The sequence below is a fragment of the Maribrevibacterium harenarium genome, assembly GCF_006385675.1.
In the GTDB taxonomy this organism is placed as follows: domain Bacteria; phylum Pseudomonadota; class Gammaproteobacteria; order Pseudomonadales; family Marinomonadaceae; genus Marinomonas; species Marinomonas harenarium.
Genome location: NZ_VFRR01000021.1, coordinates 1 through 56,615, shown reverse-complemented (window position 1 = coordinate 56,615; position 56,615 = coordinate 1). Strand labels below are relative to the sequence as shown.

Sequence of the window (56,615 nt, the reverse complement as noted above, 5' to 3'; positions counted from 1 at the left end):
GAGTCATTACTATATCGGTTGATTGCTGTGTTGGCTTTGGCGGGTGTTGCGGGTTACATCGCTTTATCAACAGAGCGCGGCCAAGCTTTTTTTAAGCTCGCTAAAGAAGCGAAAACTGAAATTCGCCGCGTGGTGTGGCCGACAAGACAAGAAACGGTTCAGACAACTCTAATTGTGTTGGCAGTCGTTATTTTTATGTCCCTGGTTTTGTGGGCAGTAGACTCGCTACTAGGTTGGGTCGTTTCTGCAGTTATAGGTTAGGAGTAGCTCGTGGCGAAACGTTGGTATGTAGTACAAGCGTACTCAGGTTATGAAAAGCACGTAATGCGCTCGTTGAAAGAACGAGTACAGATTATGGGCATGGAAGATTTGTTCGGCGACATTTTGGTTCCAACTGAAGAAGTAGTCGAAATTCGCGACGGCAAAAAGCGTAAAAGCGAGCGTAAATTCTATCCAGGCTATGTCTTAGTGCAGATGGAAATGAATGACGAGTCTTGGCACTTAGTAAAAGGTACCACTCGTGTTCTCGGTTTCATTGGTGGTACTGCAGACAAGCCATCTCCAATCACTGACCGTGAAGCAGATGCAATCCTGCAGCGTGTTAGTGAAGGTGTTGATAAACCACGTCCGAAAACACTGTTTGAAGTGGGTGAGGTGGTACGAGTTAATGAAGGTCCATTTGCTGACTTCAACGGTGTTGTTGAGGAAGTGGATTACGATAAAAGCCGAATCAAAGTGGCAGTGCTTATTTTTGGGCGCTCAACGCCAGTTGATTTGGAATTCAGTCAGGTTGAAAAAGCCTGATTTTGTTAAACGGGTAGCCTTCGGGCAGTGACCCATCTGGAGTAAACAATGGCTAAAAAAGTCCAAGCTTACATCAAGCTACAAGTAAAAGCCGGTCAGGCGAACCCAAGTCCCCCAGTTGGTCCAGCACTTGGTCAACATGGTGTGAACATCATGGAATTCTGTAAAGCGTTCAATGCCAAAACTCAAGGCATGGAGCCAGGTCTTCCTACGCCAGTTATCATCACTGTATACAGTGACCGTAGCTTTACATTCGAAACTAAATCTACTCCTGCTGCAGTGCTTCTTAAGAAAGCGGCTGGTATCAAGAGTGGCTCTCCACGTCCAAACACTCAAAAAGTGGGTACTGTTACTCGTGCTCAACTTGAAGAGATCGTTATCGCTAAGCAGGCTGATTTGACTGCTGCTGATATGGATGCGGCTGTTCGTACTATCGCTGGTAGTGCGCGCGCAATGGGTCTAGAAGTTGAGGGTGTGAACTAATGGCTAAGCTAACTAAACGCGCTCGCTTGATCGCTGAAAAAGTAGATGCAGCAAAACTTTACTCTGTTGAGGAAGCGGTTGCTCTTCTAGCTGAACTTTCTACTGTTAAGTTCAAAGAGTCTATCGACGTTTCTGTAAACCTAGGCGTTGATCCACGTAAATCTGATCAGGTTGTACGTGGTTCTACTGTGCTTCCTAACGGTACTGGCAAGGACGTTCGCGTTGCAGTATTCGCTCAAGGTGCAAACGCTGATGCAGCAAAAGAAGCTGGTGCAGACGTTGTGGGCTTTGAAGATCTAGCGGAACAAGTTAAAGCTGGCAATCTAGACTTCGATGTTGTTATCGCTTCTCCTGATGCGATGCGTATCGTTGGTCAACTAGGTCAGATTCTTGGTCCTCGTGGTCTTATGCCAAACCCTAAAGTTGGTACTGTGACTCCAGACGTTGCAACTGCGGTTAAAAACGCGAAAGCAGGTCAAGCACGTTACCGTACTGACAAAAATGGTATCATCCATGCTGGCGTAGGTTCTATCGACTTCGCTGCTGATGCTATCAAAGGCAACCTTGAAGCATTACTTGCCGACCTACGTCGTGCTAAGCCTGCTTCTTCTAAAGGTGTCTACATGAAGAAAGTGACTTTGTCCTCTACAATGGGACCTGGTCTACAAATTGATTTAGGCGCGTTAAGCTTCTAAGTCAGAGCTTGAGGGTCTGTTCATGCGTTGCATGAATAGGCCGTCAAAGACCGCAGGAGCCTGTCTTAATCAAATGTTGCGAAACATTTGTCCTGCGCAGATGGTGTGGCCCGATTCAGATATAACTGGATCCAACTCACCAGTGAGTACTCCGAATTTTCGGAGAGTTGGTAAATTTAGGGATTTATCCCTGCTAATCCAGGAGAAAACCAGTGGCATTAGGTCTAGAAGACAAAAAAGCCATTGTCGCCGAAGTTAGCGAAGCTGCCAAAGGCGCTTTGTCTGCTGTAGTTGCTGACTCTCGCGGTGTAACCGTGACTGATATGACAGCGCTTCGCAAACAAGCTCGTGAAGCTGGTGTATATGTACGTGTAGTACGTAACACACTAGCTCGCCGCGCTGTAGAAGGCACTGACTTCGAATGCTTAAAAGATAGCTTCGTAGGTCCTACTCTTATCGCATTCTCCAACGAGCACCCAGGTGCGGCAGCTCGTTTGTTGAAAACTTTTGCGAAAGAGAACGACAAATTCGAAGTTAAAGCATTGGCGTTCAACGGTGAGTTGATCCCAGCTGGCGACATTGATCGTTTGGCAACATTGCCAACATACGACGAAGCTATCGCGAAATTGATGAGCGTGATTCAAGGTGCAACAAGCAAGCTTGTGCGTACTCTTGCCGCTATTCGCGATCAGAAAGAGCAAGAAGCAGCGTAAGTTTTGCTTACTTAACTGTTTACTTGAAATACTATTTTGTTTTTATTGCCGCAAGGCAATTAATTGATAATGCTAGGAATCTGAGTCATGGCTCTAACTAAAGAAGATATCATCAATGCAGTAGCAGAAATGTCTGTAATGGACGTTGTTGAACTAATCTCTGCTATGGAAGAAAAATTCGGCGTAACTGCTGCTGTTGCTGCTGTTGCTGTTGCTGGTGGCGACGCTGGTGCAGCTGCTGAAGAGCAAACTGAATTCGACGTAATTCTTGCTGAAGCTGGTGATAAGAAAGTTAACGTAATCAAAGCAGTACGTGGTGCGACTGGCCTAGGTCTTAAAGAAGCTAAGGCAGTGGTTGACGGCGCTCCATCAACTGTTAAAGAAGGCGTTTCTAAAGAAGAAGCTGAAGCACTTAAGAAAGAGCTTGAAGAAGCTGGTGCTAAGGTCGAAATCAAGTAATTTGAATGTTGCTTGTTTTCCAAAAGTTCGACATCTAGTCGGATCGGCTGGTGGTTCTATACCACCGGCCTTTTTGGGTTTGTGAAACCCACATAAAATTGAGATTTTCAAGGGGTAAAGAAGTTGGTTCTTTGCCCTGTTGGTAAGGCCTTAACAAAAGGCCTTTTGCGTCAATGTGCACAAGCTGGGGAATGCTGATGGCTTACTCATACACTGAGAAAAAACGTATCCGTAAGGATTTCGGTAAACTGCCGCCCGTTTTGGATGTGCCATACTTGCTGGCAATTCAGCTTGAATCCTACCTAAGTTTCCTGCAGGAAGGTAAAACTCCTGCGGAACGTGAGGAAATTGGTCTTCATGGGGCCTTTAAATCTGTCTTTCCTATGGTCAGCTTCTCCGGAAATGCGGCGCTAGAATACGTCGATTACCGTTTAGGCAAGCCTGTATTTGATGTAAAAGAGTGTCAGTTGCGTGGTGTGACTTACGCGGCTCCTTTACGTGTTCGTGTACGTCTTATCATCTACGATAAAGACTCAGCGAATAAGGCGATCAAAGACATTCGAGAGCAAGAAGTTTACATGGGCGAAATCCCGCTCATGACGGAGAACGGTACGTTTGTTATCAACGGTACTGAGCGTGTAATCGTTTCTCAGCTGCACCGTTCACCAGGTGTGTTCTTTGACCACGACCGTGGTAAGACACATTCTTCTGGTAAGTTACTACACTCTGCTCGCGTTATTCCTTATCGTGGTTCTTGGTTGGACTTCGAGTTTGATCCAAAAGATTGCGTGTTTGTTCGTATCGACCGTCGTCGTAAATTGCCGGTCACTATCCTACTGCGTGCCTTAGGTTTCGACACCGAACAAATTCTTGAAACTTTCTTTGACACTACCCGTTTCTACCTAAGTCGTGATGGCTTTGAAATGGAGCTGATCGCCAGCCGTTTGCGTGGTGAGACAGCATTATTCGATATCACTGATGAAAATGGTGAAATCATTGTCGAAGAAACCCGTCGTATTACGGCGAAACATATTCGTCAAATGGAAAAGGCTGGCTTATCCCGTCTTACTGTGCCATTAGAATATGTGCTCGGAAAGGTTACTGCTAAAAACCTAGTTCACCCTGCTACGGGCGAGCTAATCGCTGAAGCGAACACAGAGCTATCTGTTGATTTACTTGAAGCCTTGGTTGCTGCTGGCATCACAGAGTTGGATGTTCTTTATACCAACGATCTAGATCATGGCCCATTTATTTCAGATACCTTACGTATCGATCCAACTAACAATCCATTAGAAGCGTTGGTTGAAATCTACCGTATGATGCGCCCTGGCGAGCCACCAACCAAAGAGTCTGCTGAGGCACTGTTCCAGAGCTTGTTCTTCTCTGAAGATCGCTACGACTTGTCTGCTGTTGGTCGTATGAAGTTCAACCGTCGTCTAGGCCGTGAAGAAGATACCGGTTCAGGCGTGTTGGATAACGACGATATTATTGATGTGTTGAAAACCTTGCTAGATATCCGTAACGGTAATGGCATGGTGGACGACATCGACCACTTGGGTAACCGTCGTGTACGTTCTGTCGGCGAAATGGCAGAAAACCAATTCCGCGTTGGCTTGGTTCGTGTTGAACGTGCTGTTAAAGAGCGTCTGTCTATGGCAGAGGCGGATGGCCTAATGCCGCAAGACCTATTGAATGCTAAGCCAGTGGCTGCTGCTATCAAGGAGTTCTTCGGTTCTAGCCAGTTGTCTCAGTTCATGGACCAAAACAACCCGCTTTCAGAAGTAACTCACAAGCGTCGTGTTTCTGCATTAGGCCCCGGCGGTCTAACGCGTGAACGCGCAGGCTTTGAGGTTCGAGACGTTCACGCTACTCACTACGGCCGTGTATGTCCGATCGAAACACCGGAAGGTCCAAACATCGGTTTGATCAACTCCTTGTCAACTTACGCTCGTACCAATAGCTACGGTTTCTTGGAGACGCCTTACCGTAAGATTGTTGACGGCAAGATGACTGATGAAACGGTTTACGTTTCTGCAATCGACGAAGCGAAATACGTTATCGCACAAGCTTCCGCGAACGTAGATGAAGAAGGTCGTTTGGTTGATGAGTTGGTTCAGGTGCGTCACATGCACGAAACCACACTGATTCCAAAAGAAAAAGTAAACCTAATGGACGTATCTCCACGTCAGGTTGTTTCGGTTGCGGCTTCTTTGATTCCATTCCTAGAACACGACGATGCTAACCGCGCCTTGATGGGTTCGAACATGCAACGTCAGGCTGTACCTACACTGATTGCTGAGAAGCCAGTAGTTGGTACTGGTATGGAGAAAAACGTCGCCAAAGACTCAGGTGTTTGTATCGTTGCCCGTCGTGGTGGTGTGATTGAGTCTGTTGATGCGAGCCGTATCGTCGTTCGTGTGAACTCAGAAGAAACCGTCGCTGGTGAAGCGGGTGTAGATATCTACAACTTGACCAAATACGTTCGTTCTAACCAAAACACCTGCATTAACCAACGTACATTGGTAATGAAGGGTGAGCAAGTCGCTGCTGGTGACATCATGGCTGACGGTCCTTCCGTTGACATGGGTGAATTGGCTCTTGGTCAAAACATGCGTATCGCCTTTATGCCTTGGAACGGCTTCAACTTCGAAGACTCGATCCTAGTGTCTGAGCGTGTTGTAGAGGAAGATCGTTTCACGTCTATCCACATTCAAGAACTTACTTGTGTGGCTCGTGATACCAAGCTTGGGCCTGAAGAGATCACTGCCGACATTCCAAACGTTGGTGAAGGTGCTCTTTCAAAACTTGATAATGCGGGTGTGGTATACATCGGAGCTGAAGTCGAGCCGGGCGATATTCTGGTTGGTAAAGTAACACCTAAAGGTGAAACGCAACTTACTCCAGAAGAGAAATTGCTACGTGCTATCTTCGGTGAGAAAGCGTCTGACGTTAAAGATACTTCTCTTCGAGTTAAAACGGGTACTCGCGGTACTGTTATCGACGTTCAAGTATTTACTCGTGACGGCATCGAAAAAGACGAGCGTGCGAAATCAATTGAGAAGTCGCAACTTGATCAAGTTCGTAAGGACTTGAATGAAGAGTTCCGTATCGTTGAAAAAGCAACCTTCGAGCGTTTGGCTGAAGCCTTAGTTGGTCAGCAAGCTGAGAGTGGTCCGGGGCTTGCTCGCAATGCTGTGATCACTGAAGAATATCTTGCTAACTTGGATCACCCTGAATGGTTCAAGATTCGTGTTGCCAATGAAGAAGCAAGCGAGCAGCTTGAAAAAGCGCAAGCCGCTTTGATTGAGCGCCGTAAAGAGCTAGATGCTAAGTTCGAAGATAAGAAACGTAAACTACAAACAGGCGATGACTTGGCTCCTGGTGTGTTGAAGATCGTTAAAGTTTATGTAGCGGTTAAACGCCGTATCCAGCCTGGTGATAAGATGGCAGGTCGTCACGGTAACAAGGGTGTAATCTCTAAGATCATGCCTGTTGAAGATATGCCATATGACGAAAACGGTGACCCAGTTGATATCGTGCTTAACCCTCTAGGTGTACCTTCGCGTATGAACGTGGGTCAGGTACTAGAGACTCACTTAGGTGCGGCAGCGAAAGGCTTAGGTCGTAAAATCGACGAAATGCTCAAAGTAGAGCGTGAGAAAGCGGAAACTGTTAAAGAGTTGCGCGCTTTCCTTGCTGAGATCTACAACGGTTATGAGGGTGATTTGCGTCCAGCTCGTAGTGAAGATCTAGATAGCTTCTCTGATGAAGAGATTCTAGTGTTGGCATCAAACCTTGTGAAAGGTGTGCCAATGGCTTCTGGTGCATTTGACGGCGCTAAAGAGTCTGAAATCAAACGTATGCTACGTTTAGCTGGTTACAGTGAAAGTGGCCAAATCACGTTGTTTAACGGTCGTACTGGTGAAGCCTTTGAGCGCCCAGTAACGGTAGGTTACATGTACATGCTTAAGTTGAACCACTTGGTTGACGACAAGATGCACGCCCGTTCTACTGGCTCTTACAGCTTGGTTACTCAGCAGCCGTTGGGTGGTAAAGCACAATTCGGTGGTCAGCGTTTCGGTGAGATGGAGGTGTGGGCACTAGAAGCATACGGTGCAGCATACACGCTACAGGAAATGTTGACAGTGAAATCCGATGATGTGAACGGTCGTACTAAGATGTACAAAAACATCGTAGATGGCGACCACCGCATGGAACCTGGTATGCCTGAGTCCTTCAACGTATTGGTGAAAGAGATTCGTTCTCTTGGTATCGATATTGAGTTGGAAAACGAGTAATCGAATCACATTTGACCTGCTGGGGAGTACGGCTCCCCGGCCTTTTAAGCGGGGCGAATATACATGAAAGACTTATTAGGTCTTCTAAAATCACAGGGACAATCTGACGAGTTCGATTCCATTCGTATCGGCTTGGCATCGCCAGATATGATTCGTTCATGGTCGTACGGCGAAGTCAAAAAACCTGAGACCATCAACTATCGTACGTTCAAGCCAGAACGTGACGGATTGTTCTGTGCCAAAATCTTTGGTCCTATCAAGGACTATGAGTGTTTGTGTGGAAAGTACAAGCGCCTAAAACACCGTGGTGTTATTTGTGAGAAGTGTGGCGTTGAAGTTGCACTATCTAAAGTGCGTCGCGAGCGTATGGGTCACATTGAGCTAGCCTCTCCGGTTGCTCATATTTGGTTCCTAAAATCGCTACCATCCCGTATCGGTCTTATCTTAGATATGACCCTACGTGATATCGAGCGCGTGCTTTACTTCGAATCTTTCATCGTTATCGATCCAGGTATGACTACCTTGGAGAAAGGCCAACTTCTAAACGATGAGCAATACTTCGAAGCGTTAGAAGAGTTCGGTGATGAGTTTGATGCCCGTATGGGTGCAGAAGCAATCCAAATGTTGCTACGCGACTTGGATATGCCGGAAGAAATCAACCGTATGCGTGAAGAGTTAAACTCTACCAACTCTGAAACACGTATCAAAAAGCTTTCTAAGCGTCTTAAGTTGATTGAAGCATTCCATCATTCTGGCAATAACCCAGAGTGGATGGTGCTAGATGTTCTGCCGGTATTGCCACCCGATCTTCGTCCTCTAGTTCCACTAGAAGGTGGTCGTTTTGCAACGTCCGATTTGAACGATCTTTACCGTCGCGTAATCAACCGTAACAACCGTCTAAAACGTCTTCTAGAGCTAGCTGCTCCAGACATCATCGTACGTAACGAAAAGCGTATGTTGCAAGAGTCTGTTGATGCGCTACTAGATAACGGTCGTCGCGGTCGTGCGATCACAGGCTCTAACAAGCGTCCTCTTAAATCTTTGGCAGATATGATCAAAGGTAAACAAGGTCGTTTCCGTCAGAACCTTTTGGGTAAACGTGTAGACTACTCTGGCCGTTCTGTAATCACAGTAGGTCCTTCTCTACGTTTGCACCAGTGTGGTCTGCCGAAGAAAATGGCTCTTGAACTATTCAAGCCATTCATCTTCTCTAAGCTAGAACTTCGTGGCATGGCCACAACCATCAAAGCTGCGAAGAAAATGGTTGAGCGTGAAACACCAGAGGTTTGGGATATTCTTGATGAAGTTATCCGCGAACATCCAGTAATGCTAAACCGTGCACCGACGCTTCACCGTTTGGGTATCCAAGCGTTTGAACCGATGCTAATCGAAGGTAAAGCAATTCAGTTGCACCCATTGGTGTGTGCGGCTTACAACGCCGACTTCGACGGTGACCAGATGGCGGTACACGTACCATTGACAATCGAAGCTCAGCTTGAAGCTCGTGCGTTGATGATGTCTACCAACAACATCCTGTCACCTGCTAACGGTGAGCCTATCATCGTTCCTTCTCAGGACGTGGTATTGGGTCTGTACTACATGACCCGTGAAAAGATTAACGCGAAAGGCGAGGGCATGGCCTTTGCTGATATCAAAGAAGTACATCGCGCTTACGGTGCTAAGCAAGTTGACTTACACGCCCGTATTAAAGTGCGTATCAGTCAAGTGGATACCACTATAGATGGCGAAAAAGTACCTTCTACTTTCATAGCTGACACTACAGTTGGCCGTGCATTGCTATTTGATATCGTGCCTGATGGCCTTCCATTCTCGGTTGTTGACCAGCCGATGAAGAAAAAGGCAATCTCTAACTTGATCAACGAGTGTTACCGTAAGGTTGGTCTTAAAGAGACTTGTATCTTCGCTGACCAATTGATGTATACCGGCTTCCAGTACGCTACAGCTTCTGGTTCTTCTGTTGGTGTGGATGACTTCGTAATTCCGCCAGAGAAAGCGGCTATCATTGCGAAAGCCGAAGAAGAAGTAAAAGAGATCGAGTACCAGTTCGCTGATGGTCTTGTAACTCAAGGCGAGAAATACAACAAGGTAATCGACTTGTGGTCTCGTACTAACGAGACAGTAACTGAAGCCATGATGAAAAACTTGGCGAAAGAAACGGTCATCGACAAAAACGGTAATGAAGTTGAGCAGCAATCTTTCAACTCCGTTTATATGATGGCTGACTCTGGAGCACGGGGTAGTGTTGCTCAGATGCGTCAGCTAGGTGGTATGCGTGGTCTGATGGCGAAACCTGATGGTTCCATCATCGAGACACCGATCACTGCGAACTTCCGTGAAGGTCTATCGGTACTACAGTACTTTACTTCTACTCACGGTGCGCGTAAGGGTCTAGCGGATACAGCCTTGAAGACAGCGAACTCTGGTTACTTGACCCGTCGTCTAGTTGACGTTGCACAGGACTTGGTGATCACAGAAGTTGATTGTGGCTCTACTAATGGCCTTGTTGTAAGTGCATTGATTGAAGGCGGTGACGTTGTCGTGCCACTAGGTCAGCGTGTACTAGGTCGAGTGGTGGCACAAGATCTGATGAACAACAAGGGCGAGCTAATTGTCGAAGCTGGTACTTTGATTGACGAGCACACTGTGCGTCTGATCGAAGCAGCGGGTGTGGACGAAATGGTGGTGCGCTCGGTTATCACTTGTGACACGAAACACGGTGTGTGTGGTAAGTGTTACGGTCGCGATCTAGCACGTGGTCATTTGGTTAACATTGGTGAATCCATCGGTGTTGTAGCAGCGCAGTCTATCGGTGAACCGGGTACACAGCTAACCATGCGTACCTTCCACATCGGTGGTGCAGCGTCACGAGCTTCTGCAGTAGACAGCGTACAAGTTAAGAGTGCGGGTACTATTCGCTTCCACAAGATGAAGAGCATCGAGCGTGCTTCTGGTCAGTTGGTAGTGGCTTCTCGTTCTTCTGAACTTGCGGTAGCAGATGAAGCAGGTCGCGAGAAAGAGCGTTATAAACTACCTTACGGTGCCGTATTGAGCGTTAAAGAAGGTGATGAAGTGACCGCTGGTCAAGTCGTTGCTAACTGGGACCCTCACACTCACCCAATCGTATCTGAGACCAATGGTATTCTTGAGTTCTCTGGTATGGATGAAGGTGTGACGATTCGTCGTCAATCGGACGAGTTTACTGGTTTGACGACCATCGAAGTACTTGAACTACGTGACCGTCCATCGTCTGGTAAAGACATTCGTCCTATGATCTCGGTTGTAGACGAAGCGGGTAATCCTGTATTGATTCCTGGCACTGATATGCCGGTTCAATACATGTTGCCAGAAAAGGCTTTGTTGAGCTTGGATCACGGTTCTACTGTGAAACAGGGTGAGGTACTTGCGCGTATTCCACAAGAATCGCAAGGTAACAAGGACATCACCGGTGGTTTGCCACGTGTTGCTGACTTGTTCGAAGCGCGTCGTCCGAAAGATCCTGCTGTTATGGCAGAAGCGACGGGTGTAGTTAGTTTCGGTAAAGAGACCAAAGGTAAGATTCGTTTGGTGATCACACCACAAGATGGTGGAGAGCCTATCGAAACGCTGATTCCGAAATGGCGTCAAATCAACATCTTCGATGGTGAAGAAGTTGAGCGTGGTGAAATTATTGCCGACGGCCCGCTAAACCCACATGACATTTTGCGTCTTCAGGGTGTGGCTGCATTGGCGGATTACATCACTAATGAGATTCAAGAGGTTTACCGTCTCCAGGGCGTAGTAATCAACGACAAGCACATTGAAGTAATCGTGCGTCAGATGCTGCGTAAGGTTGATGTAGTTGAGCCAGGTGATACTAACCTGATTCAAGGTGACCAAGTTGAGTTCACTCAGTTACTTGAAGCGAATGAAGCGGCGCTTGCCGAAGGTAAATTCCCTGCTAAGTATGAGCGTGTATTGCTTGGTATCACGAAAGCCTCTTTGGCAACCGAGTCGTTTATTTCTGCGGCTTCGTTCCAAGAAACCACTCGCGTACTAACTGAAGGTGCGGTGACTGGTAAGAAAGACCATCTACGTGGTCTGAAAGAAAACGTTGTAGTAGGTCGCTTGATTCCTGCGGGTACAGGTTTGGCATACCACAACGAGCGCAAGAAGAAGAAAGAGCTTGCGCATGCAGCTAAAGAAGGCGTGTCCACAGTAAGTGCATCCGATGTTGAAGAAGCATTGAGTGCCGCACTAAAAGACTAAACTTTGCAGCTAACGTGTAGGGAGGTGATTTTTTGGTCGCCTCCCTATTGACTGTTTTATAGGCGCAAATTACACTTGCGCCTCCTTAATTTTGGCGATTTCCGCCATAAGAATTGGATGTGGAGCTTGTTTAATGGCAACCGTTAACCAGTTGGTTCGTAAACCACGTAAACGTAAAGTGGCAAAAAGTGACGTTCCTGCGTTACAAAGTTGTCCGCAACGCCGCGGTGTCTGCACACGTGTATACACAACTACGCCTAAAAAGCCTAACTCGGCTTTGCGTAAAGTATGTCGTGTTCGCTTGACCAACGGCTATGAAGTAACTTCCTACATTGGTGGTGAAGGTCACAACCTACAGGAGCACAGCGTTGTGCTTATCCGTGGCGGTCGTGTAAAAGACCTTCCAGGTGTTCGTTATCACACAGTTCGTGGTAGCTTGGATACTTCCGGCGTACAAAATCGTAAGCAAGGCCGTTCTAAATACGGTACTAAACGTCCTAAGTAAGATCTTTTCTTACTTTCATCGTTTAGCAATAAAAATTTTATTTAATAGAGTAAGGCTGAGCAATTTATTGTCTCGGACTCACCTGAAGAGGATATAAACATGCCTAGAAGACGCGTCGTCGCTAAGCGTGAAGTACTTCCAGATCCTAAGCACGGAAGTCAACTTCTCGCCAAATTCATCAACCATGTGATGGTTAGCGGCAAGAAATCTGTAGCAGAAAGCATCGTATACAACGCACTTGATACTGTTGCAGAACGCACTAAGTCTGAAGATCCAATGGCGATCTTCGAGAAAGCACTAGAGTCTATCCAGCCAATGGTTGAGGTTAAGTCTCGCCGTGTTGGTGGTGCTACTTACCAAGTTCCAGTTGAAGTTCGTCCAGCTCGTCGCTCTGCATTGTCTATGCGTTGGTTGGTAGAAGCTGCGCGTAAGCGTGGTGAGAAATCAATGGCGCTACGTCTAGCTGGCGAAATTCTTGATGCTTCTGAGAACAAAGGTTCTGCAGTTAAGAAGCGTGAAGACGTTCACCGTATGGCTGAAGCGAACAAAGCGTTCTCTCACTACCGTTTCTAATTTATTTGCGAGGCTAAAGTGGCACGTAAGACCCCCATCAACCGCTACCGTAATATCGGTATTTGTGCACACGTTGATGCTGGCAAAACCACAACAACGGAACGTATTCTGTTTTATACCGGTATGTCTCATAAGATCGGTGAAGTTCATGATGGCGCAGCTACCATGGACTGGATGGAACAGGAGCAGGAACGTGGTATTACCATCACTTCAGCTGCGACCACTTGTTTCTGGAGTGGGATGAATCAGCAGTTTGAACAGCACCGGGTAAACATCATTGATACCCCAGGGCACGTCGACTTTACCATTGAAGTTGAGCGTTCTTTGCGAGTGTTAGATGGTGCTGTTGTGGTGCTATGTGGTTCTTCTGGTGTCCAGCCTCAGACAGAAACGGTATGGCGTCAAGCCAATAAATATGAAGTGCCGCGCATGGTCTTTGTCAACAAGATGGACCGTGCCGGTGCTGACTTCTTTAGCGTAGTGCGTCAGCTAGAAACTCGCTTGGGTGCTAACCCAGTACCGATACAAATCAATATTGGTACGGAAGATAGCTTTACCGGTGTAGTTGATCTCCTTCTTATGAAGTCCATTATGTGGAATGAAGAAGATCAAGGTATGACCTACAGGTTGGAAGACATTCCTGCGGATCTTCAGGACGTTGCTGAAGAATGGCGTGAGAAAATGGTTGAGGCAGCTGCTGAAGCCAATGATGAATTAATGGACAAATACCTCGAAGGGGGTGAATTGTCTGTTGAGGAAATCAAACTCGGTTTGCGTACTCGTACTTTGGCGAACGAAGTGGTGCTCGTGACCTGTGGTTCGGCCTTCAAGAATAAAGGTGTACAAGCCGTTCTTGATGCTGTAGTCGACTACATGCCATCGCCTCTCGAAGTTAAAGCAATTGAAGGTACGCTAGAGGATGGCGAGACACATGTCACTCGAGAAGCCGATGATGATGCTCCTTTCGCTGCATTAGCATTCAAAATCGCCACTGACCCATTTGTCGGTACGTTAACCTTTATTCGAGTTTACTCCGGTGTCTTGCAGTCAGGGGACGCTGTATATAACTCTGTTAAAGGTAAAAAAGAGCGTGTCGGTCGTATGGTGCAAATGCATGCCAACAATCGCGATGAGATAAAAGAAGTTCGCGCTGGGGATATCGCTGCCTTAATAGGTATGAAAGATGTTACCACGGGCGATACTTTATGCGATCAAGGTAAGACAGTGGTGCTAGAGCGTATGGAATTTCCGGAGCCGGTTATTTCTGTCGCTGTTGAACCAAAGTCTCAGGCCGATCAGGAGAAAATGTCTACCGCTCTGGGTAAGCTTGCTCAAGAGGATCCATCTTTCCGTGTGGAGACGCACGAAGAGACTGGCCAAACCATTATCTCAGGTATGGGGGAGCTGCACTTAGATATCATCGTTGACCGTATGAAGCGGGAATTTAAAGTCGATGCGAATATCGGGCAGCCACAGGTATCCTACCGCGAGAAAATTCGTAAAGAAGTCGAAGTCAATCACAAGTTTGTACGTCAGTTCGGTGGTCGTGGTCAATACGGTCATGTGGTGATGAAGCTTGTGCCAACGGACTCTGAAGGATTGGAGTTTGTAAACGAAATTGTTGGTGGTGTAATTCCTAAAGAATACATCCCTGCGGTTGAAAAAGGTCTTCGCGAGCAAATGAAAAACGGCGTTATTGCTGGTTATCCGTTGCTCGGTCTTAAAGTCGTGTTATTCGATGGTTCTTATCACGATGTTGACTCCAACGAAATGGCCTTTAAAATTGCAGCTTCTCAGGGCTTGAAGAAAGGTGCCGTAGACGCGGACCCTTGCGTTCTCGAGCCCATAATGAAGGTAGAAGTTGTGACACCTGAAGAGTACATGGGTGACGTGATGGGTGACCTGAATCGTCGTCGTGGTCTTGTTCAGGGAATGGAAGATTCCCCGTCAGGAAAAATTATCCGTGCAGAAGTGCCGCTTGGTGAAATGTTTGGGTATGCAACTGATGTGCGTAGTTTGTCGCAAGGGCGTGCAAGTTATGCAATGGAATTTCTAAAGTACGCTGAAGCGCCAGCTAGTGTGGCAGACGCGATCACAAAATATTAAATTTATTCATCATACTTACTAATCATAAGGTGTATGTATCATGGCAAAAGAAAAGTTCGAACGTAGTAAACCACACGTTAACGTTGGTACAATCGGTCACGTTGACCACGGTAAAACTACTCTAACCGCAGCACTAACTCGCGTTTGTGCAGAAGTATTCGGTGGTAAAGCTGTTGCATTCGACGGTATCGACAATGCTCCAGAAGAGCGTGAGCGTGGTATCACAATCTCTACTTCTCACGTAGAGTACGATTCTACTGATCGTCACTACGCGCACGTAGACTGCCCAGGGCACGCTGACTATGTTAAGAACATGATCACTGGTGCTGCTCAAATGGACGGCGCTATCCTAGTATGTGGTGCGACTGACGGCCCAATGCCACAAACTCGTGAGCACATCCTTCTTTCTCGTCAGGTAGGTGTACCTTACATCGTTGTATTCCTTAACAAAGCAGATCTTCTAGCTGAAGACTGTGGCGGTGCTGACACTGAAGAATACGCAGAAATGCTAGAGCTAGTAGAGATGGAGCTACGTGACCTTCTTTCTGAGTACGACTTCCCAGGTGATGACACTCCAATCATCCCAGGTTCTGCTCTAATGGCATTGAACGGTGAAGACGACAACGAGATGGGTACTACTGCAGTACGTAAACTTGTAGAGACTCTAGACACTTACATTCCTGAGCCAGAGCGTGCTATCGACGGTGCATTCATCATGCCTATCGAGGACGTATTCTCTATCCAAGGTCGTGGTACTGTAGTAACTGGTCGTGTTGAGCGTGGTATCGTTAAAGTAGGTGAAACTGTTGAGATCGTTGGTATTCGTGAAACTCAAACAACTACTTGTACTGGTGTTGAAATGTTCCGTAAGCTTCTAGACGAAGGTCGTGCAGGCGAGAACATCGGTGCTCTACTACGTGGTACTAAGCGTGATGACGTTGAGCGTGGTCAGGTATTGGCTAAACCAGGTTCTATCACTCCTCACACTGACTTCGTATCTGAAGTATACGTTCTGTCTAAAGATGAAGGTGGTCGTCACACTCCATTCTTCAAAGGCTACCGTCCACAGTTCTACTTCCGTACTACTGACGTAACTGGTGCTTGTGAGCTTCCAGAAGGCGTAGAGATGGTTATGCCTGGTGACAACGTACAGATGACTGTATCCCTAATTCACCCAATCGCTATGGACGAAGGTCTACGTTTTGCGATCCGTGAAGGTGGTCGTACAGTAGGTGCTGGTGTTGTTGCTAAGATCATCAAATAATTAATAGTTTAAATACTATTAGTTGATCTTTAAAAAGGGTTGCCCAATTTGGGTGGCCCTTTTTTTATTGGTTACTTGACAACCAATTTGTCAGGGGCTAACATTCGCCGTCCTTAAAAAAGGATGGTGGTTTAAATTTGTACAGTTAAATCATCGAACATAGTATTTGGAGTTGGAAATGCAAAGCCAAAAAATCCGTATTCGTTTGAAAGCGTTCGATCACCGCCTGATTGATGCTTCAACGCAAGAGATTGTGGACACTGCTAAGCGCACAGGCGCTCAAGTACGTGGTCCAATTCCGCTTCCTACTCGCAAAGAACGTTACACTGTATTGATTTCTCCTCACGTAAACAAAGATGCGCGTGATCAATATGAAATTCGTACACACAAACGTGTTCTAGATATCGTTGAGCCTACTGAAAAAACTGTAGACGCACTGATGAAGCTAGATCTTGCGGCAGGCGTGGAAGTTCAAATTTCTTTAGGCTAAGCCTAAAGTTTTAGGGGTGCGATAACCAGCAGGTGTCTGTTGGGCTAAGCACATTAGTGGAATGATCTGGAATGGTCAGCCGTAGCGGGTGATAGCCCCGTACACAACTGGCAATTGAGGTAAAAAATGGCTATTCAATTAGTCGGACGTAAAGCCGGAATGACACGTATCTTTAACGAAGACGGTGTTTCCGTGCCAGTAACCGTTATCGAGGTAGAACCGAACCGCGTAACACAAGTGAAAACTGCAGAAACTGACGGCTACTCAGCTGTTCAAGTAACTGTTGGTGCTCGCCGTGCTAGCCGCGTTAACAAAGCTGCAGCGGGTCACTACGCTAAAGCGAATGTTGAAGCTGGTCGTGGTTTGTGGGAGTTCCGCCTTTCAGGTGACGAAAAAGAAATCAATGTTGGCGACGAGCTAACAGTTGCGGATTTCGAGTCTATTGCAAAGGTTGACGTTGTTGGTCAATCAAAAGGTAAAGGCTTCCAAGGTGGCGTTAAGCGTCACAACTTCCGTACGCAAGATGCAACACACGGTAACTCATTGTCTCACCGTGCTCCTGGTTCCATCGGTCAATGTCAAACACCTGGTCGTGTTTGGAAAGGCAAAAAGATGGCTGGTCACATGGGCGCTGCTCAAGTAACAACGCAATCTCTAGAAGTTGTTCGCGTTGATGCAGAGCGTAACCTAATCCTTGTAAAAGGTGCGGTACCTGGCGCTGTAAATGGTGACGTAATCGTTAAACCAGCAGTAAAAGCTCGCTAAGAGGGGTAGACAATGAACTTGAATCTTACAGGTGCTGAAGGAACCGTAGAAGTTTCTGACGTGACCTTTGCGCGTGAGTACAACGAAGCGCTGGTTCACCAAGTAGTAACTGCTTACTTGGCTGGTGCTCGTCAAGGTACACGTGCTCAGAAAACTCGCTCTGAAGTGGCTGGTGGTGGTAAAAAACCATGGCGTCAAAAGGGTTCTGGCCGCGCACGTGCCGGCACTATCCGTAGCCCGCTATGGCGTTCTGGTGGCGTAACTTTCGCTGCTAAACCACAAGATCACTCTCAGAAAGTAAACAAGAAGATGTATCGTGCAGCAATGCGCACCATCTGGTCTGAGCTTGCTCGCCAAGACCGTCTTGTTGTAGTCGAAGAGCTTAAAGTTGAAGCTCCTAAGACTAAGCTTTTCAAAGCTAAACTAGCAGAATTAAACCTAGACAACGCGTTGGTTGTTGCGGGTGAATTAGATGCGAATCTATTCTTAGCTGCACGCAATATTCCTAATGTTGGCGTAGTTGATGCGGCGTCTGTTGACCCTGTTAGCTTGATTGCTTACGACAAAGTTGTGGTGACAGTTGGTGCTCTGAAACAAGTTGAGGAGGCACTAGCATGATCGGCGAACGTATTTATAAAGTTTTGTTGGGTCCACACATCTCTGAGAAAGCGACTATCGTTGCCGAAGGCAATGGTCAGTACGTGTTTCGCGTAACAAAAGACGCGACTAAGCCAGAGATTAAAAAAGCAATCGAAGCGCTTTTCGAAGTTAAAGTTGAGTCTGTTCGCACGTTGAACCAAAAAGGTAAAACGAAGCGCACAATCCGTGGCCTTGGTAAACGTAACGACATCAAAAAGGCGTACGTGCGTTTAGCTGAAGGTCAAGAAATCGACTTTCTTGGCGCTGAATAAGGGGAGATAGGTCAATGGCTGTTGTAAAAAGTAAGCCAACGTCTGCAGGCCGTCGTCACCATGTAAAAGTGGTAAACACTGACTTGCACAAAGGTGCGCCTTACGCTCCTTTGCTAGACAAGAAAAGCAAGTCTGGTGGCCGTAACAACAACGGACGTATTACTACACGTCACGTTGGTGGTGGACACAAGCAGCACTACCGCATGGTAGATTTCCGTCGCAACAAAGATGGTATCCCAGCAGTAGTTGAGCGTTTGGAATATGATCCAAACCGTTCTGCACACATTGCGTTGGTTAAATACGCTGATGGTGAGCGTCGCTACATCATCGCAGCGAAAGGAATGGAAGCTGGTTCAGTAGTTTCCAATGGTGCAGATGCGCCAATCAAAGCAGGTAATACTCTACCTCTACAAAACATCCCAGTAGGTAGTGTTGTTCACTGTATCGAGCTTAAGCCAGGTAAAGGTGCTCAAGTAGCCCGTTCTGCTGGTGCTTCTGCCCAGTTGGTTGCTCGTGAAGGTCGTTACGTTACCGTACGTCTACGTTCTGGTGAAATGCGTAAAGTTCTATCTGAATGTCGTGCAACGCTTGGTGAAGTTTCTAACTCCGAGCACAGCCTACGCGTTCTAGGTAAAGCTGGTGCTACTCGCTGGCGCGGTGTTCGTCCTACAGTACGTGGTGCTGCAATGAACCCGGTTGACCACCCACACGGTGGTGGTGAAGGTCGTTCTTCTGGTGGCCGTCACCCTGTTACACCTTGGGGTGTACCAACTAAAGGTCATAAAACACGCAAGAATAAGCGTACTGATAAACTTATTGTACGTCGTCGTACTAAGTAATAAGAGGAAACGACTGTGCCACGTTCACTGAAAAAAGGTCCTTTCATCGACCTTCATTTGTTGAAAAAGGTAGAGGCTGCGGTAGAGAAAAACGATCGTCGTCCAATTAAAACTTGGTCACGCCGTTCTACAATCTTCCCTGAATTCGTAGGGTTGACTATCGCTGTCCATAATGGTCGCCAACACGTTCCAGTTCTAGTAACTGAGGATATGGTCGGTCATAAATTGGGTGAGTTCGCTCCGACCCGTACCTACAAGGGTCACGCTGCGGACAAGAAAGCCAAACGGTAATTAAGGGGTATTAATCATGAGTGAAGTAAGCGCTTCATTGAAGGGTGCTCGCCTCTCAGCGCAGAAGGCCCGTTTGGTAGCAGATCAAATCCGCGGCAAATCTGTAAGCGAAGCACTGGACATTTTGGCGTTCAGTCCTAAAAGAGCGGCAGCAATTGTCAAAAAAGTACTTGAGTCTGCTGTAGCTAACGCTGAGCACAACGAAGGTGCTGATATCGATGACTTGCGTGTTTCTACGATCTACGTTGATGAGGCAATGACTCTGAAACGTATTAGCCCTCGTGCTAAAGGCCGTGCCGATCGTATTTTCAAACGCGGTTGCCATATTACAGTTAAAGTCGCTGACTAATTAGGAGAAACCCAATGGGTCAGAAGGTTCATCCAACCGGTATTCGCCTAGGGATAGTTAAAGACCATACTTCTACTTGGTATGCGAACAATCAAAACTACTCTAAGCTACTTTTAAACGATCTTCAGGTTCGTAAGTACCTTGAGGACAAATTAGTTCAGGCTTCTGTTTCTCGTATCGAGATTCAGCGTCCTGCACAAACTGCTCGTATTACTATTCACACAGCCCGTCCAGGCATCGTGATTGGTAAAAAAGGCGAAGATGTTGAAAAACTACGTAATGCTGTATCAGCAATGATGGGCGTGCCAGTTCACATCAACATCGAAGAAATTCGTAAGCCAGAGCTTGATGCTAAATTGGTTGCACAGAACATCGCAGGTCAGCTTGAGCGTCGTGTAATGTTCCGTCGTGCCATGAAGCGTGCTGTACAGAACGCTATGCGTGCTGGCGCTAAAGGTATCAAGGTTCAGGTAAGTGGTCGTCTTGGTGGTGCTGAAATCGCACGTGCTGAGTGGTACCGCGAAGGTCGTGTGCCTCTACACACTCTACGCGCTGACATTGACTACGCTACTTATGAAGCAAGCACAACTTACGGCATCATCGGTGTCAAAGTGTGGATCTTCAAAGGCGAAATCTTGGGCGGTATTGAACAAGTGCGTGCTGATAAAGGCGCACAGAAGAAGAAGTCTAAGTAGGGGGTAGTCAATGTTACAGCCTAAACGTACTAAGTTCCGTAAAATGCAAAAAGGCCGCAACCGTGGCTTGGCATTGCGCGGTAACCAAGTAAGCTTTGGTGAATTCGGTCTTAAAGCGACCGAGCGTGGCCGTATTACTGCTCGTCAGATCGAGGCTGCTCGTCGTGCTATGACTCGTCACATTAAACGTGGCGGTAAGATTTGGATTCGCGTATTTCCAGACAAGCCGATTACTCAGAAGCCTCTAGAGGTTCGTCAGGGTAAAGGTAAAGGTAGCGTAGAATACTGGGTTGCTCAAATTCAACCTGGTAAGATGCTTTATGAAGTTGAGGGCGTTTCTGAACAGCTAGCTCGCGAAGCATTCGCACTAGCGGCAGCTAAGCTTCCTCTGTCCACAACTTTCGTAACGCGTACGGTGATGTAGATGAAAGCAAAAGAACTGCAAGAAAAGTCTGTAGCTGAGCTACAGCAGACCTTGATCGAACTGCTACGTGAGCAATTTACTCTGCGCATGCAGAAAGCCACTGGCCAGTTGGCGCAAACTCATTTGCTCTCGCAAGTTCGCCGCAATATCGCACGTGTTAAAACCGTGCTAAATGATAAGGCAGGTAACTAAGATGGCAAGTGTAGAAACAAATGCGCGCACAGCTACTGGCAAAGTAGTAAGCGACAAGATGGATAAATCCATCGTAGTACTAGTTGAGCGTACGGAAAAACACCCTTTGTACGGTAAGTTTGTTCGTCGTTCATCTAAATTACACGCCCACGATGAAAACAATGAGTGCCAAATCGGCGACACCGTTAAGGTTGTGGAAACGCGTCCTTACTCCAAGACTAAAACTTGGAAGTTGGTGCAAATCGTAGAGAAAGCAGCTGCTGTATAAGCAGCTCCTTCGTGGGACTTGTTATCTAATTAATTTGGAGAGCAGTAATGATTCAAACGGAATCTATGCTTGATGTAGCAGATAACAGCGGCGCAAAGCGCGTTCAGTGTATTAAAGTACTGGGTGGCTCACATCGTCGTTATGCTGCTATCGGTGACATCATCAAGGTCACAGTAAAAGAAGCGATCCCTCGTGGTCGTGTTAAGAAAGGCCAAGTGTTGAACGCTGTTGTTGTTCGTACTAAGAAAGGTGTTCGTCGCCCAGATGGTTCTGTGATCCGCTTTGATGTAAACTCTGCGGTTCTATTGAACAACTCAGGCGCGCCGATTGGTACACGTATCTTTGGCCCTGTGACACGTGAATTGCGTACAGAGCAGTTCATGAAAATCGTTTCTCTTGCGCCTGAAGTGCTGTAAGAGGTAGGGGGACAAAATGCGTAAAATCAAACGTGACGATGAAGTCGTAGTAATTGCTGGTAAAGACAAAGGCAAACGCGGCAAAGTTGTTAAAGTAGTAGACGATAGCCGCGTGATTGTTTCTGGTATCAATATGATCAAGAAGCATGAAAAGCCAAACCCAATGAAGGGTACAACTGGCGGTATCGTTGAAAAAGAAGCACCTATCCAGGTTTCTAACGTAGCGATCTACAACAGCGCTACAGGTAAAGCGGATCGCGTCGGCTTTAAAGTGAATGAAGACGGTACTAAGGTACGTGTTTTCAAATCTAACAGTGAAGCGATCGACGCCTAAGAGCGAGAATTTGAGCCATGGCGAGACTTAAGCAAGTTTATAAAGATCAAGTAGTAGCTAAACTGACTGAACAGTTCGGTTACAAAAACGTGATGGAAGTGCCTAAAATCACTAAAATCACACTAAACATGGGTGTTGGTGAAGCAATCGCAGACAAGAAACTTCTTGAAAATGCGGTTAACGATCTTACAGCACTTAGCGGCCAGAAAGTGGTAGTAACTAAAGCTCGCAAATCTGTTGCGGGCTTTAAAATCCGTGACGGTTACCCGATCGGTTGTAAAGTTACTCTACGTGGCGACCGTATGTGGGACTTCTTCGACCGTTTGGTTGACGTAGCTATTCCACGTATCCGTGACTTCCGTGGTTTAAACCCGAAGTCTTTCGATGGTCGTGGCAACTACAGCATGGGTGTTAAAGAGCAGATCATCTTCCCAGAGATCGATTACGATAAAGTAGACCGCGTTCGCGGTATGGATATCACCATTACTACTACTGCTCGTACCGACGAAGAAGGTCGTGCTTTGCTAGCCGCCTTTAGTTTCCCTTTCAAGAAATAAGAGGTAGGAATCATGGCTAAAGTATCAATGATTCAACGCGAAGCTAAGCGCACTAAATTAGTGGCTAAGTACGCTGAAAAGCGTGCTGCTCTAAAAGCGATCATTAACGACGTTAATGCATCGGACGATGAAAAGTGGGAAGCAACGCTTAAATTGCAAGCGCTTCCACGCGATTCATCTTCTTCTCGCCAGCGTAACCGTTGTCAGGTTACTGGTCGTCCACACGGCGTATTCCGTCGTTTCGGTCTTTCACGTATTAAACTACGTGAAGCAGCGATGCGTGGCGATGTACCAGGCTTGAAGAAAGCTAGTTGGTAAGCAAGTAGAGCGCGATCATAATACATTGCAGTGGGGAGGTGTCCAAAAACTGGACATCTGGCCCGCTGCTGTGTACTATGCGCGAGCTCTATTTGCTGCACAATGGTTTTTCAATTAGGAGCTCTTAAATGAGTATGCAAGATACACTTGCGGATATGATCACTCGTATCCGTAATGGACAGATGTCTGCAAAAACATCTGTAACTATGCCTTCTTCTAAAATGAAGGTAGCCGTAGCTAACGTTCTTCGCGAAGAAGGTTACGTTGCTGATTACAGCGTGCAAGAAGGTACTAAGCCTACGCTAACCATCGAACTTAAGTACTTCGAAGGTAAACCTGTAATCGAAGAAATCAAACGCGTTTCTCGCCCAAGTTTGCGTCAGTACAAAGCCTCTTCTGATCTTCCTAAAGTAGAAGCTGGTCTAGGTGTGGCTATCATCTCTACTTCTAAAGGTGTGATGACTGATCGTGCTGCCCGTGCTGCTGGTATCGGCGGCGAAGTAATCTGCACAGTATTCTAGGAGTTAGTATGTCTCGAGTTGCTAAAAGTCCCGTGACGCTTCCTAGTGGTGTAGAAGTTGCTCTTAATGGTCAATCTGTCGCTATCAAAGGCGGTAAAGGATCATTAGAACTTAACGTACACACAAGCGTTGAAGTTAAGAAAGAAGAAAACGTACTTACCTTTGCTCCACGCGATGGTGCAAAACAAAGCCGTGCCCTAGCTGGTACAACTCGCGCCCTTGTTAACAACATGGTTGTAGGTGTGAGTCAAGGTTTTGAAAAGCGTCTATTGCTACAAGGTGTTGGTTACCGTGCTGCTGTTAAAGGCAACGTGTTAAACCTATCACTAGGCTTCTCTCACCCAGTTGAGTACGAGCTTCCTGCTGGCATCACTGCTGAATGTGCTTCTCAAACAGAAGTTGTTCTTCGTGGTATCGACAAGCAAGCGCTAGGTCAGGTAGCTGCAGAAGTACGTGGTTTCCGTCCGCCAGAGCCTTACAAAGGTAAAGGTATTCGCTACGCTGACGAAGTTGTTCGTCGTAAAGAAGCTAAGAAGAAGTAGTAGGTAGGCGTCAATGAACACAAAGAAACAATCTCGAATTCGTCGCGCCCGTCGTGCGCGTTTGCATATTCGTGACTTAGGCGCTAACCGCCTATGTGTTAACCGCACACCACGTCACATGTATGCACAAGTAATTTCGCCATGTGGTAGCAAAGTGCTAGCTAGCGCTTCTACTCTTGATGCGTCTCTACGTTCCGCAGCAACAGGTAACAAAGAAGCGGCAGCGAAAGTTGGTGCTTTGATCGCTGAACGAGCTAAAGCTGCAGGCGTTACTGCAGTAGCATTTGATCGTTCCGGTTTTAAATACCACGGTCGTGTGCAAGCGTTGGCTGATGCAGCGCGTGAAGCCGGTCTAGAGTTCTAAGGGGTAGCAAATGGCAGTTAATGAACAACAAACTAGCGACCTTCAAGAGAAGCTAGTACAAGTAAACCGCGTTGCTAAAGTAGTAAAGGGTGGTCGCATCTTCTCTTTCACTGCTCTGACAGTAGTCGGCGACGGTAACGGTAAAGTGGGTTTCGGTCGCGGTAAAGCGCGCGAAGTGCCACAAGCAATCCAAAAAGCGATGGAGCAAGCTCGTCGCAACATGGTAACAGTTGCTCTTGATGGCGACACGCTACAGTACCCTGTAAAAGCGTCTCACGGTGCTTCTAAAGTTTACATGCAGCCAGCATCTCAAGGTACTGGTGTTATCGCAGGTGGTGCGATGCGTGCGGTGCTTGAAATTGCCGGTGTACACAACGTACTAGCTAAGTGCTACGGTTCAACCAACCCTGTAAATGTTGTTCGCGCAACAATTAAAGGTTTGGCTGACATGCGTGCACCTGAGCGTATCGCGGCTAAACGCGGTAAGTCTGTCGATCAAATTTTGGGGTAATGTGTCGTGGCAAATAAAACCATCACAGTTGAATTGACCCGCAGTCCGATCGGTCGTCTACCAAAACACCGTGAAACTGTACTAGGTTTGGGTCTGAAAAAGATTGGTCAACGTCGTGAACTTGAAGATACTCCTTCTGTTCGTGGCATGATCAATAAAGTTTATTACATGGTTAAAGTGGTAGGAGAATAACATGTTCCTAAATACCATTCGTCCTGGCGAAGGTAGCAAGCATGCTCCTAAACGTGTAGGCCGCGGTATCGGTAGCGGCTTGGGCAAAACTGGCGGACGTGGCCACAAAGGTCTTAAGTCTCGTTCCGGTGGCTCAGTTAAGCCAGGTTTTGAAGGCGGTCAAATGCCATTGCAGCGCCGTCTGCCAAAATTCGGCTTCACTTCACGTCAGGCTAAGTATGTTGCTGAAGTTCGTTTGAATGAACTAGCCGCAGTTAATGCTGAAGTTGTAGATTTGGCTGCTCTTAAAGGCGCCGACATCATTGGTGAAAAGATCAAAACTGTACGTGTGATTTTGTCAGGTGCCATCGACAAAGCGGTTACAGTGCGCGGTCTTAAAGTAACCAAAGGTGCTCGTGCTGCTATTGAAGCAGCTGGCGGAAAAGTCGAGGAATAAATGGCAAAGCGTGGCTCACTACCAGCTGGGATGCAAAGCGGGTTGACTGAACTTTGGTCGCGTATCCGTTTCGTTTTTTTGGCAATTATTGTATATCGTATCGGTGCGCACATTCCGGTTCCGGGGATCAACCCAGATCGTTTGTCAGCACTTTTTGATCAAAATGAAGGCACAATCCTGAGTTTATTTAACGTATTCTCCGGTGGTGCTCTAGAGCGCATGAGTATTCTCGCTCTCGGTATTCTGCCTTACATTTCTGCTTCGATCATTATGCAGTTATTGACCGTGGTGAGCCCGCAGCTAGAGCAACTAAAGAAAGAGGGTGAGGCTGGTCGTCGTAAGATTACCCAGTACACTCGCTATGGAACGGTTTTGCTAGCGCTCGTACAATCGGCCTCAATGGCGGTCGGTTTGGCAAGTCAAGGCATTTCCTTCAGCTCAGGTTTGGAATTTTACGCAGTAGCCGTTGTGACTTTGGTTGCTGGTACAGTGTTCCTTATGTGGCTGGGTGAGCAAGTAACGGAGAAGGGTATCGGTAATGGTATTTCCATCCTAATCTTTGCTGGCATCGTAGCAGGTCTACCTTCTGCTCTTGGTCGTTCGTTTGAATCGGCTCGCCAAGGCGATATTAATATTCTTGCGCTTTTGTTGATTGCTGTGTTAGCGATTGCGACAGTCGCGTTCGTTGTATTCATCGAGCGTGGCCAGCGTCGAATCACCGTTAATTACGCCAAGCGTCAACAAGGCAAGAAGGTGTTTGCCGCACAGAAGAGTCACTTGCCGCTTAAGGTCAACATGGCTGGCGTTATTCCACCCATTTTTGCCTCAAGTATCCTTCTATTCCCTGCTTCTATCGGTCAGTGGTTTGGCCAAGGAGAGGGTATGGAATGGTTGCAAAACATCTCTTTGGCTCTAGCTCCTGGGCAACCGCTCTATGTGCTGTTGTTTGCGATAGCAATTGTTTTCTTTTGCTTCTTTTACACAGCGCTGGTGTTCAACCCTAAAGATGTGGCAGATAACTTAAAGAAATCCGGTGCGTTTTTGCCGGGTATTCGTCCAGGCGATCATACAGCTCGATATATTGATGGTGTTATGACTCGTTTGACCCTGTTTGGTGCGTTATACATCACACTAGTGTCTTTGATGCCTCAGTTCTTTGTCGTGGCATGGAATGTTCCTTTCTACTTTGGCGGCACATCGATGTTAATCGTGGTCGTTGTAGTAATGGACTTCATGTCGCAAGTGCAAAGTCACTTGATGAGTCATCAGTATGAGTCATTAATGAAAAAGTCTAATCTGACTGGTTATGGTCCAAATGGCCTAATGCGTTAAGCATAGGTTGGAGTTGAACATGAAAGTACGTGCATCTGTAAAAAAAATCTGTCGTAACTGCAAAATCGTTCGTCGTAACGGTTCAGTTCGAGTGATTTGCTCTGAGCCTCGTCACAAGCAACGTCAAGGCTAATCGCGCATTTTGCTCGATGATGGGAGGGTGGTTGATTTTTGTTCCTGATATAGGCATAATCAGCCGCCCTCATGTAAGCAAAGTGATGAATTAATTCATCCACAACAACGGAGTAAAGTGAATGGCCCGTATAGCCGGTGTCAATATTCCTGACAATAAACATGCGGTCATTTCTCTGACTTACATCTTCGGAATTGGTCGCACTCGTTCAAAAGAAATCTGCCAAGCAGCAGGTATCGAAGAAACAGCTAAAATTGGTTCTTTAAGCGACGAAGTACTCGACCGCCTACGTGGCGAAGTTGCTAAGTATACTGTAGAGGGTGATCTCCGCCGTGAAGTCAGCATGTCTATCAAACGCTTGATGGACCTTGGCTGTAACCGTGGTATCCGTCACCGCCGCAGCCTACCAGTTCGTGGTCAACGTACCAAAACGAACGCTCGTACACGAAAAGGCCCACGTAAGCCGATTCGTAAGTAATTTTTAACGCGTTTCGCTCTCGATTAGAATAGTCGTGAGCTGAGCATTAGATAGGAAAAGTGCAATATGGCTAAGCCAGCAACGCGCAATACCAAGAAGAAAGTCAAAAAGACGGTCGTCGACGGTGTTGCTCATGTACACGCGTCTTTTAACAACACGATCGTGACTATCACCGATCGTCAAGGCAATGCTTTGTCTTGGGCGACTGCCGGTGGTTCTGGTTTTCGCGGTTCTCGTAAAAGTACCCCATTTGCAGCTCAGGTAGCTGCAGAACGCGCCGGCACTGCGGCGCAAGAGTTCGGTCTTAAGAACGTAGACGTAATGATCAAGGGCCCTGGTCCTGGTCGTGAATCCGCAGTTCGTGCGCTAAACGCGCTGGGCTTGCGCATCAATAACATCACAGACGTGACGCCAATTCCGCACAACGGTTGCCGTCCGCCTAAGAAACGTCGCGTTTAATTGAGGAGACAGACACATGGCTCGTTATATAGGTCCTACTTGTAAGTTGTCTCGTCGCGAAGGCACCGATCTACAACTGAAAAGCGGTTCACGCGCTTTAGAATCGAAGTGTAAAGTAGAAAACGTTCCTGGCGTGCACGGTGCTCGTCGCGGTCGTCTTTCTGATTACGGTCTTCAGCTTCGTGAGAAACAAAAAGTTCGCCGTATGTACGGCATTCTTGAGAAACAATTCCGTAACTACTACAAAGAAGCAGCGCGTTTGCGTGGTGCAACTGGTGAAAACCTTTTGCAACTACTTGAGTCTCGCTTGGACAACGTAGTTTACCGTGCTGGCTTTGGTGCCACTCGTGCGGAAGCCCGTCAGCTAGTAGGCCACAAAGGCGTATTAGTAAACGGTCAAGCGGTTAACATTGCATCTTACCAAGTTAAATCTGGTGATGTTGTTGCTATCCGCGAGAAAGCTAAGAAGCAGTTGCGTATCCAAAACGCACTTGAGCTATCTAAGAATCGTGCACCTATCCACTGGATCGAAGTGGATACAACTAAACTGGAAGCAACCTACAAAGCTGCTCCAGAGCGTGCCGATTTGTCAGCTGAAATTAATGAGAACCTAATCGTCGAGCTTTACTCTAAGTAATAGCTGACGGTTAGGAAATAGAAATAGGTGGATCTATGCAGCGTTCAGTGAGCGAATTGTTAACCCCACGCAACATTGAAGTACAGGAACTGGGCAAAACGCGCGCTAAAGTGACGCTTCAACCGCTAGAACGCGGTTTTGGACACACTTTGGGTAATGCGTTGCGCCGCATTCTTCTGTCTTCTATGCCTGGTTGTGCAATTGTTGAAGTAGAAATCGACGGTGTATTGCATGAGTACAGTGCGATTGAAGGGGTAAAAGAAGACGTAATCGAAATTCTTCTTAACCTTAAAGGAGTTGCGATCGCTCTACACGGGCATGATGAAGCAACTCTAACTTTGAAAAAGAAAGGTCCCGGTGTTGTAACGGCTGGAGATATTCAGCTTGTTTCAGACGCTGAGATCGCTAATCCTGAGCACATAATTGCTCACCTTGATGACACTGCAGAATTAAATATGCAGATCAAGGTAGCTCGTGGTCGCGGTTATGAGCCTGCTGACGCTCGTGTTGCAGCTGACGATGAGACTCGTCCCATCGGCCGTTTGCAACTGGATGCCTCTTACAGCCCTGTTCGTCGCGTTGCCTACAGTGTTGAGAATGCTCGTGTTGAGCAGCGTACTGACCTTGATAAGCTTGTCATCGACATCGAATCAAACGGTACTATCGATCCAGAAGAAGCAATTCGTCGCGCAGCGACTATTCTACAACAGCAAATCGCTGTGTTCGTAGCTCTTGAGAGCGAGAACGAGACTGTTGTTGAAGAAGAAGAGGATGAAATTGATCCGATTTTGCTACGCCCGGTTGATGATCTTGAGTTGACCGTTCGCAGTGCTAACTGTTTGAAAGCAGAGAACATCTATTACATCGGTGATTTGATTCAACGCACTGAAGTAGAACTTCTTAAAACCCCTAACTTAGGTAAGAAGTCGTTAACTGAAATCAAAGATGTTTTAGCACAGCGTGGTTTGTCTTTGGGAATGCGTCTTGAAAACTGGCCACCAGCCAGCCTCAAAGACGACAGCAAGGTACTAGCTCGCTAGGTCATTGTTCCCTGACCACCGCAGTTTGGTAAGGAATATATAATGCGTCATCGTAAGAGTGGACGTCACTTAAACCGTACTAGCTCACATCGTCAAGCGATGTTCAAAAATATGGCTGCTTCTTTATTCGAGCATGAAGTTATCAAAACTACATTGCCGAAAGCCAAAGAACTTCGTCGCGTTGCTGAGCCTTTGATCACATTGGCGAAAGTTGATTCCGTAGCGAATCGTCGTCTTGCTTTTGCTCGTACTCGTAGCAAAGCAGCAGTTGGTAAATTGTTCTCTGAACTTGGTCCTCGTTACCAAGCTCGTCCAGGTGGATACATTCGCATTCTAAAATGTGGTTTCCGCGCTGGTGACAATGCACCTATGGCTTATGTTGAATTGGTTGATCGACCAGTTGCAGAAGCTGACGCTGAATAAGTGATTGTGTTTTAAAAAAAAGCCGGACAAACGTCCGGCTTTTTTTTGCTTTCCAAGTACGTAAAAGAGACCCGGTTTTCACCGGGTGTCCTGTTTTAGGCGAGCATTGGGCGTAAGAACCTTCCGGTATGGGATTGTCCAGACGCCGCTACCTGCTCTGGCGTGCCTTCCGCCACAATAAATCCACCGCCACTGCCACCTTCTGGTCCTAGATCTACAATCCAATCAGCAGTTTTTATAACATCTAAATTGTGTTCGATAACGACTACGGTATTACCATGGTCTCTTAGTCGATGAAGTACGCTTAGCAGTAGTTCAATATCAGCAAAGTGGAGTCCTGTTGTTGGCTCATCTAAAATATATAATGTTTTGCCTGTGTCCCTTTTAGACAACTCTTTTGCCAACTTAACCCGTTGTGCCTCGCCCCCAGAGAGCGTGGTAGCGGATTGACCTAGCTTGATATACCCCAGTCCCACATCAATTAATGTTTGAAGTTTTCTCGCTATAGCAGGAACCGGATCGAAGAACTCACGGGCGTCCTCTATCGTCATCTCTAAACATTCGTGGATGTTTTTACCCTTGTAGGTAATTTCCAATGTCTCCCGGTTATAGCGTTTCCCTTTACATACGTCACAAGGAACGTAGACGTCCGGAAGGAAGTGCATTTCTACCTTGATAACCCCATCCCCTTGGCAGGCTTCGCAGCGTCCACCTTTCACGTTAAAGGAGAAACGCCCCGGTTTATAGCCACGTGACCGTGCTTCTTGCGTCGCGGCAAAGAGTTCACGCATCGGTGTAAAGATGCCAGTATAAGTCGCTGGATTAGAGCGTGGTGTGCGGCCAATTGGGCTTTGGTCGATATCAACACATTTGTCGAAATGCTCTAGTCCCTTTACTTCCCTATGAGGCGCTGCCTTAAGAGTGGTTGCCCCATTCAACTTCGTCGCTGCTAAAGGAAACAGGGTTCGGTTTATCAGTGTGGATTTTCCTGAGCCGGAAACACCGGTGACACAGGTCATTAAACCAACCGGCAAGTTCAGATCGACGTTATTCAGGTTATTCCCAGTCGCTCCAAGGATAGATAGCTGCTTGGTTGGGTCTGCCTTATATCTTTGTTGTGGCACACGTATAGCACGTTTCCCGGTGAGATATTGGCCAGTAATGGACTCTTCACAGGCCATAATATCTGCAGGTGTACCGCTGGCAATAACTTGGCCGCCATGTACGCCAGCTCCTGGGCCGATATCGATTAGGTGATCAGCCACCCGGATCGCATCTTCATCGTGCTCTACCACAATCACAGTATTCCCCAAATCCCTTAATCGAGTTAGGGTGTTGATAAGCCGTTCATTATCTCGCTGGTGTAAGCCTATTGAGGGTTCATCTAGGATGTACATTACCCCAACTAAGCCCGCACCGATTTGGCTTGCCAGACGTATGCGTTGTGCTTCGCCACCGGAGAGGGAATCTGCCTTTCGATCTAAGGTGAGATATTCCAAACCGACGTTAACCAAGAATGTTAATCGATCTTTGATTTCCTTAAGGATTTTGCTAGCGATTTCGCCGCGCGCTCCAGGCAACTCTAAATTTTCAAAATAGTTGAGACAGTCGGCAATGGGAAGCTTTATAACATCAGGTAGGCGCTGTTCATTGATAAAAACGTTTCTCGCCGATCGGTTTAGACGGGAACCATGGCATTCAGGGCAATCTTGGGTACTGATATATTGTGCTAAGTCTTCCCGAACACTGTCGGATTCGGTTTCGTGATAGCGGCGTTGTAGATTTGGCAGTACACCCTCAAAGACATGTGTGCGGGACATCTTGTCGCCCCGCTCATTGATATAGACAAAGCTGATTTTGTCTTTGCCAGAGCCATTTAGGATTTTATCTTGGAATGCTTTGGGAATATCGCGAAACTTCGCCTCGATATCAAATCCATAATGATTGGCCAAAGCACAGAGCTGTTGATAGTAAAAAATACTCCGACGGCCCCAGCCACGAATGGCACCCTCGGCGAGGGTCAGGGAGCTGTCTTGTATTACGCGTTCAGCATCAAATACCTGATGTGTTCCAAGGCCATCGCAAGTGGGGCAGGCGCCATTTGGGTTGTTGAAAGAAAATAGACGCGGTTCCAGTTCTGTAAGGCTATAGCCACATACCGGGCAGGCGAACTTACTGGAAAAAATTAGTTCAAAGTTATCGTCATCCATATCAATAACACGCGCAATGCCATCGGATAGCGCAAGGCAAGTCTCAAATGATTCTGCCAGTCTTAATTGCAAATCGTCCCTGACTTTAAAGCGGTCAACGACGACTTCAATGGTGTGCTTCTTGTTTTTTTCGAGCATTGGGGCATCGTCAAGATCTACCACGATGCCGTCGATGCGCGCACGTATAAAGCCTTTTGTCTGCAGTTCGTTTAAGGTGTGTAAGTGCTCACCTTTACGATCTTTTACTACCGGTGCCAGTAGCATTAGTTTACTGCCTTCTGGTAGTGCCAACACTTTATCCACCATTTGGGAGATGGTTTGCGCTTCTAGTGGCTCCCCATGATCTGGGCAACGTGGTTGTCCTGCCCGGGCATAGAGTAGGCGCAAATAGTCATAAATCTCCGTTATTGTGCCAACGGTAGAGCGCGGGTTATGGGAAGTTGACTTCTGTTCGATGGAAATTGCCGGAGAGAGACCTTCTATATGATCAATGTCGGGCTTTTCCATCATCGACAAAAATTGACGGGCATAAGTAGACAAAGATTCTACATAACGACGTTGTCCTTCGGCATAGAGGGTATCAAATGCTAACGAGGACTTGCCGGAGCCAGAGAGGCCAGTGATCACCACTAGCTTGTCTCGGGGAATGTCCAAATCAATATTTTTTAGATTGTGAGTGCGCGCGCCACGTATGGTAATGGTGTCCATGAGTCTCCAATTTGGCTTTGCATGACGAATTAAATGGTTCAAAATAGAATAACTGTCTATTTTTACAGTAGTTGAAATAGAGCTTCAACGGTATTTTTAGTAAAATTGGCAATCTTTCAAACTTTACCCCCTAAGTGAGTTAACAACCTATATGGACACAATCGAACGACGTTCCGTGCTGGCATTGGCACTTGTCTATTTGTTTAGGATGTTAGGGCTCTTTCTCATAATGCCGGTTATTAGTATTGCCAGCGATGGCTTACAGGGGGCCGATGCGGCTTTAATTGGCACGGCCATTGGCATCTATGGTTTAACCCAAGCTTTGTTACAAATACCCATGGGGATGATGTCCGACAAAATTGGTCGTAAACCCATTATCGTTGGCGGTTTGATCTTGTTTGCCTTGGGTAGCGTGATTGCTGCTAATGCCACCGACATCTATACGTTAATTATAGGGCGCGCGGTTCAGGGAGCAGGAGCGATTGCCAGTACGCTGATGGCACTACTTAGTGACGTAACCAAAGAGCAGAATCGTACCAAAGCGATGGCTACCGTTGGGATCAGTATTGGTGTCTCTTTCATGATCTCCTTGGTGTTGGGGCCAATTCTATTTGCGGCGATCGGCTTGAGCGGTTTGTTCTATTTATCATTCGGTTTTTCGGTAGTAGGTATCGCCTTGATTTTGATGGTCGTACCGACACCGAAACAAGTAAGTTTTCGTCGTGACACGACTCCGAGTATGGTAGCCCTAGGCCGTGTACTCACAGACAGATCATTACGCTATCTGAATTTCAGCGTGTTATTGTTACATGCGAGCTTAACTGCTGTGTTCGTTGCGGTACCGTTAGTGTTGGTTCAGCGCTATGGGTTAGCATTGGGGCAGCATAGCCTGCTTTACTTGATTGTAATGGGACTGGCTTTTATCGGTATGTTGCCCCTAGTCATAGCGGCAGAGGCGAAAGGCAAAATGAAAGGAGTGCTGGTGATCGCTGTGGCACTCATTGCCGCATCCGTTGCTTTGTTTGCACTACAACTGCCGTTGTGGCTTTTTGCCGCCTTGATTTGTCTATTTTTTGTAGCATTTAATACTCTTGAAGCCACATTGCCTTCGCTAGTGAGTAAGCAGGCTCCAGTGGGCTATCGCGGTACTGCAATGGGAGCATTTTCCACCCATCAATTTTTCGGTGCCTTTATCGGCGGCGCTGGTGGTGGCTGGTTGATGGGGCAGCTTTCTATGCAGGTGCTGTTTTTTGCAGTGGCAGCGCTCTGGTTTCTCTGGTTCCTGTTTACATTGTCCCAGCCAGCGCCAAGGCAATTGAGTAGTATCGCGTTTACCTTGCCACAAGATATTGAGGTAAACATCACCGAGCTAACTGAGCAGTTAGCTAACATCCAAGGAGTGGAAGATATGCAAATATTTACCGATGAACGAACGGCTTACTTGAAAGTCGATAAGAAGCAACTAGATAAAGCTGCTTTGGCGCGCATCGCGCCTCAGATAGCACTTTAACGTCATTACAATGGGAGATACGTCATGGCACGTGGAATAAATAAAGTCATCCTAATAGGCAATGCGGGTAGTGATGCGGAAGTGCGTTACATGCCATCTGGCGCAGCAGTAGCTAATGTGAGTTTGGCAACAACAGAAAGCTGGCGCGACCGCCAGACTGGTCAAATGCAAGAGCGTACCGAATGGCACCGGGTGAGCTTCATGGATCGCGGAAACTATCGCTTAGGTCAGATCGCCGGTGATTTCATCAAGAAAGGCTCGAAAGTCTATGTAGAAGGCTCTCTACGTACTCGAGAGTGGGAAAAAGACGGTATTAAGCGCTACACGACTGAAATCGTTGCTAACGAAATGCAACTACTAGATGGTCGTGGCGACGGCCCGATGCAAGGTGGCGGTTACGATAATAGTATGGGCGGTCAAGGAATGGCTCCGCAGCAGGGTGGCTATGGTCAAGCTCCGCAGCAGCACGCACCGATGGGCAACAGCTATGGTCATGCTCCCCAACAAGGTGGCTATGGTCAAGCTCCACAGCAATCTGCGCCGCAAGGTATGCCCCAGCAACAAGCACCGCAGCAGCCCCAGCCACAATCTTTCGGCTCTTGGGGCGCAGCGCCTGCCGCACCAGCACCACAGAAAGCGCCTGAGCCGCCAAAGCAGGCACCTAACTTTGATGATTTTGATGACGATATTCCGTTCTGATAAGCGGTGGAAATTGAGCTAGGCTTAATTCACTAGAACAGAGCGAAATGATTAGACAAGGCTCCGTTAAGGGGCCTTTTTCATCCTTGATAACCTGTATCAGTGAGGTGTCATGTGCGTAGTGACGACTTTGACCTATTTGCCCAAGAAGTAAAAGGCATCACTCCACTGGAGAAGGAAGAGATTTACCTAGGTAAGAAGGGGCCCGGTGTAGATTTTGCTGCACGTAAACTGGCGGCGATGCATGCCGAGCAGGAAGATCGCAATCACTTATCGAAAGATTATGTGGAGCGGGTCGATCCCAACGATATGTTGGAATACAAGCGAGATGGTGTGCAAGATGGGGTGTTTAAGCGTCTACGCCAAGGTAAATATGGGGTAGAGGCACGCCTAGATTTGCATCGTCATACAGTAGAGCAAGCAAGACGTCAGGTTTTTCAATTTGTTGCGGACTGTATGCACCACGATATTCGCGTAGGTATCGTCGTGCATGGCAAGGGGGATCGCTCCCCAGAGAATCAAGCAACGCTCAAAAGTTACATCAACAAATGGTTACGCGACCTAGATGATGTCATGGCATTTCACTCTGCCCAGCGCCATCATGGTGGTTTGGGTGCGGTATACGTATTATTCCGCAAAAGTGAAGCGGCACGTTTAGAAAACTGGGAGCGACACCAGAAGCGTTGATGGTTATTCGTGCAGTGAAACTGACATATTTGTTATAATCGCCACCTATTTATGTGGCCACACAGGTTTCCAACTACAGAGGTATAGTATGTCTGCAACTATCACACATCACCCGGCCTTTGCTCCGATTCGTAGTGAGTTTATTGAGGCGCTCAATGTGACGGTGCAAGAGTTCGAACATATCGAAACCAAAGCCAAGCACTATCATATTGCCGCAGAAAATGACGAAAATGTGTTTCTAGTTGGTTTAAAAACCGTGCCGACGGATTCCACCGGTGTGGCTCACATATTGGAGCATACGGTACTCTGTGGTTCTCAGAAGTACCCGGTGCGCGATCCATTCTTTATGATGATTCGCCGCTCATTGAATACTTTCATGAACGCTTTCACTTCTTCTGACTGGACCGCATATCCATTTGCCAGTAAGAATAAAAAAGACTTTTATAACTTACTGGACGTCTATTTAGACGCAGTATTCTTTTCCCGCCTTGATCCACTTGATTTCGCCCAAGAAGGTCATCGTCTGGAGTTTTCTGAGCCGGAAAATCCTGACTCCCCATTGGAGTTTAAAGGCGTAGTATTTAATGAAATGAAAGGGGCGATGAGCTCCACCAACTCGGTGCTGTGGCAGACGTTAACCAAGTATCTCTTCCCTAGTAACACTTATCACTTCAACTCTGGTGGTGAGCCAACCGACATTCCTGATTTGACCTACGATCAACTATTGGCCTTCTACCGCAAGCATTACCACCCGTCTAATGCGGTGTTTATGACTTTCGGTGATATTCCGGCGCAAGAACTACAGCAACAGTTTCAAGATAAGGTGTTGTCGCGCTTTGAGCGATTGCATGATCGTGTCACTGTGCCTAATGCAAAACGCTATTTTTCACCGCTCAAAGTTGAAGAAGGCTACGCTGTTGACGAGCCCAAAGAGAATGCCAACCATGTGGTCGTTGGTTGGTTGTTAGGTGAGAGTATCGATCTGTCGCAGCAGTTTGAAGCGCAACTACTGTCCTCTGTGTTGCTCGACAACTCAGCATCACCATTGCGTTTAGCACTAGAAAGTTCCGAATTAGGTCAAGCACCTTCGCCGTTATGTGGCCTTGAAGACAGCAATAAAGAAATGAGCTTTATGTGTGGTCTTGAAGGAGTGGCGCCCGGGGATACGGAGAAAGTTGAGCAGTTGGTGCTTAGCACCTTAGAAAATATTGCTGAGCAGGGGGTTGCTCAAGACATGGTAGATGCCATGTTGCATCAATTGGAATTGAGTCAGCGAGAAATCGGTGGTGATAGCTACCCGTATGGTTTGCAGCTGATTCTCAGCGGTTTATCCACTGCCGTGCACAATGGCGATGTGATTGCCCAGTTGAACCTTGATCCTGTTATCGAGCAGCTAAGGGAGCAGGTTCAGGCGCCAGATTATATCCCCAATCTGGTACGTAAATTATTGCTGAACAATGCCCATCGGGTGACGTTGACGTTAACGCCGGATGAAGCTTTGGATCAACGCCGTACAGACGCTGAAATGGCTCGTCTAGCACAAATCAAAGCTGGCTTGAGTGAGTCGGAAAAAGCACAACTTGTTGACCAGGCAAAAGCGCTGAAAGCCCGCCAAGAGCAACAGGATGATATGAGTTTGTTGCCCAAAGTTGGTCTGGATGACGTGCCAGCCGAGTTGCCAACATATCCCTTTGCTAAATCAGAACAAACTGTGCCTGTTACTTTTTATCCACAGGGTACAAATGGTCTGATTTATCAGCAATTCGTGATGGATTTGCCTGAGCTAAGTGAAGCAGAAACTCAGCTTCTGCCGCTGTTTGGTATGCTGATGACAGAGGTTGGCCTTGGAGAGCAGGACTATATCGCTGTGCAAAGTCGTCAGGCGGCTGTGTGTGGCGCGATCAGCGCTTCCAGTTCCATCCGCATTTTGCTCAATGACAAGCAAACGGTGAAAGGGTATTTCGTGCTATCTGCCAAGGCGCTTGTGGCTAATAGTGAAGCGATGACGCAGCTTATGTTGGATACCTTAACCAAAGCACGCTTTGATGAGGGCAGTCGCATCAAGGAACTGATTGCCCAGCGCCGTGCTCGTCGCCAGCAGTCGATTACTGGTCAGGGTCATTCATTGGCCATGACAGCAGCGACGGCAGGACAATCTGGTCTAGCTGCCCAGCAGGAAGCTTGGGGGGGAATGTCTGGCATTAAGTCAATTATTGCCCTAGATGATCAGCTGAAGTCAGATCCAGATGCCTTAGCCGCACTACAACAACAGCTCACGGCCTTGCATCAAAAACTGTTGACGACCAACAAGCAGATTTTATGCGTGGCTGAAGAGCATCATCAGGCAACACTTCAGCAACAGCTCGCTCCTTTGTGGGGCCAATTGCCGCCAGCTTCGATCTACACAGATTTTGCGTTAGCGCCAGTAACTACAACAGTGAAGCGCGCTTGGTTAACCAATACCCAAGTGAGTTTCTGTGCCAAAGCCTTCACTGCCGTTGCGGGTGATCATCCCGATGTGGCACCACTTACTGTTTTGGGTGGTTTCTTGCGAAATGGCTTCTTACACCGAGCGATTCGTGAACAGGGCGGCGCTTATGGTGGAGGTGCTACGTTTGATGCCAGCGCCGGAGCATTCCGCTTCTACTCTTACCGTGACCCGCGTTTAGTGGAGACATTGAACGACTTTGACCGTTCAATTAAGTGGTTACTTGATAATGAGCATGGGGAAGAAGCCCTCGAAGAGGCTATTCTAGGGGTGATTGGCTCCATGGATAAGCCAGGCTCACCGGCGGGTGAAGCCCAGGGTGATTTCTTCCAGAATTTGCACCAGCGTGATCGTGCTTATCGAGAAGCATTCAGAGCACGCATTTTGGATGTGACTGTGGCTGACCTGAAGCGCGTTGCCGAGCAATATTTGACGCCAGAAAATGAAAACCTTGCTGTCATTACCGCCGCGACCCAGCGCGAGGCACTGACTGCAGCTGGCTTTGAGATTTGCACACTATAACAACACAATAACGATTAAATTTACTACGGATACCTTAATGGATCAGTTTCATGATATTCGCCCCTACAACGACGACGAAGTTGCTGGGGTGTTGGAGACATTAGTTAATACCCCGGACTTCATCAATACCATCATTGGCTTTCGTTTTGCCAAATGGCCACAGTGGACTCGTGGCTTGCTGACGGTATTGGTGAAACGAGCACTGAAAAAAGAGACACAACGTATTGATTCGGTAAAAGCTTTCCAGAGTCAAGTGGCGGGCTACATGGAGCGTATGATCAAAACCACCACCACTGCTGTGGAATATCGAGGTGTGGAGAAGCTCTCTGCCGATAAGGGGTATCTATTTATCTCCAATCATCGTGATATCGCCATGGATCCAGCATTCGTTAACTATGGTTTGTACTTGAATCAATTGGATACGGTGCGCATTGCCATTGGTGATAACCTATTGCGTCGTCCGTTTGTCAGTGACCTGATGCGATTGAACAAGAGCTTTATTGTGAAGCGCTCAGCGACAGGGATTCGTGAAATGATGGCAGCTTTTGGGCAGTTATCGGACTATATCACTCATTCCATTCAAGTGGATCGTTGCAATATTTGGATTGCCCAGAAAGAAGGTCGTGCCAAAGATGGGGTTGATCTAACCGATCCAGCCATTATCAAAATGTTCTACATGAGTCAGAAGAAGCAAAAGATCCCTTTTGCAGAGGCAATGAAGAACTTACATATCGTACCGGTTTCCATTTCTTACGAATATGATCCATGTGCGTTCGAGAAAGCCCAGGAATTACATCAAAAATCGACGACGGGTAGTTATCAGAAATCCGAGTTTGAAGATATCGACAGTATTCGCAAGGGGATCGTTGGCCGCAAAGGTAAGGTAGTGGTTACCTTTGGAGATGTGATCGACCACAATTGTGATAGTCCTGAAGAGATGGTAGCTGAAGTAGATCGTCAGATTATCAACAACTACGCCATTCAGAGTACCAACCGTGCCGCCCATAATCTGCTACAAGGTAAAGACAGTGGTGATGCCGCGTTCGATGAATATTTACGCTCTTGTCCTGAGGATATTCGTCAACAGGTTTTGACTATGTATGCTAACCCATTGATACAAATTGAGAAAATACGCAGCTAGCGTATTGGTCAGCTAACAGGGTAATACTTCTATGTCTCAATCTTTTACATTTCGTGCGTTGCTAGGGTCACTTAGCTTTGGCTTATGCTATGCAGTGCTAACGGCGTTCAGTGGGGTATTCGCTCCTATTATTGGGTGGTTATTACCGCTACGCCTACGCCAGCCACTGCTGAACATCCATAACAAGGTGCTGTTGTTTCTGTTCCGTCTTTTGTGCGGGGTGCGAGTTGATATTCAGGGTAAAGAGCACATTCCCGTTGGGCGGCCGGTTGTGCTGGCAGCAAATCACCAAAGTGAGTGGGAAACCTATTTGCTACAGGTGCTGATTACGCCAATCTCCACAGTATTAAAGAAGGAGCTGTTGTCGATCCCATTTTTTGGTTGGGGGTTGCGTATGGTGCAGCCGATCGCCATTGATCGTTCTAAGCGAGCGGGGGCTTTGAAGCAAATTCTCAAGCAAGGCAAAGAACGTCTACATGATCAACGCTCTGTGCTGATATTTCCAGAAGGTACCCGTACCGCGCCAGGTGAAGAAAAAGCTTTTAATAAAGGGGCGGCAATGTTGGCCTGCTCTGCTGGCGTTCCCATTTTGCCACTTGTTCATAACGCCGGTCATGTATGGCCAGGGCGCACTTGGAAGCGTTACCCAGGTACAATTACCGTTGTCATTGGGCCGCTGATTGAAACCCAGGATCGTGGTGTAGCAGAGGTGCACGAAGATATGGAAAACTGGATGAAGGCAACAATGGCTGCTCATCCTTGAAGCTTTAGCTTTACTCAGCAACGAAAAAGCCGCGATAAACGCGGCTTTTTGATGTGTAGCATAAGAAGAGAGGCGGATTAGCCTTCGTACTTCTTAAATACTAGGCTAGCGTTAGTGCCACCAAAACCAAAGCTGTTAGACATAATGTATTTCAGATCAACATTGTCTTCACGGGTAGTCACAACTGGGATGTTGCCAGCTTCAGGGTCTAGCTCTTCCACGTTAGCAGACGCTGTGATGAAGTTATTTTCCATCATCAGCAAGCTGTAGATAGCTTCATGAACGCCGGCTGCACCAAGAGAGTGACCAGAAAGCGACTTAGTAGAGCTTACTTTTGGAATGTCATCACCAAAGGTTTCGCGTACTGCTTGTAGCTCTTTCATATCGCCAGCTGGGGTGCTAGTGCCGTGGGTGTTGATGTAATCAATTTTGCCATCGATGGTGCTCATGGCCATTTGCATACAACGGACAGCACCTTCCCCAGATGGGGCCACCATGTCGTAACCGTCAGAAGTGGCGCCGTAGCCAACCACTTCAGCATAGATCTTAGCGCCACGAGCTTTAGCGTGTTCTAGTTCTTCAAGAACCAAAATACCGCCACCGCCAGCGATAACGAAACCATCACGGTTTGCATCATAGGCACGGGAAGCCTGAGCAGGAGTTTCATTGTATTTAGAAGATAGGGCACCCATCGCATCAAACATACAAGTTTGCGTCCAGCTTTCTTCTTCGCCACCACCGGCAAACACAACATCTTGTTTGCCTAATTGGATTAGCTCCATGGCGTTGCCAATACAGTGAGCACTGGTCGAACAGGCAGACGTGATAGAGTAGTTCACGCCTTTGATTTTGAATGGTGTCGCAAGACATGCAGATACGGTACTACCCATCGTTTGGGTTACGCGGTAAGGACCAACACGCTTAACGCCTTTTTCGCGTAGAGTGTCTGCCGCTTCCACTAGGTTCTGTGCCGACGCACCACCAGAGCCAGCAATTAGACCGGTACGAATGTTCGATACTTGATCTTCGCTTAAACCAGAGTCAGCAATAGCTTGTTGCATAGAAACATAGGCGTAAGTTGCCGCATCGCCCATAAAACGGCGTACTTTGCGATCAATCACACTGTCGTCTAGGTCAACACGACCACATACATGGCTGCGGAAACCTTTTTCTTTGTAGTCTTCTGCGAAACGGATGCCGGAACGGCCTTCACGAAGGGACTCTAGGACGGTTGCTTTATCGTTACCTAGGCAGCTAACGATGCCAAGGCCGGTTACAACTACACGACGCATAAATTAAGCCTCTTTTGTCTTTATCTTTAGAAGTTTTCAGTTGAGGTGAACAGGCCTACACGCAAGTCTTTCGCGGTGTAGATCTCACGACCATCCACTTTAACACTTCCGTCAGCGATCCCCATTACTAGCTTGCGTTCGATGACGCGTTTAAGCTGAATGTGGAACGTTACCTTTTTCGCGGTTGGTAGAATTTGGCCCGTGAATTTCACTTCGCCTGCTCCAAGTGCGCGTCCACGGCCTTTGTTGCCTTTCCAGCCTAGGAAAAAGCCAACTAACTGCCACATAGCGTCCAGACCTAAACAACCAGGCATAACTGGGTCGCCTGGGAAGTGGCAGGCAAAGAACCAAAGATCAGGGTTGATGTCTAGTTCGGCGATGATTTCACCTTTATCGAACTCGCCACCTTCCGCGCTGATGTGAGTGATTCGATCCAACATAAGCATGTTACCAACCGGTAATTGTGCATTACCTGGTCCGAACATCTCGCCGTAACCGCACTTAAGTAGTTCGTCTTTTTCAAACGATGAAGCTGTAGTCATTATAGTCCTATTTCCACCGTCAGCCTGAATGAGAGTATTAAGGCTGGGTCGTGTGGTCCAATTTACAGAATAAAATCTGTAAGATTATATCGGTTCATGGGCATAATATGAACGTTTAGCGGGGAAAAAATGTACTGGAACCGTGGATTTGTGACAGTTTTTCGCCTAAATGTCGAACAAAAATAAAGATAATGGGCGCTGAGTAAGGGTAAAACGATGGCTAAAGTAGGGCAAACGGCGCAAATGTTGGATTTGGATGGTGTGATCCTGAGTCACTACCATGTTACGTCGAAGGAAAGATCCGGCACAGATTGCGATACTTGGGGGCACTTTTTGCATGGCAACGGCTTCCCGGTCGCAACTTATGGCCCAATGCTCGATGTGTTACGTCCGGGAGTGGATATTTTTGCCCAGGATGCCCCTGGGCATGGGGCTTCCCCTGCTACCGATGAGTTTCTCGGCTGGAACACCGTTAGCGAGCTGTTTGAAAAAGTCATACAGCAACATCGCCAGCAAGTTGCTATAGGAAGGGCTGTCGGTATTGGTCATAGTTTCGGCGGAGTAATGACCTTGTTAATGGCAGCCCGTCGGCCGGAATTATTTGAACGTTTGATTCTATTAGACCCTGCCTTGTACCCACCGGATTTTATTTGGCAATTGCGTGGGGCCCAGTTACGGGGAGAACAGGCGCGAGTGCCAATTGTGCGGCAAACGTTACGCCGGCGTAGTCATTGGCCTGATCAGCAGTCTGCATTTGCTAGCCTTCATCACCGCGGCGTGTTTAAGGGGTGGGATGAGCGTTGTTTTCAGGCCTACGTCGAACATGGTACTCGAATGGATGCATCTGGCTGTACGCTGCGTTATCCGCCGACATTAGAAGCCGCGCTGTTTGCTAGTTTCGCCGAAGGTTTATGGCAAGCGGTGAGAGAGTTAACGGTGCCAACTGTCATTGTGGCAGGAAAGGATACATACCCTCATTTTAAACAGGCCTATGACTTGGCTCTTACTCAGAATGAAAACATTAGCATGCAGCTAGTAGAGGGTGACCATTGCTTTATGATGGAATATCCGGAGCAAACAGGTGTGTTGATCAATCGGCTATTAGCGTAAGGCTGAGTAAGGCAGAGCACGCCTTACTCAGAGAAAAAAGCAGGTTAAGTACGACGATATACCGAAGCCTTTGCTAAAGCGATGAGCGCTTGTTTGTATTGGCTTTCTGGCAGGATAGCAATGGCATCAATGCCTGCTTGGGCCTGTTGTTCGGCACATTGCTGAGTGTATTCGATCGCTCCGCTTTGTCTTACGTCTTCTAAAATCGCATCGAGTTGATTCAATCCGCCGGTGAGGATGGCTTGGCGCACCCGTTCTTTTGCTGCATCAGTGCCATGTTGCATGGTAAAAATGAGCGGCAAAGTAGGTTTGCCTTCCGCTAAGTCATCTCCCACACTTTTGCCCATTTCTTCGGCAGTGGAAACGTAGTCCATGACATCGTCAATCAGCTGAAATGCGGTGCCGATGTGCATGCCATAAGCCTGCAGCGCTTGCTTGATCTTATCATCTGCTCCAGCTACCTCTGCTCCGCAAAGGGCTGCGCCTTCAAATAACTTGGCGGTCTTGTATTGAATCACCTTGAGATAGCTTTCTTCCGATGTATCTGGATCACCACAGTTAATTAGCTGCTGTACCTCACCTTCAGAGATGATATTGGTGGTAGTAGAAAGAATGCTCATGCAAGCCATGCTGCCCACTTCGACCATGATCTGAAAAGCACGGGAATAGAGGAAGTCGCCTACTAACACGCTGGGAGCATTACCCCATTCTTCGTTGGCGGTCTTTTTACCCCGACGCATATCAGATTCATCTACCACGTCATCATGCAGTAGGGTGGCAGTGTGAATAAATTCCACGATAGACGCCATTTTAATGGCATTAGTCTGTGCGCTTTCACTTAGTGATTCGGGTTGACTAGCACGGGCCGCCAGTAGCACGAGCAGCGGGCGTAAACGCTTCCCACCGTTACTGATGATATAGTAGCCAATTTGCTCAATCAGAGGGATTTCGCTTTTCAGCTGGGATAAAATATAGTCATTTACGTGGCTAAACTCAGTGGCCACCACGTCATGTATTTGAGTGGGTTGCATGGATTTTCCGAAGCTAAAACATTCAAGCTGTACCGCAATTGGGCCTCATGCTAGGTAACCGCTCATAGCTGGTCAAGCAATAAACGTAAAAATGCCCCTATGGCTGACATTTTCCTTGTTTAAGCTGGCTTACTTTCGTACAATCACGCGTCCGATTTACCCACACTTTGCTCCCTATCATATGGTGTTGCCAAGTTTAGTCTTGGTTGTTGCCACTAGAAGTAGGTCAAAATTCCCAGTAGCCGGGTAAATCTAATTGGAGAAAGACATGTTTGCAGTGATCAAAACAGGCGGTAAACAATACCGCGTACAAGAAGGTCAAACTTTGAAAGTAGAAAAACTAGCTGTTGAAGCTGGTGCTGCTGTTCAGTTCGACGAAGTACTTCTTGTTAGCAACGGCGACGACGTTAAAGTTGGTGCGCCAGTTGTTGAAGGCGCAAAAGTGACTGCTGAAGTAGTTGCTCACGGCCGTGGCGATAAAGTGACTATTTTGAAATTCCGTCGCCGTAAACACCACATGAAACGCGCTGGTCACCGTCAGTGGTTCACAGAAGTGAAAATCACTGGTATCAACTAATAGCGTTTAATAGGTTTAAATTTTAGGAGTAAATCATGGCTCACAAAAAAGCTGGTGGTAGTACTAAAAACGGTCGCGATTCGGAATCGAAACGCTTAGGTGTTAAGCGCTTCGGTGGTCAAGTGGTAGTTCCTGGTAACATCCTTGTTCGTCAACGTGGTACTCAGTTCCACGCTGGTGAAGGTGTTCGCATCGGTAAAGACCACACCCTTTTCGCGGTTGCTGAAGGTCAAGTGAAATTCGAAGTAAAAGGTAAGCTAAAGCGTCGTACAGTTTCTGTCGTAGCTGCTTAATACTGCTTCGCAAGTTTCAAAAAAGAGCTCCGCAATGCGGGGCTTTTTTTTTGTAGAAATTCTATAATCAACACAATTTCGTGTTGATAACCCACCTATGAGGTGAATTTGTGAAATTTGTTGATGAAGCCACTATCTACGTCCGTGCCGGCAAGGGTGGTAATGGCTGTATGAGCTTTTGGCGTGAGAAATTTGTCGCTAAAGGTGGCCCTGATGGCGGTGATGGTGGTGATGGCGGTAGCGTCATTTTAGTGGCGGATGAACAGCTTAATACGCTGATCGATTACCGTTTTACCCGTAAATACCTCGCCGAGAATGGCGAAGGTGGTATGGGTCGCGATATGACCGGTAAGAAAGGTCAAGATTTGTACTTGAAGGTGCCGGTGGGTACCACGGTCATCGATGAAGATACTGGCGAAACCCTAGGGGATCTTACGCAAGTAGGTGAAGAGCTGAAAGTGGCACAAGGTGGTCGTAAAGGTCTGGGAAATACTCGCTTCAAGTCGAGCACCAACCGTGCGCCGCGACAGACCACTAAGGGAACGGTCGGAGAAGAGCGTAACCTTAAATTAGAAATGAAGGTGATTGCCGACGTGGGTCTGCTGGGCTTGCCGAATGCGGGTAAATCGACCTTTATTCGTGCGGTGTCTTCGGCGAAACCTAAGGTGGCTGACTATCCGTTTACCACCCTTGTGCCGAACTTGGGTGTGGTGAAAGTTAAGCGTCATCAAAGCTTTGTTATTGCTGATATTCCAGGGATTATCGAAGGTGCATCAGAAGGGGCTGGTTTAGGTATTCGCTTCCTGAAGCATTTGGTGCGTAACCGTATCCTGCTGCATGTGGTTGACATGGCGCCGTGGGATGAAATTACACCGGCTCAGGCTGCGCAAATTGCGGTAAATGAATTGGAGCAATTCTCGCCAACTCTAGCGCAGCGTGAGCGTTGGTTGGTGTTGAATAAGATTGATATGGTACCGGAAGCGGAACTGGAAGAGCGTTGCCAAAGTGTCATCGACGCGCTGCAATGGGAAGGAAAAACCTATCGGGTGGCGGCTATTTCTGGTGAAGGTACTGAAATCCTATGCTTGGATTTGATGACCCGCTTGGATGAGATGCGTCTGATTTTGGCGGAAGATGATGATGCGCGTGAGCAAGAGCGTCAGATTCGCGAACGAATTGATGAAGAAGGTCGTGAGCGTATTTTGGCATTGCGTTCTAAACGCCGTCATTCTCCAGTAGATGACGAAGATGAGTTCGACGATGACGATGATGATTACGACGTTGAAGTCGAATATGTGCGTTAATTGCCGAACGTTTTAAGTTTTGTGGGTGAGTAGTAGGTAAATGCAAAGCAGAGACAGAATTGCCAAGGCGCAGCGTATCGTTGTCAAAATTGGTAGTGCATTGTTGACCAATGATGGTCAAGGATTGGATGTATCCCGTATTGGTGATTGGGTGGCGCAAATTGCCGCCTTGCGAGCCGCTGGGAAGCAAGTTGTATTGGTGTCTTCGGGCTCTATTGCGGCTGGCATGAAGCGTCTTGGCTTTGCGACGCGACCGACCCAGGTGAATGAGCTGCAAGCGGCGGCTGCCGTTGGGCAGATGGAGTTGGTTGGGGTCTACGAGTCTCACTTCGAACAGCATGGCCTGTGTACTGCCCAGATACTGCTAACCCATGATGACTTGTCTAATCGCCGTCGTTACCTGAATGCTCGCTCCTCCCTGCGTACTTTGTTGGAGTTAGGAGCGGTACCGATCGTCAATGAAAACGATACTGTGGTGACGGACGAAATTCGCTTTGGTGATAACGATACTTTGGGTGCACTCGTAGCGAACCTAGTAGAAGCAGATGCGCTAATTATTCTGACGGATCAGCAAGGCTTATTCGACAAGAACCCCCGCGAACATAAAGATGCAACATTGATTTCGTACGCTTCCGCATCGGATGAGCGTTTGGAAGGTATGGCGAGTGGTGGTGCTGGCGTGCTGGGTAGTGGCGGCATGTTGACTAAGGTGCGTGCTGCGCGCTTAGCGGCTCGTTCCGGCGCTGAGACCATTATCGTATCTGGGCGTATCGAGCAAGTGATTACCCGAGTTGGTGCTGGTGAGTTGCTGGGTACTTGGTTGCAGCCTGAGCATGGTCGCATGGCAGCTCGTAAGCAGTGGCTGGCTGGTCACTTGAAGAGTCGCGGAACGTTGATTCTCGATGATGGCGCAGTGAAGGCGCTACGTCAGGAAGGCACTAGTTTATTGGCGGTGGGTGTTAAGGATGCGGAAGGCTCCTTCTCCCGGGGTGATATGGTGGTGTGTGTCGATCAACAGGGGGCTCTCGTTGCCCGAGGTCTGACTAACTACAGTATCGCCGAAACCCTCAAGCTACTCGGTAAGCCATCCTCTCAGCGCGGTGAAATCTTGGGTTACGAGGGTGAACCAGAGCTGATTCATCGGGACGACCTGGTTATTATTTAATACAGTCACATTATTTATAGGTGGTGTAGGGCTTATGGCAAAGCCAGGCAAAACTGGATTAGAGCGAGTAAAAGACGCGGCGCGTTACTCCTATCAAGGGTTGCGTGCTGAGTGGCAATTCGAGGCAGCATTCCGCCAGGAAGTGGTATTGTTCGCCATTGCTGTACCGTTAGCACTGTTGTTGGGTGATAACGGCTTGGAATGTGCGCTGATGATTTTTTCTGTCGGCTTGGTGTTGATCGTCGAAACGATTAATAGCAGCATCGAGGCTGTAGTTGATCGTATTAGTGATGAGCACCACGAGTTATCTGGACGGGCAAAAGACTTGGGGTCGGCAGCAGTAATGTTGACTTTGTGTCTGGCGGGATTGGTATGGCTGCTGATTATCTTTGGCTGATTGGTGGTCAGAAAATGGATATAAAAAAACCGGCAGTTGCCGGTTTTTTTATAAAGATTAGGCCAGTGCTTTGATTTTTGCACTCAAGCGGCTCTTATGACGAGCTGCTTTGTTTTTGTGGTATAGGCCTTTGTCAGCAGCTTTGTCTAATTTAGAGGTTGCTACCACTAGAGCTGCTTGAGCTTCTTCTTTGTTACCTGCTTCAATAGCTGCATCTACTTTTTTCAAGTATGTGCGCACCATAGAGCGCAGGCTACCATTGTGAGCGCGACGCTTAATCGCCTGGCGCGCACGTTTTTTTGAACCGGCGGAGTTTGCCACAGTCTGGCTCCTTTAAATATACTGATGAATCGGTGCAGCACGCTGCTGAACCGTGAAATTATTGTTAAGCAATCGCTTTAAAATCTCGCGGCGGATTTTACCAGCTTTTTGCCTTCCTACAACCCTATTCTATAAATATTGGCTGTTTTTCGTGCTTGTTCGGCTGTCTATCGTCGTTCAAGGTGCTATTCTTGTCCACCTTTTTTCACTTTTACTTCGGTGGGCATGGCGCCAACAATGGAAAATAAGTCAAAGTCACTGCTTCGTTCCGGGATTCTGGTTTCTATTTGTACGTTCTTGTCCCGTATTCTAGGTTTGGTGCGGGATTCGGCTCTGGCCTATGTATTGGGTGCCGGTTCTGGCTCCGATGCCTTCTTTGTCGCCTTTAAAATCCCCAACTTCTTCCGTCGTCTATTTGCTGAAGGTGCATTTGCTCAGGCATTTGTCCCGGTACTGAGCGACTATCGGGTGAATTTTGGCTTTGACGAGGTAAGAGGCTTGGTATCTGCGGTGACTGGCTCCTTGGCGCTGGTGCTGTTGGCTGTGACCGGTTTTTGTATGGCGCTTGCTCCTTGGGTTGTGTACTTATTCGCACCGGGTTTTGTGGCAGACTCCGCCCAAGCGGACCTTGCGGCTACCTTGTTGACCATTACCTTTCCGTACCTACTCTTTATCTCCTTAACAGCATTAGCGGGAGGCGTTTTAAATACCTATGGACAATACGGTGTGCCTGCTATCACGCCAATCTTTCTCAATTTCACCCTAATTGTCGCTACTCTTGGATTTGCCCAACAAGCGGCGCAGGCAGAAGTGGTAGTCGCTTGGGGAGTGTTTTTTGCTGGCCTGATTCAATTATTGTTTCAAGTGCCATTCCTGATGCGTCTAAAACTGTTACCTATGCCGACGCTAGGTTTCAAACACGAGGGTGTAAAGCGTATTCTCAAACTGATGGTGCCGGCATTGTTTGGGGTGTCAGTGGGGCAGATAAACTTGCTCCTAGATACGATTTTGGCCTCTTTCTTGGAAACAGGCAGTATAACTTGGTTGTATCTTTCCGACCGTTTATACGAGCTGCCGTTGGGGATCTTCGCCATCGCTATTAGTACGGTGATATTGCCAGTGTTGTCTCGGCGTCATGCGGGTAGTGATGGTAGTCGCTTTAGCGATACGTTGGACTGGGGGCTGAGGCTGCTCTTACTGATTGCTATCCCGTCTTCCATTGCTCTGTGTGTATTGGCAGAACCCCTTATCGCCACGATTTTCTATCGAGGAGAGTTGCAGGTTCGCGATGTACAGATGGCGGCCATGAGTTTACAAGCCTACAGTCTCGGGCTGATATTTATGATGCTGATAAAGGTGTTAGCCCCGGGTTACTACGCGAGGCAAGATACCAAAACCCCAGTAAAAATTGGCATTATTGCTATGTCCGCAAACATGATCTTTAACCTAATTTTAGTTTGGCCACTGGGGCATGTAGGCTTGGCGTTGGCTACCAGTATGTCGGCAGCGCTAAACGCTTTCTTGTTATGGCGCGGATTACACCGTGACGGGGTGCACCGCTTTGCTAGAGCTTGGTGGGGGTGGTTGCGTATTTTGCTGGTTTCTGCGAGCGCATTGTTGTTATGGCTTTGGTGGGTAGATCGTCAAAACTGGCAATGGTTGGAGTGGGGTGACTGGCAGCGCGTTGCTTATCTTTTGCCGGTTGTGGCAGCTGGGGTGATTCTATATCTGGGTGCGGCGATCGTGGCTGGATTACGGATGCGTCACCTAAAAGCCCATTAACCCACGACCATCACGGTTACAAAGCACCATGAGTGCTATATAATCGCGGTTATTTTTTCAGCGGTACTCCGCCTGTGAATAAAAGAGGCTCTATGGAACTGGTTCGGGGGATTGCAAATATCCAACCCAAGCATCGCGGTTGTGTTTTAACAATCGGTAATTTTGATGGCGTGCATGCAGGCCATCAGGCCATTATCGCGCGCGTGAAAAAACTGGCTCAAGAATACGGTGTGCCTGCTGGGGTGATGATTTTTGAGCCCCAACCACGGGAGTTTTTTGCCCGTGAAACCGCTCCAGGTCGAATTACCCGCCTGCGCGATAAGCTAACACTGCTGCGTGATTTGGGCGTTGACTTCGTGCTTTGTATGCCGTTCAACCAGCGTTTGCGTACTTTGGATGCCCAACAGTTCTGTCAGCATATTCTGTCGGAAGGCTTGGCTATACGTCATCTAGTTGTGGGCGATGATTTTCATTTTGGCTGTGACCGGCAGGGGGATTTTGACTACTTGTCCGATTATGGCAGCGCCCACGGATTTAGCGTCGAAAATACCCCATCTGTCATGGGTGAGTCCGGTGAGCGTATCAGTAGTACTTTGGTGCGTGATCTGCTGCTAGCCGGTGAACTTAAGGCTGCGCAGCAGGCTTTGGGTCATCCGATGATTATGTCGGGGCGAGTCGTAGGCGGTCAGCAACTAGGACGTACCTTGGGTTTTCCTACTGCCAATGTGCACCTGAAAGGAATCATTCCGGCGCTATCTGGGGTCTACGCGGTACGCATGCAGGTTGCCGACGCATGGTATGACGGTGTCGCGAATATTGGGGTACGCCCTACGGTGACTGCTAAATACCCAATTTTGGAAGTACATCTATTTAATGTGGCGTTGAATCTCTACAACCAATATGTTCAGGTTGAATTTTGTCGCCATATTCGTCCAGAGCGTAAGATGTCTGGGCTAGAAGAATTGAAACAACAAATTGAAAAAGACAAGCAAGAGGCTTTGCGCTTCTTTGCGAATCCATGACCGATGATCTTTGAGGATAAATCGAAAAACCATGAGTGATTACAAATCAACGCTGAATTTGCCAGATACCGCCTTTCCAATGCGCGGCGATTTGGCAAAACGTGAGCCAGCGATGCTAAAGCGCTGGCAAGATATGGACCTGTACAACAAAGTACGTGAAGTGAGCAAAGGCCGTAAGTCTTTCATTCTTCATGATGGCCCTCCATATGCCAACGGCAGTATTCACATTGGTCACGCGGTTAACAAAATCCTCAAAGATATTATCGTTAAATCAAAAACCGTGAGTGGATTCGATGCGCCGTATATTCCGGGCTGGGATTGCCACGGTTTGCCGATTGAGCACAAAGTCGAGCAAATGATCGGTAAAGCGGGCGATAAGGTTTCATTTAAGGATTTTCGTGCGAAATGCCGCGAGTATGCTTATTCGCAAATCGAAGAGCAGAAAAAAGACTTTATCCGTTTAGGCGTCATGGGGGATTGGGAAAACCCATACCTAACCATGAACTTCGTTACTGAAGCGAACATTGTTCGTGCGCTAGGGAAAATCGCTGAAAATGGCCATCTAGTAAAAGGCTTTAAGCCGGTTTACTGGAGTGTTGTCGGTGGTTCTGCCTTGGCGGAAGCGGAAGTGGAATACCAAGATAAAACCTCTTTATCGCTAGATGTGCGTTACGCACCACAAGACGAAGCTGCTTTTTTGGCGAAATTCTCTGATGTGGAAGGCGAAGGTAAAGTATCGGTTGTTATCTGGACCACCACACCTTGGACACTGCCAGCGAGCCAAGCGGTATCAATTCATCCAGAGTTCAACTATGCCCTAGTTGAGGTGGATATGGGCGCGGGTAAAGAGCGTCTCGTATTTGCAGAAGATATGGTCGAAGGCATCATGCAACGTTACGGTCATGAAGAGTATCGTATCGTAGGGCGCGCAGTCGGCGCGGATCTTGGTGGCCTGCTGCTGAACCACCCATTTATGGAACGTGATATCCCCGTTCTGCTGGGTGAGCACGTCACTGCAGATGCCGGTACGGGTTGTGTGCATACTGCACCTGACCACGGCGTGGATGACTTTAACGTGGGTCGCGCGAACGGTATCGGTACCATCAATCTAGTACAAGACAACGGTGTTTACTCTGATGCGGCCGGTGAGTTCGCGGGTATGCATGTGTACAAAGTGGACGATGCGGTCGTTGAGGCGCTCAACCGCAACAACGCGCTCGTATTCCAGTCTAAGATTTTCCATAGCTACCCACACTGCTGGCGTACGAAAACGCCTTTGATCTTCCGTGCCACACCACAATGGTTTATCAGCATGGATGAAAAAGGTCTATTGGACGATGCCAAAGAAGCTGTAAAAGGTGTGAAGTGGACACCTGCATGGGGTCAAAACCGCATGGAAGGCATGTTGAATAACAGCCCGGATTGGTGTGTGTCCCGTCAGCGTACCTGGGGTGTGCCAATCGCCTTGTTCATCAATAAAGAAACCCAAGAGCTTCATCCAGAAACACCGCGTCTAATTGAAGAGGTTGCACAACGTATCGAAAAAGTCGGTATGGATGCATGGTTCGAATTGGATGCTGCTGAGCTATTGGGTGATGATGCAGACAAATACAGCAAGGTAACCGATACCCTAGATGTATGGTTTGACTCTGGTGTAACCCATTACTCTGTGATCGATCAGCGCGAGGAACTAAGCTTCCCAGCAGATCTGTATCTTGAAGGGTCAGACCAGCACCGGGGTTGGTTCCAGTCCTCTCTAAAAACATCGATTGCTGTACGTGGCGTTGCACCATACAAAGGCGTATTGACTCACGGCTTCACCGTAGATGGTGATGGTCGCAAGATGTCCAAATCACTTGGCAACGTGGTATCACCGCAAAAAGTGATGGAGACTCTAGGTGCTGACATTATCCGTCTATGGGTAGCAGCAACCGACTACACCGGCGAGATGACGGTTTCTGACGAAATCTTAAAACGCGTTGCTGATGGCTATCGTCGTATTCGTAACACGGCGCGTTTCATGTTGGCAAACCTAAGTGGTTTCAACCCTGCAACAGATTTAGTGGCGCCAGAGAATATGATCGCCCTAGATCGTTGGATTGTTGACCGTGCGTCGCAGCTGCAGAAAGAAATTGATACGGCTTACAATGAGTACCAATTCCACTCTGTGGTACAGAAAATCCAAAACTTCTGTTCTTTGGACTTAGGTGGTTTCTATCTAGATGTCATCAAAGACCGCCAGTACACCACCCAGGCTGACAGCTTAGCTCGTCGTTCCGCACAAACTGCGTTGTATCATATTGCGGAAGCCTTCACCCGTTGGATCTCGCCAATTTTGAGTTTCACGGCAGATGAGATTTGGGAATCGCTGCCAGGTGAGCGTACCCAATCAGTCTTCTTGGAAACTTGGTACGAGGGCTTATTTGAATTAAATGGTGATGAGTCTCTAGGTCGTGAATTCTGGAAGCAAGTGTTGGATGTCAAAATGGCAACCAATAAGGTGCTAGAGAATGCCCGTAAAGACGGCAAGCTCAAGGCGAGTCTAAGTGCTGAAATCACTTTGTACTGTGATGCAGAGCTGGAAGCGACTTTAGCTAAGCTTGGCGACGAATTACGCTTCGTCTTGATCTCTTCGGAGGCAAAAGTGGCGCCGATCACTGCTGCCGGCGAAGACGCAGTGGCTTCAGACCTTGAAGGTCTTAAAGTCGCCGTGGTAGTGAGTGAGCACGGGAAGTGTGTTCGCTGCTGGCATCACCGCGAAGAAGTGGGTCAGCGCGAAGCACACCCTGAGCTTTGTGATCGTTGTATCTCGAACTTGCCAGAAGGCGAGGGCGAAGTACGCCACTTCGCTTAATGTTTATGACGGCGATACTGAAACGAGTCCAGCGCTGGTGGGCGCTGGCAATCGCTATATACGCCTTGGATTGGATAACCAAGCAAAGCGTTGAAGCGAGTTTACACTATGGGCAGGAAATTCCGTTTCTGCCCTTCTTTGACTTAACCCTGCGTTATAACACCGGAGCAGCTTTTAGCTTTTTAGCGGAAGCGGGCGGTTGGCAGCGTTGGTTCTTCTCTTTGATTGCTATCGCAGTGGTAGTGGGTATCAGTTGGCGTCTATCAAAAATTGGCCATACCCATAAGCTCGAAGCGTTATCGCTGACACTCATTATGGCGGGAGCGATTGGTAATTTGCACGATCGTCTCGCGTATGGTCATGTGATTGATTTTTTGCAGTTCCATTGGCAATCCGTTTGGTATTTCCCGGCGTTTAACGTGGCGGATAGTGCAATCACCGTAGGTGTTATTTTGATGTTGGTCGACAGTTTTAGGTCAGGCCAAAAAGGTAAAGAGCATGACAGTAATAAATGAGCAAAGCCGTATCACTCTATTTTTTGAACTGCGTTTAGAAGATGGTCATGTGGTGGATTCCAATTTCGACAAAACTCCAGCTACCTTTACCTTTGGCGATGGTAGCTTGTTACCTGACTTTGAAAGTGTGCTGCTAGGTTTGGCGGTTGGTGAGCAGCGCGAATTTATCATGACTCCTGAAAAGGCCTTTGGCGCCCATAACCCAAGTAACGTTCAGCGTATCCCTCGCAGTCAGTTTGCTATGGATTTAGAGGAAGGCATGGTTGTCTCATTTGCTGACTCTGCCAAGAATGAGTTGCCTGGGGTGATTCGTGAAATTGACGAGCATAATGTGACCGTAGACTTTAACCACCCCCTTGCCGGACACGCTCTGACTTACAAGATTGAAATCGTTGCGGTGGAGGCAGCCTAATGGGGTTTACGATTAAATTGGCCAATCCGCGAGGCTTTTGTGCTGGGGTTGATCGAGCCATTGACATTGTTAACCGTTGTCTCGATCTGTTCGAAGCTCCTATTTACGTGCGTCATGAAGTGGTGCATAACAAATTTGTGGTGGAGTCGTTGAAAGCCCGTGGTGCGGTATTCGTTGATGAACTCGATCAGGTGCCGGATGACAACATTGTCATTTTTAGTGCCCATGGCGTTTCACAGGCTGTGCGTAATGAGGCTGAGCGTCGAGGTTTGAAAGTGTTCGATGCCACTTGCCCGTTAGTTACCAAGGTTCACCTCGAAGTAGTGCGCTATTCTCGTGATGGTATGGAATGCGTACTGATTGGTCATGATGGTCATCCAGAAGTAGAAGGAACCATGGGGCAATACGACGCAAGCAATGGTGGCGCTATTTACCTGGTCGAAACACCGGAAGATGTTGCCAAGCTAGAAGTAAAAGATCCTTCTCGATTGGCCTTCGTAACTCAGACCACATTGTCTATGGATGATACCTCTGTCGTAATCGACGCGTTGCGTGAGCATTTCCCGCAAATTCGTGGCCCGAAAAAAGACGATATTTGTTACGCCACACAAAATCGCCAAGATGCGGTTAAGACACTGGCTGCTGAGTGTGAATTGGTGCTAGTAGTCGGTTCTGTAAATAGCTCTAACTCAAACCGCCTGCGAGAGTTGGCGGAGCGTATGGGAGCCAAAGCTTACCTGATTGATAATGCCCTAGAAATTCAATGTGGCTGGTTAGATGGCGTTAGTGATGTCGGTATCACGGCGGGGGCATCCGCGCCGGAGGTGTTGGTGAACGATGTTATCCAGCGCTTGATAGAAGAAGGTGGTCAATCTCCGGTGGAGCTTGAAGGTCGCCCGGAAAATGTTTCTTTCTCTATGCCCAAAGAATTGCGCCTAGTAGATCTTGATGCCTAGATTACCCCTGAAAGCACTTTTTTAAAATAATTGAAAAAAGTGCTTGCGTTAAAAAATCGCGACGGTAATATACGCACCCACTGACACGGCAGGCCGCTAAGGACTGCAAAACACTGGCTGAAACAGCCGATGTTTGAAGTGTCACCGCTCTTTAAAATAGATAATCAGATAATTTGTGTGGGCGCTCGCTGGAGACTTCTCAAAAAACTTGAAGTCTTATACGAGTGACCA

General features: G+C 47.6%; 63 protein-coding genes (1 of these 63 running past the window's edge). 58 read left to right on the top strand and 5 right to left on the bottom strand.

Annotated elements, in window-relative coordinates; translation table 11 throughout:
* From secE to rplQ, 40 genes are all read left to right on the top strand, one after another.
* Positions 1–261: the 3' portion of a preprotein translocase subunit SecE gene (gene secE / locus FJM67_RS11150; RefSeq protein ID WP_140589320.1), read on the top strand. The gene continues 108 nt to the left of window position 1, outside the view; 261 of the gene's 369 nt are visible here — the last part of the coding sequence; the start codon falls outside the window, past its left edge; its stop codon occupies positions 259–261.
* A gap of 9 nt (positions 262–270) precedes the next feature.
* A complete protein-coding gene (nusG, locus tag FJM67_RS11145) occupies positions 271–804 on the top strand; it encodes a transcription termination/antitermination protein NusG (protein ID WP_140589318.1) in 534 nt (177 codons plus the stop codon).
* A 48-nt stretch (positions 805–852) separates the two neighbouring features.
* Entirely contained in the window at positions 853–1,287 is a 435-nt protein-coding gene (gene rplK / locus FJM67_RS11140) for a 50S ribosomal protein L11 (protein ID WP_140589316.1), read from the top strand.
* Positions 1,287–1,982: a 50S ribosomal protein L1 gene (gene rplA, locus FJM67_RS11135; RefSeq protein WP_140589314.1), complete on the top strand. Its 696-nt coding sequence runs from the start codon at positions 1,287–1,289 to the stop codon at positions 1,980–1,982. Before rplK ends, rplA begins: the two co-directional genes overlap by 1 nt.
* 212 nt (positions 1,983–2,194) lie before the next feature.
* Positions 2,195–2,695, top strand: a complete 501-nt coding sequence (rplJ, locus tag FJM67_RS11130; protein WP_140589312.1) for a 50S ribosomal protein L10 — start codon at positions 2,195–2,197, stop codon at positions 2,693–2,695.
* Positions 2,696–2,782: 87 nt separating this feature from the next.
* Positions 2,783–3,154, top strand: a complete 372-nt coding sequence (gene rplL, locus FJM67_RS11125; RefSeq protein ID WP_140589310.1) for a 50S ribosomal protein L7/L12 — start codon at positions 2,783–2,785, stop codon at positions 3,152–3,154.
* Positions 3,155–3,351: 197 nt separating this feature from the next.
* The gene (gene rpoB / locus FJM67_RS11120; protein WP_140589309.1) at positions 3,352–7,452 is read left to right on the top strand and encodes a DNA-directed RNA polymerase subunit beta; all 4,101 of its coding nucleotides are present in this window, start codon (positions 3,352–3,354) and stop codon (positions 7,450–7,452) included.
* Positions 7,453–7,515: 63 nt separating this feature from the next.
* Positions 7,516–11,718 carry a DNA-directed RNA polymerase subunit beta' gene (gene rpoC, locus FJM67_RS11115; protein WP_140589307.1) on the top strand — a complete coding sequence of 1,401 codons (4,203 nt, stop codon included), beginning with the start codon at positions 7,516–7,518 and terminating at the stop codon, positions 11,716–11,718.
* A gap of 133 nt (positions 11,719–11,851) precedes the next feature.
* Positions 11,852–12,223 (top strand): 30S ribosomal protein S12, encoded by a 372-nt coding sequence (rpsL, locus tag FJM67_RS11110; RefSeq protein ID WP_140589305.1) that lies wholly within the window; start codon positions 11,852–11,854, stop codon positions 12,221–12,223.
* A 99-nt stretch (positions 12,224–12,322) separates the two neighbouring features.
* Entirely contained in the window at positions 12,323–12,796 is a 474-nt protein-coding gene (rpsG, locus tag FJM67_RS11105; RefSeq protein ID WP_140589303.1) for a 30S ribosomal protein S7, read from the top strand.
* Positions 12,797–12,814: 18 nt separating this feature from the next.
* A complete protein-coding gene (fusA, locus tag FJM67_RS11100; protein ID WP_140589301.1) occupies positions 12,815–14,902 on the top strand; it encodes an elongation factor G in 2,088 nt (695 codons plus the stop codon).
* Positions 14,903–14,942: 40 nt separating this feature from the next.
* The gene (tuf, locus tag FJM67_RS11095) at positions 14,943–16,166 is read left to right on the top strand and encodes an elongation factor Tu (RefSeq protein ID WP_140589300.1); all 1,224 of its coding nucleotides are present in this window, start codon (positions 14,943–14,945) and stop codon (positions 16,164–16,166) included.
* A 178-nt stretch (positions 16,167–16,344) separates the two neighbouring features.
* On the top strand, positions 16,345–16,656 hold the full coding sequence (gene rpsJ, locus FJM67_RS11090; protein ID WP_012071937.1) for a 30S ribosomal protein S10: 312 nt from the start codon (positions 16,345–16,347) through the stop codon (positions 16,654–16,656).
* A 126-nt stretch (positions 16,657–16,782) separates the two neighbouring features.
* Positions 16,783–17,421, top strand: coding sequence for a 50S ribosomal protein L3 (gene rplC / locus FJM67_RS11085; protein ID WP_140589298.1), 639 nt, complete (start codon positions 16,783–16,785; stop codon positions 17,419–17,421).
* Between the two features lie 12 nt (positions 17,422–17,433).
* Positions 17,434–18,039, top strand: a complete 606-nt coding sequence (gene rplD, locus FJM67_RS11080; RefSeq protein ID WP_140589296.1) for a 50S ribosomal protein L4 — start codon at positions 17,434–17,436, stop codon at positions 18,037–18,039.
* Positions 18,036–18,332 carry a 50S ribosomal protein L23 gene (gene rplW, locus FJM67_RS11075; protein WP_140589294.1) on the top strand — a complete coding sequence of 99 codons (297 nt, stop codon included), beginning with the start codon at positions 18,036–18,038 and terminating at the stop codon, positions 18,330–18,332. Before rplD ends, rplW begins: the two co-directional genes overlap by 4 nt.
* Positions 18,333–18,346: 14 nt before the next feature.
* Positions 18,347–19,171 (top strand): 50S ribosomal protein L2, encoded by an 825-nt coding sequence (gene rplB / locus FJM67_RS11070; protein WP_140589292.1) that lies wholly within the window; start codon positions 18,347–18,349, stop codon positions 19,169–19,171.
* A 15-nt stretch (positions 19,172–19,186) separates the two neighbouring features.
* Positions 19,187–19,462: a 30S ribosomal protein S19 gene (rpsS, locus tag FJM67_RS11065; protein ID WP_140589290.1), complete on the top strand. Its 276-nt coding sequence runs from the start codon at positions 19,187–19,189 to the stop codon at positions 19,460–19,462.
* A 16-nt stretch (positions 19,463–19,478) separates the two neighbouring features.
* Positions 19,479–19,811, top strand: coding sequence for a 50S ribosomal protein L22 (rplV, locus tag FJM67_RS11060; protein ID WP_140589288.1), 333 nt, complete (start codon positions 19,479–19,481; stop codon positions 19,809–19,811).
* Positions 19,812–19,825: 14 nt separating this feature from the next.
* A complete protein-coding gene (gene rpsC, locus FJM67_RS11055; RefSeq protein WP_140589287.1) occupies positions 19,826–20,506 on the top strand; it encodes a 30S ribosomal protein S3 in 681 nt (226 codons plus the stop codon).
* A 10-nt stretch (positions 20,507–20,516) separates the two neighbouring features.
* Positions 20,517–20,930, top strand: coding sequence for a 50S ribosomal protein L16 (rplP, locus tag FJM67_RS11050; RefSeq protein ID WP_140589285.1), 414 nt, complete (start codon positions 20,517–20,519; stop codon positions 20,928–20,930).
* Positions 20,931–21,122, top strand: coding sequence for a 50S ribosomal protein L29 (gene rpmC / locus FJM67_RS11045; protein WP_055462810.1), 192 nt, complete (start codon positions 20,931–20,933; stop codon positions 21,120–21,122).
* Position 21,123: 1 nt separating this feature from the next.
* Positions 21,124–21,390: a 30S ribosomal protein S17 gene (rpsQ, locus tag FJM67_RS11040; RefSeq protein ID WP_140589283.1), complete on the top strand. Its 267-nt coding sequence runs from the start codon at positions 21,124–21,126 to the stop codon at positions 21,388–21,390.
* Positions 21,391–21,437: 47 nt separating this feature from the next.
* A complete protein-coding gene (gene rplN, locus FJM67_RS11035) occupies positions 21,438–21,806 on the top strand; it encodes a 50S ribosomal protein L14 (protein ID WP_140589281.1) in 369 nt (122 codons plus the stop codon).
* Between the two features lie 16 nt (positions 21,807–21,822).
* Complete coding sequence (rplX, locus tag FJM67_RS11030; protein WP_140589279.1) at positions 21,823–22,140, top strand: 50S ribosomal protein L24; 318 nt, start codon at positions 21,823–21,825, stop codon at positions 22,138–22,140.
* A 17-nt stretch (positions 22,141–22,157) separates the two neighbouring features.
* Positions 22,158–22,697: a 50S ribosomal protein L5 gene (gene rplE / locus FJM67_RS11025; RefSeq protein ID WP_140589277.1), complete on the top strand. Its 540-nt coding sequence runs from the start codon at positions 22,158–22,160 to the stop codon at positions 22,695–22,697.
* Positions 22,698–22,709: 12 nt separating this feature from the next.
* Complete coding sequence (gene rpsN, locus FJM67_RS11020; RefSeq protein ID WP_055462815.1) at positions 22,710–23,015, top strand: 30S ribosomal protein S14; 306 nt, start codon at positions 22,710–22,712, stop codon at positions 23,013–23,015.
* A 128-nt stretch (positions 23,016–23,143) separates the two neighbouring features.
* Positions 23,144–23,536 (top strand): 30S ribosomal protein S8, encoded by a 393-nt coding sequence (gene rpsH, locus FJM67_RS11015; protein WP_140589276.1) that lies wholly within the window; start codon positions 23,144–23,146, stop codon positions 23,534–23,536.
* Positions 23,537–23,544: 8 nt separating this feature from the next.
* Positions 23,545–24,078 carry a 50S ribosomal protein L6 gene (gene rplF, locus FJM67_RS11010; RefSeq protein WP_140589274.1) on the top strand — a complete coding sequence of 178 codons (534 nt, stop codon included), beginning with the start codon at positions 23,545–23,547 and terminating at the stop codon, positions 24,076–24,078.
* A 13-nt stretch (positions 24,079–24,091) separates the two neighbouring features.
* Positions 24,092–24,442 (top strand): 50S ribosomal protein L18, encoded by a 351-nt coding sequence (gene rplR / locus FJM67_RS11005; RefSeq protein ID WP_140589272.1) that lies wholly within the window; start codon positions 24,092–24,094, stop codon positions 24,440–24,442.
* A 10-nt stretch (positions 24,443–24,452) separates the two neighbouring features.
* Positions 24,453–24,953: a 30S ribosomal protein S5 gene (rpsE, locus tag FJM67_RS11000; protein ID WP_140589270.1), complete on the top strand. Its 501-nt coding sequence runs from the start codon at positions 24,453–24,455 to the stop codon at positions 24,951–24,953.
* 6 nt (positions 24,954–24,959) lie between these two features.
* Positions 24,960–25,145, top strand: coding sequence for a 50S ribosomal protein L30 (gene rpmD, locus FJM67_RS10995; RefSeq protein ID WP_140589269.1), 186 nt, complete (start codon positions 24,960–24,962; stop codon positions 25,143–25,145).
* Position 25,146: 1 nt separating this feature from the next.
* Positions 25,147–25,581, top strand: coding sequence for a 50S ribosomal protein L15 (rplO, locus tag FJM67_RS10990; RefSeq protein WP_140589267.1), 435 nt, complete (start codon positions 25,147–25,149; stop codon positions 25,579–25,581).
* Positions 25,582–26,913: a preprotein translocase subunit SecY gene (gene secY, locus FJM67_RS10985; RefSeq protein WP_140589265.1), complete on the top strand. Its 1,332-nt coding sequence runs from the start codon at positions 25,582–25,584 to the stop codon at positions 26,911–26,913.
* Between the two features lie 19 nt (positions 26,914–26,932).
* Entirely contained in the window at positions 26,933–27,046 is a 114-nt protein-coding gene (gene rpmJ, locus FJM67_RS10980; RefSeq protein WP_055462823.1) for a 50S ribosomal protein L36, read from the top strand.
* 121 nt (positions 27,047–27,167) lie between these two features.
* A complete protein-coding gene (gene rpsM, locus FJM67_RS10975; protein WP_140589263.1) occupies positions 27,168–27,524 on the top strand; it encodes a 30S ribosomal protein S13 in 357 nt (118 codons plus the stop codon).
* A gap of 66 nt (positions 27,525–27,590) precedes the next feature.
* Positions 27,591–27,983 (top strand): 30S ribosomal protein S11, encoded by a 393-nt coding sequence (gene rpsK, locus FJM67_RS10970; RefSeq protein WP_140589261.1) that lies wholly within the window; start codon positions 27,591–27,593, stop codon positions 27,981–27,983.
* Positions 27,984–27,999: 16 nt separating this feature from the next.
* Complete coding sequence (rpsD, locus tag FJM67_RS10965; protein WP_140589260.1) at positions 28,000–28,620, top strand: 30S ribosomal protein S4; 621 nt, start codon at positions 28,000–28,002, stop codon at positions 28,618–28,620.
* Positions 28,621–28,655: 35 nt separating this feature from the next.
* A complete protein-coding gene (locus FJM67_RS10960; RefSeq protein WP_140589258.1) occupies positions 28,656–29,660 on the top strand; it encodes a DNA-directed RNA polymerase subunit alpha in 1,005 nt (334 codons plus the stop codon).
* A gap of 42 nt (positions 29,661–29,702) precedes the next feature.
* On the top strand, positions 29,703–30,083 hold the full coding sequence (gene rplQ / locus FJM67_RS10955) for a 50S ribosomal protein L17 (RefSeq protein ID WP_140589256.1): 381 nt from the start codon (positions 29,703–29,705) through the stop codon (positions 30,081–30,083).
* Positions 30,084–30,178: 95 nt separating this feature from the next.
* Here rplQ and uvrA read toward each other — a convergent pair whose 3' ends face one another.
* On the bottom strand, positions 30,179–33,001 hold the full coding sequence (gene uvrA / locus FJM67_RS10950; RefSeq protein WP_140589254.1) for an excinuclease ABC subunit UvrA: 2,823 nt from the start codon (positions 32,999–33,001) through the stop codon (positions 30,179–30,181).
* Between the two features lie 151 nt (positions 33,002–33,152).
* Between uvrA and FJM67_RS10945 the strand changes: the two genes are divergently transcribed.
* The 6 genes from FJM67_RS10945 to FJM67_RS10920 all read left to right on the top strand — a co-directional run bounded on the left by FJM67_RS10945 (position 33,153) and on the right by FJM67_RS10920 (position 40,811).
* On the top strand, positions 33,153–34,511 hold the full coding sequence (locus FJM67_RS10945) for an MFS transporter (protein ID WP_140589252.1): 1,359 nt from the start codon (positions 33,153–33,155) through the stop codon (positions 34,509–34,511).
* 24 nt (positions 34,512–34,535) lie between these two features.
* Entirely contained in the window at positions 34,536–35,210 is a 675-nt protein-coding gene (ssb, locus tag FJM67_RS10940) for a single-stranded DNA-binding protein (protein WP_140589251.1), read from the top strand.
* Positions 35,211–35,324: 114 nt separating this feature from the next.
* Positions 35,325–35,897 carry a DNA endonuclease SmrA gene (gene smrA / locus FJM67_RS10935; RefSeq protein ID WP_140589249.1) on the top strand — a complete coding sequence of 191 codons (573 nt, stop codon included), beginning with the start codon at positions 35,325–35,327 and terminating at the stop codon, positions 35,895–35,897.
* An 88-nt stretch (positions 35,898–35,985) separates the two neighbouring features.
* Positions 35,986–38,907 carry an insulinase family protein gene (locus FJM67_RS10930; RefSeq protein ID WP_140589247.1) on the top strand — a complete coding sequence of 974 codons (2,922 nt, stop codon included), beginning with the start codon at positions 35,986–35,988 and terminating at the stop codon, positions 38,905–38,907.
* A 37-nt stretch (positions 38,908–38,944) separates the two neighbouring features.
* A complete protein-coding gene (locus tag FJM67_RS10925; protein WP_140589246.1) occupies positions 38,945–40,048 on the top strand; it encodes a 1-acyl-sn-glycerol-3-phosphate acyltransferase in 1,104 nt (367 codons plus the stop codon).
* 31 nt (positions 40,049–40,079) lie between these two features.
* Positions 40,080–40,811, top strand: a complete 732-nt coding sequence (locus FJM67_RS10920) for a lysophospholipid acyltransferase family protein (protein ID WP_140589244.1) — start codon at positions 40,080–40,082, stop codon at positions 40,809–40,811.
* 77 nt (positions 40,812–40,888) lie between these two features.
* Here the strand turns inward: FJM67_RS10920 and fabB are convergent, their stop codons facing one another.
* Positions 40,889–42,103, bottom strand: coding sequence for a beta-ketoacyl-ACP synthase I (gene fabB / locus FJM67_RS10915; protein ID WP_140589242.1), 1,215 nt, complete (start codon positions 42,101–42,103; stop codon positions 40,889–40,891).
* A 26-nt stretch (positions 42,104–42,129) separates the two neighbouring features.
* Positions 42,130–42,645, bottom strand: a complete 516-nt coding sequence (gene fabA, locus FJM67_RS10910; RefSeq protein WP_140589241.1) for a 3-hydroxyacyl-[acyl-carrier-protein] dehydratase FabA — start codon at positions 42,643–42,645, stop codon at positions 42,130–42,132.
* A gap of 216 nt (positions 42,646–42,861) precedes the next feature.
* Between fabA and FJM67_RS10905 the strand changes: the two genes are divergently transcribed.
* The gene (locus tag FJM67_RS10905) at positions 42,862–43,755 is read left to right on the top strand and encodes an alpha/beta fold hydrolase (RefSeq protein ID WP_140589239.1); all 894 of its coding nucleotides are present in this window, start codon (positions 42,862–42,864) and stop codon (positions 43,753–43,755) included.
* 44 nt (positions 43,756–43,799) lie between these two features.
* Here the strand turns inward: FJM67_RS10905 and FJM67_RS10900 are convergent, their stop codons facing one another.
* Positions 43,800–44,786: a polyprenyl synthetase family protein gene (locus FJM67_RS10900; RefSeq protein WP_140589237.1), complete on the bottom strand. Its 987-nt coding sequence runs from the start codon at positions 44,784–44,786 to the stop codon at positions 43,800–43,802.
* Between the two features lie 268 nt (positions 44,787–45,054).
* Here FJM67_RS10900 and rplU point away from each other — a divergent pair, with 268 nt between their 5' ends.
* From rplU to FJM67_RS10875, 5 genes are all read left to right on the top strand, one after another.
* Complete coding sequence (gene rplU / locus FJM67_RS10895; RefSeq protein WP_140589236.1) at positions 45,055–45,363, top strand: 50S ribosomal protein L21; 309 nt, start codon at positions 45,055–45,057, stop codon at positions 45,361–45,363.
* A 35-nt stretch (positions 45,364–45,398) separates the two neighbouring features.
* On the top strand, positions 45,399–45,656 hold the full coding sequence (gene rpmA / locus FJM67_RS10890) for a 50S ribosomal protein L27 (RefSeq protein ID WP_140589234.1): 258 nt from the start codon (positions 45,399–45,401) through the stop codon (positions 45,654–45,656).
* A 110-nt stretch (positions 45,657–45,766) separates the two neighbouring features.
* The gene (cgtA, locus tag FJM67_RS10885; protein WP_140589232.1) at positions 45,767–46,960 is read left to right on the top strand and encodes an Obg family GTPase CgtA; all 1,194 of its coding nucleotides are present in this window, start codon (positions 45,767–45,769) and stop codon (positions 46,958–46,960) included.
* Positions 46,961–47,000: 40 nt separating this feature from the next.
* Positions 47,001–48,125: a glutamate 5-kinase gene (proB, locus tag FJM67_RS10880; RefSeq protein WP_140589230.1), complete on the top strand. Its 1,125-nt coding sequence runs from the start codon at positions 47,001–47,003 to the stop codon at positions 48,123–48,125.
* A 34-nt stretch (positions 48,126–48,159) separates the two neighbouring features.
* Positions 48,160–48,522, top strand: a complete 363-nt coding sequence (locus FJM67_RS10875) for a diacylglycerol kinase (protein ID WP_140589228.1) — start codon at positions 48,160–48,162, stop codon at positions 48,520–48,522.
* Positions 48,523–48,579: 57 nt separating this feature from the next.
* Here the strand turns inward: FJM67_RS10875 and rpsT are convergent, their stop codons facing one another.
* Positions 48,580–48,843 carry a 30S ribosomal protein S20 gene (gene rpsT, locus FJM67_RS10870; protein WP_140589226.1) on the bottom strand — a complete coding sequence of 88 codons (264 nt, stop codon included), beginning with the start codon at positions 48,841–48,843 and terminating at the stop codon, positions 48,580–48,582.
* A gap of 237 nt (positions 48,844–49,080) precedes the next feature.
* On the opposite strand from rpsT, the gene murJ reads away from it, so the two are divergent.
* The 6 genes from murJ to ispH all read left to right on the top strand — a co-directional run bounded on the left by murJ (position 49,081) and on the right by ispH (position 56,384).
* The gene (murJ, locus tag FJM67_RS10865) at positions 49,081–50,625 is read left to right on the top strand and encodes a murein biosynthesis integral membrane protein MurJ (RefSeq protein ID WP_140589224.1); all 1,545 of its coding nucleotides are present in this window, start codon (positions 49,081–49,083) and stop codon (positions 50,623–50,625) included.
* A gap of 92 nt (positions 50,626–50,717) precedes the next feature.
* On the top strand, positions 50,718–51,647 hold the full coding sequence (gene ribF, locus FJM67_RS10860; RefSeq protein ID WP_140589222.1) for a bifunctional riboflavin kinase/FAD synthetase: 930 nt from the start codon (positions 50,718–50,720) through the stop codon (positions 51,645–51,647).
* Between the two features lie 31 nt (positions 51,648–51,678).
* Positions 51,679–54,501 carry an isoleucine--tRNA ligase gene (gene ileS, locus FJM67_RS10855; protein WP_140589221.1) on the top strand — a complete coding sequence of 941 codons (2,823 nt, stop codon included), beginning with the start codon at positions 51,679–51,681 and terminating at the stop codon, positions 54,499–54,501.
* 5 nt (positions 54,502–54,506) lie between these two features.
* On the top strand, positions 54,507–55,016 hold the full coding sequence (lspA, locus tag FJM67_RS10850) for a signal peptidase II (protein ID WP_407943605.1): 510 nt from the start codon (positions 54,507–54,509) through the stop codon (positions 55,014–55,016).
* The gene (locus FJM67_RS10845; RefSeq protein ID WP_140589217.1) at positions 55,000–55,428 is read left to right on the top strand and encodes an FKBP-type peptidyl-prolyl cis-trans isomerase; all 429 of its coding nucleotides are present in this window, start codon (positions 55,000–55,002) and stop codon (positions 55,426–55,428) included. The genes lspA and FJM67_RS10845 overlap by 17 nt, the downstream gene beginning before the upstream one ends.
* Positions 55,428–56,384 carry a 4-hydroxy-3-methylbut-2-enyl diphosphate reductase gene (gene ispH / locus FJM67_RS10840; RefSeq protein ID WP_140589215.1) on the top strand — a complete coding sequence of 319 codons (957 nt, stop codon included), beginning with the start codon at positions 55,428–55,430 and terminating at the stop codon, positions 56,382–56,384. Before FJM67_RS10845 ends, ispH begins: the two co-directional genes overlap by 1 nt.
* Positions 56,385–56,615 lie beyond the last annotated feature (231 nt).

Bases quoted from the DNA above. Each gene is read 5' to 3' on its own strand.
- rplV (WP_140589288.1), top strand. From the start codon at position 19,479: ATGAGTGAAGTAAGCGCTTCATTGAAGGGTGCTCGCCTCTCAGCGCAG.
- uvrA (WP_140589254.1), bottom strand. From the start codon at position 33,001: ATGGACACCATTACCATACGTGGCGCGCGCACTCACAATCTAAAAAAT.
- rplC (WP_140589298.1), top strand. From the start codon at position 16,783: ATGGCTATTCAATTAGTCGGACGTAAAGCCGGAATGACACGTATCTTT.
- FJM67_RS10920 (WP_140589244.1), top strand. From the start codon at position 40,080: ATGTCTCAATCTTTTACATTTCGTGCGTTGCTAGGGTCACTTAGCTTT.
- rplQ (WP_140589256.1), top strand. From the start codon at position 29,703: ATGCGTCATCGTAAGAGTGGACGTCACTTAAACCGTACTAGCTCACAT.
- rplD (WP_140589296.1), top strand. From the start codon at position 17,434: ATGAACTTGAATCTTACAGGTGCTGAAGGAACCGTAGAAGTTTCTGAC.
- rplA (WP_140589314.1), top strand. From the start codon at position 1,287: ATGGCTAAGCTAACTAAACGCGCTCGCTTGATCGCTGAAAAAGTAGAT.
- rplE (WP_140589277.1), top strand. From the start codon at position 22,158: ATGGCGAGACTTAAGCAAGTTTATAAAGATCAAGTAGTAGCTAAACTG.
- rplX (WP_140589279.1), top strand. From the start codon at position 21,823: ATGCGTAAAATCAAACGTGACGATGAAGTCGTAGTAATTGCTGGTAAA.
- ispH (WP_140589215.1), top strand. From the start codon at position 55,428: ATGGGGTTTACGATTAAATTGGCCAATCCGCGAGGCTTTTGTGCTGGG.
- tuf (WP_140589300.1), top strand. From the start codon at position 14,943: ATGGCAAAAGAAAAGTTCGAACGTAGTAAACCACACGTTAACGTTGGT.
- rpmJ (WP_055462823.1), top strand. From the start codon at position 26,933: ATGAAAGTACGTGCATCTGTAAAAAAAATCTGTCGTAACTGCAAAATC.
- FJM67_RS10925 (WP_140589246.1), top strand. From the start codon at position 38,945: ATGGATCAGTTTCATGATATTCGCCCCTACAACGACGACGAAGTTGCT.
- rpsC (WP_140589287.1), top strand. From the start codon at position 19,826: ATGGGTCAGAAGGTTCATCCAACCGGTATTCGCCTAGGGATAGTTAAA.
- rpoB (WP_140589309.1), top strand. From the start codon at position 3,352: ATGGCTTACTCATACACTGAGAAAAAACGTATCCGTAAGGATTTCGGT.
- rpsN (WP_055462815.1), top strand. From the start codon at position 22,710: ATGGCTAAAGTATCAATGATTCAACGCGAAGCTAAGCGCACTAAATTA.
- rplN (WP_140589281.1), top strand. From the start codon at position 21,438: ATGATTCAAACGGAATCTATGCTTGATGTAGCAGATAACAGCGGCGCA.
- FJM67_RS10945 (WP_140589252.1), top strand. From the start codon at position 33,153: ATGGACACAATCGAACGACGTTCCGTGCTGGCATTGGCACTTGTCTAT.
- murJ (WP_140589224.1), top strand. From the start codon at position 49,081: ATGGAAAATAAGTCAAAGTCACTGCTTCGTTCCGGGATTCTGGTTTCT.
- rplF (WP_140589274.1), top strand. From the start codon at position 23,545: ATGTCTCGAGTTGCTAAAAGTCCCGTGACGCTTCCTAGTGGTGTAGAA.
- rplW (WP_140589294.1), top strand. From the start codon at position 18,036: ATGATCGGCGAACGTATTTATAAAGTTTTGTTGGGTCCACACATCTCT.
- FJM67_RS10930 (WP_140589247.1), top strand. From the start codon at position 35,986: ATGTCTGCAACTATCACACATCACCCGGCCTTTGCTCCGATTCGTAGT.
- rplO (WP_140589267.1), top strand. From the start codon at position 25,147: ATGTTCCTAAATACCATTCGTCCTGGCGAAGGTAGCAAGCATGCTCCT.
- rpsM (WP_140589263.1), top strand. From the start codon at position 27,168: ATGGCCCGTATAGCCGGTGTCAATATTCCTGACAATAAACATGCGGTC.
- ileS (WP_140589221.1), top strand. From the start codon at position 51,679: ATGAGTGATTACAAATCAACGCTGAATTTGCCAGATACCGCCTTTCCA.
- ribF (WP_140589222.1), top strand. From the start codon at position 50,718: ATGGAACTGGTTCGGGGGATTGCAAATATCCAACCCAAGCATCGCGGT.
- rpsE (WP_140589270.1), top strand. From the start codon at position 24,453: ATGGCAGTTAATGAACAACAAACTAGCGACCTTCAAGAGAAGCTAGTA.
- rpsG (WP_140589303.1), top strand. From the start codon at position 12,323: ATGCCTAGAAGACGCGTCGTCGCTAAGCGTGAAGTACTTCCAGATCCT.
- FJM67_RS10875 (WP_140589228.1), top strand. From the start codon at position 48,160: ATGGCAAAGCCAGGCAAAACTGGATTAGAGCGAGTAAAAGACGCGGCG.
- lspA (WP_407943605.1), top strand. From the start codon at position 54,507: ATGACGGCGATACTGAAACGAGTCCAGCGCTGGTGGGCGCTGGCAATC.
- fabA (WP_140589241.1), bottom strand. From the start codon at position 42,645: ATGACTACAGCTTCATCGTTTGAAAAAGACGAACTACTTAAGTGCGGT.
- rpmC (WP_055462810.1), top strand. From the start codon at position 20,931: ATGAAAGCAAAAGAACTGCAAGAAAAGTCTGTAGCTGAGCTACAGCAG.
- rpoC (WP_140589307.1), top strand. From the start codon at position 7,516: ATGAAAGACTTATTAGGTCTTCTAAAATCACAGGGACAATCTGACGAG.
- fabB (WP_140589242.1), bottom strand. From the start codon at position 42,103: ATGCGTCGTGTAGTTGTAACCGGCCTTGGCATCGTTAGCTGCCTAGGT.
- rpmA (WP_140589234.1), top strand. From the start codon at position 45,399: ATGGCTCACAAAAAAGCTGGTGGTAGTACTAAAAACGGTCGCGATTCG.
- secY (WP_140589265.1), top strand. From the start codon at position 25,582: ATGGCAAAGCGTGGCTCACTACCAGCTGGGATGCAAAGCGGGTTGACT.
- proB (WP_140589230.1), top strand. From the start codon at position 47,001: ATGCAAAGCAGAGACAGAATTGCCAAGGCGCAGCGTATCGTTGTCAAA.
- rplK (WP_140589316.1), top strand. From the start codon at position 853: ATGGCTAAAAAAGTCCAAGCTTACATCAAGCTACAAGTAAAAGCCGGT.
- rplL (WP_140589310.1), top strand. From the start codon at position 2,783: ATGGCTCTAACTAAAGAAGATATCATCAATGCAGTAGCAGAAATGTCT.
- rpsL (WP_140589305.1), top strand. From the start codon at position 11,852: ATGGCAACCGTTAACCAGTTGGTTCGTAAACCACGTAAACGTAAAGTG.
- rpsK (WP_140589261.1), top strand. From the start codon at position 27,591: ATGGCTAAGCCAGCAACGCGCAATACCAAGAAGAAAGTCAAAAAGACG.
- FJM67_RS10960 (WP_140589258.1), top strand. From the start codon at position 28,656: ATGCAGCGTTCAGTGAGCGAATTGTTAACCCCACGCAACATTGAAGTA.
- ssb (WP_140589251.1), top strand. From the start codon at position 34,536: ATGGCACGTGGAATAAATAAAGTCATCCTAATAGGCAATGCGGGTAGT.
- rplB (WP_140589292.1), top strand. From the start codon at position 18,347: ATGGCTGTTGTAAAAAGTAAGCCAACGTCTGCAGGCCGTCGTCACCAT.
- FJM67_RS10900 (WP_140589237.1), bottom strand. From the start codon at position 44,786: ATGCAACCCACTCAAATACATGACGTGGTGGCCACTGAGTTTAGCCAC.
- rplR (WP_140589272.1), top strand. From the start codon at position 24,092: ATGAACACAAAGAAACAATCTCGAATTCGTCGCGCCCGTCGTGCGCGT.
- FJM67_RS10905 (WP_140589239.1), top strand. From the start codon at position 42,862: ATGGCTAAAGTAGGGCAAACGGCGCAAATGTTGGATTTGGATGGTGTG.
- FJM67_RS10845 (WP_140589217.1), top strand. From the start codon at position 55,000: ATGACAGTAATAAATGAGCAAAGCCGTATCACTCTATTTTTTGAACTG.
- rpsJ (WP_012071937.1), top strand. From the start codon at position 16,345: ATGCAAAGCCAAAAAATCCGTATTCGTTTGAAAGCGTTCGATCACCGC.
- rpsQ (WP_140589283.1), top strand. From the start codon at position 21,124: ATGGCAAGTGTAGAAACAAATGCGCGCACAGCTACTGGCAAAGTAGTA.
- rplP (WP_140589285.1), top strand. From the start codon at position 20,517: ATGTTACAGCCTAAACGTACTAAGTTCCGTAAAATGCAAAAAGGCCGC.
- rplU (WP_140589236.1), top strand. From the start codon at position 45,055: ATGTTTGCAGTGATCAAAACAGGCGGTAAACAATACCGCGTACAAGAA.
- rpsH (WP_140589276.1), top strand. From the start codon at position 23,144: ATGAGTATGCAAGATACACTTGCGGATATGATCACTCGTATCCGTAAT.
- rpsD (WP_140589260.1), top strand. From the start codon at position 28,000: ATGGCTCGTTATATAGGTCCTACTTGTAAGTTGTCTCGTCGCGAAGGC.